Origin of the sequence: Vibrio sp. A1-b2, assembly GCF_021726015.1 — a bacterium.
Lineage (GTDB): Bacteria > Pseudomonadota > Gammaproteobacteria > Enterobacterales > Vibrionaceae > Vibrio > Vibrio diazotrophicus.
Genome location: NZ_JAKKCI010000005.1, coordinates 1 through 57671 on the forward strand (window position 1 = coordinate 1; position 57671 = coordinate 57671).

Genomic DNA, 57671 nt, shown 5'->3' on the forward strand with positions numbered 1-57671 from the left:
TCCGCCGCTCGCCACCCGAGAAACAAGTTTCTCTGTGCTGCCGCTCGACTTGCATGTGTTAGGCCTGCCGCCAGCGTTCAATCTGAGCCATGATCAAACTCTTCAATTTAAGATTTTGTCGGCTCAACGAATACTGACTTCAAAACTGCTCTTACTCGAAAGTAAGACGTAATTTTAAAGCTATTACCCTTCTCTTCTTAATAAATAGGAACAGAATGGTAATGAATTGACTGTGCCAAATAACCGAAGTTATTTGTATTGGTCACTCAGTTCATTGAAACCTAAGTTGCTTTGTTACAAGAACAAAGACTTAACTTTGATTTTCATCAACGAGTGCCCACACAGATTGATAGGTTTAAATTGTTAAAGAGCTTGGTTTTGCGAGGCATTCCTCTCAAAACGGACGGTCATTTTAGCGAGTAAACATTCAGAGTCAACCACTTTTTTAGTTAATTTTCTTTAACTTAAGAAATTTAACTTTCCGTCATATTTACCAACATTCTTTCATTCAGAATTGCTGGTCAACGGAGGCGCATTATAGGGAGGAAAAATGAGTTGGCAAGGAGAAATCAGCCTAAAAACCAAGTTTTCAGACTGATTGATTAAGAAAGAAACAAATCGTATTTTATCTAAGCGAATTCGCCATAAAACAGCTTATAGAGACTCTAACTTTTGCACTCGTTGATTCAAGTTGGCGATAGAGTGACGTACTTCTTCAACTAAAGTGAGGTATTTCGTTTCGTCGCTATGGCGGTATGCAATCTTACCGTTAACGAAACTCGCTTTAATATAAGAAGGCTCACCGGCTATTATCGGAGACATTGATAAATCGTGACAGCCAGACAAACGCGGCTGGTTAATATCGTATAAAACAATATCAGCGGCATACCCAACATCTATGGTTCCCACACCTTCTAAGCCCAGAATATCTGCCCCTCCTTTACTTGCCCAGGTAAGCACTTGTTCTAAAGTTGTGGCTTTAGGGCCGTTTTGCGCTCGATGAATCAGCCAAGTCAGGTTTAGCTCTTGAAGCATAGAACCAGATTCGGCCGATGCAGAGCCATCAACACCAATCGATATCGGCATTCCAGCTTTTTCCATTGCTATAACAGGGGCAATCCCACTACCTAATCGACAATTAGATGTAGGGCAATGAGCAATGCCTGTCTTTGTTTCTGCAAGTAGCTTGATATCTTGCTCTGTCGCTTTAACCAAATGCGCAAACCAAACATCTTCGCCTAGCCAATCACAGCTTTGTGCGAACTCTACGATGCCCATACCGTATTTCGCCAATGACTGCTCATTATCGAAATCCACTTCTAACATATGTGAATGCATACGCAACTTTTGGCTTCTTGCATATTCAGACAATAGAAGAAGATCACTTGGAGTCGAAGAGTGAGCAATCGTTGTTGGGGCGACCACCAGCTTACGCATGGCAAATTCACCTTCTTGGTGATAACGACTGCGAGTAGATTCCAAGCGGTTTATCATCAACTCAACGGATTCAGGCTCGACGCCTGCTTTCGCTAATCCTTTATGTGTTCCTTTAACTGTCGCTCCACCTCGACATAAAACCAGCCGAATTCCCATTTCATCTGCGGCTTGCCAAACCGCCTCTTCTAATTCCATCGATGAATTGGCGTGGTAGAGATAATGGTGATCCGCACAAGTTGTTGCGCCAGAACGCAGCAACTCATAGAAACCAAGCTTCGCGGTTGAATACATGATCTCTGGCGTGATTTGAGGCCAGTAGCGGTAAGGAACATTTGCAAGCCAGTCACCCAGCCCATCATTAATACCTGCGGGTATTCCTTTCAAGATTGACTGAGCAATATGATGATGAGTATTCACAAAACCCGGATAGATAACACAATCACTGGCATCAATAATTTCTTCACCCTGCTCTGGCAGCAAGTTCTGCCCTAGCTCGGCGATAATACCGTTATGAATTCGTATATCTTTACAGTCTTGTTTAGGAGAAAAGACACTGCTGGCATTTTTAATTAAGTAGTTCATCAAAACTTCCTTTTATACAAGCCTACTCTGTTACTTAGGCTTATTCGCTTTTGAGCAATGTCCCAGAGTTCGCTTACTCCTAACCGCTTCTACTCATTTAACATATACAAAACATTATCTGTTCTGAACGTTCAATCTTAATGTATACAATGCAAATTACAGACCACCACTCTCACCTTAGTCGTTACATTTCCAGCTCAGAAAACATGCACCAAGATTGAGCCTTACCACACTAAAATGCATTGCAAAGGTGCAATTGCATACAATATTTATCCGATATCTTACTTGTATTGTATACAACCCTATCTGACGATATTTCCTCTGCAACGCCCATCCGTTAACGGTTAGTTAACGTACAGTTAATTACCTCCCATTTGTTTTTCAATTTTTGGCACAACGATTGCTCTGTGAACAATGGAAGTGTGAGTAGAAGCGGTTAGATACCAATGACGGTATCGGGACATTGCTCATAGTTAGCTAAAGGATGCAGTCAACACTTGCTGCACTTTAGAGTGAAAAGGAAGACACGGAGTAACTATGAAAACTATTTCTAAATTCAACAAACTAAGCCTTTCGCTATCTTTGCTACTTACATCAGCGAGTAGCTTTGCTGCAGACAAAGTCACGTTTCAGCTTGACTGGCTTCCAGGCGGGGATAAGGCACCTGTCTATGTTGGCGTTCAACAAGGATTTTTCGCCGAACAAGACTTAGACGTAACCATTCTGGGAGGTAAAGGCTCTACAGATGCGATTACAAAGATTGCAACAGGCACGGCTGATATCGGTTCCGCAGATATTGTTGCTCTGTTAGTAGCGAAAGCGAATGACAACGTTCCAGTTAAAGCCATCTACTCTCTATTTAGCAAAGCACCTTACGCATTCTACGTACTGGATGATTCAGGTATCAATTCAGTGAAAGATGTCTCAGGCAAAACCATCGCGACTTCTCCATTTACTTCAGCGAACGTTTTCCTTCCTCTGATGCTAAAGAAAAACGGCATTGAAGAAGAGAGTGTCAAAGTGTTAAAAGCGGATCCGGGCGCACTCAACCCAATGCTGATCACTGGTCAATCTGACGTGATGATTTCTTGGATGACAGACCGTGTTAAAAACGAACAGCAAGCCGCTGAAGCAGGGAAAAAGCTGACGGTATTGCCTTGGTATGACGCAGGCCTAGAGTTCTACTCTTCTTCTATTATTGCCAGCGACAAGTTTATGTCTGAAAACCCTGATGTGGTGAAACGCTTTGTGAAAGCTTATGCAAAAGCGGTCGAATACACCTGGGCTCATCCTGAAGAAAGCGGTGCGTACGTTACGAAAATGGTTCCTGAAGTGGACTCAAAACAAGCGGCTGACACCATTAAGTCGATTCATGGTCTCGTCATGAATGAAGTATCTCAACGTGACGGCGTTGGTCAGTTCACGCCATCTCGCCTAAGCGAAACATGGAAATGGACAGCAGAAGCTCAAGGTCTAGATCTCAGTAAACTTGACCCAGAAACAGCAGTTGATCGTCAGTTTTACGAGGGAGTGAACTAATGCAACCATTTGTTTCGTTCAAGCGTATAGGTCATACCTATAACTCTGACAAACATTCGGTTACGGTTCTCAACGATGTCGACTTCAATGTGGAAAAACATGAGTTCGTCGCCATCGTTGGACCTTCAGGTTGCGGCAAGTCTACCTTGCTGCGCCTACTGTCAGGGTTGATCATTCCAACACAGGGTGAAATTTCCGTTTTCGGACATGCAGTCACAGGGCCGCGTGAAGACATCGGTATTGTGTTCCAAAAACCAACGTTACTGCCATGGAAAAACATCCTCGATAACATTCTGTTTCCACTTAAACATAAGTTCAATTATGTCAGCCCAAAAGACCGTCAAAATGCACAAGAGTTATTGAATACTGTGGGTTTAGCGGGTTTTGAAAACAGCATGCCGGACCAACTTTCCGGTGGAATGCAGCAGCGTGTTGGTATTGCGCGAGCGTTGCTACTGAATCCAGACATTTTGATCATGGATGAACCCTTCTCAGCACTTGATGCGTTAACACGCGAAGAGATGGGCTTTGAACTGCAAAAAATCTGGATGGAGAAACCAAAGACAGTGCTGTTCATCACTCACTCCATTTCTGAAGCGGTATTGCTCGCTGATAAAGTGCTGGTCATGGGACCTCGCCCAAGTACAGTACTGGAAGAGATCAAGATCGATCTGCCTCGACCACGCAATATCCATACGTTGCAAGACGCTAAATTTGGTACTTACACCAACAAAATTCGCGAGTATTTCTATCGTTCAGAAAAGAGCAACGTAACAAGCAGTGAAGAAACGGATAGTCAGGATAAAGACAACGTTGAGCCGATTCGTCGCACAGTGGCTTAATTGGCTTAAACGAATTTGTCTCTTGTTAAAGGATTAACTATGAAACGCTATTTTTCTCAATGGTCACAAAACTGGCTGCCACTAATTGCAATATTAGCGATCATTCCTATTTGGGAAGCCATCTGTAAAATATTCTCAATACCAACGTTTATCTTGCCAGCGCCCAGCGATATCGCTATCGCTTTCACTCAGGTATCAATGGAACGTTGGCTCGATAACTTATGGGCAACTCTGCGCATTGCGTTGCTTGGCTTTGTCATTTCGTTTTTGATTAGCATCCCTCTCGCTATCATGATGGTGAACTCTAAGTTCCTTACCCGTGCGTTATTTCCAATTCTGGTTGTGATTCAATCCACGCCAGTGGTTGCCATCGCGCCACTACTGATTGTGATTTTGGGAACGGGCGATGCGCCTCGTCTGACGATTACTTGCTTAATTACCTTCTTCCCATTAGTGGTTTCAGCCACTACAGGTATGTTGGCTACGCCACCTGAACTGATTGAACTGTCACGTTCACTGAGTGTAAAAAACAGCAAAACCATCTGGCAGATTCGCCTGCCTTACGCCATTCCACATATTTTCAGCGGCGTGAAAGTTGCCATCACTTTAGCGGTCATCGGCTCGGTTATTGCTGAGTTCGTCGCGGCTGAAAAAGGTCTTGGTTACTTGGTTCAGTTCTCAACCTCATATTTCAAAATCCCACAAGCTTTTGCAGCACTGGTGTTCCTGTCTCTAGTCAGTATGTTGCTGTTCAAAGCAGTTAGCTGGGTGCAAAAAGGTTACTTCTCTTGGAGCCTGACTGAAGAAGAAAAGCAGCGATAACACAAGGAAAGATAATGCTTAATCAAGAAACGGATTTTAAGTTGTTGCGCTACAGCTTCTCTTTGGCAGAGGAAGCAAAAACGAGGGGCATTCACCCATTTTCAGCGGTACTGGTCGATGAACACGGTGAAATTTTACTGGAAGAGATCAACGGTTACTTACCTGATTTAGATATGACGGGTCATGCTGAGCGAGTGATCATGACCCGTGCCAGCAAACTGTACCGCCCAGATTTTCTTAACCGCTGCACTCTGTACGTATCGGCAGAGCCATGCGCGATGTGCGCGGGTGCTATATATTGGGCAGGCGTTGGACGTGTTGTCTACGGTCTGAGCGAAGCCAAACTCAAAGAGTTAACCGGAAATCATCCTGAGAACCCAACCTTGGCACTTCCATGCCGAGTGGTTTTTGAATCAGGTCAGCGCGAAGTGGAAGTCATCGGTCCGCTACTTGAAGAAGAAGCAGAACAAGTCCAGCACGGTGTTTGGTAGAAAATTTCATTTTATATTTGCTCAATCTATTTAGCGCCACAGCTAGGCGACAAATGTATAAACTCAGTCAACAACGCTGCAACGCTAAAAAAAGAAGAGTAGAAAGACGGAGTAGAAGCGGTCTGTAATACCAAGCACAAGGTTCTTGGCTTATTGCTGGACATTGCTCCAATAACAAGCGAATGCTTAATTGGAGGAAACAATGACTCAATCATATCTTTTAGACGAACTTAACTTTGAAACAACCATCGGTGGCAAAGGGGTAGAAACCACAGACACAGTGATCCCTCTAATCAACCTGCATGATTTTGATCAGCGTCGTGAAGAGATCACCGAACAGCTTTGGAAAGCTGCAACTGAAGTTGGTTTTTTCCAACTGGTTGATCACGGTATTGCTTTAGAGGATATCGAAAAATCCTTTAAGTTAAGCGAACAGTTCTTTGCCCTTCCTGTGGAAGCAAAACAGCAGTTTCCTTTAAAAGAAGGGTTAAATGCCGGTTGGGAATTCAAACAACAAGTTCGCCCGTCAACGGGCACGGCGGATCAAAAAGAGTCTTACCAAATTACATTGCCTCACATGAGTGATCTTTGGCCCAGCAATCAACTTGTTGAAGATTTTGAATCGCACCTGCTTTCATTTGAATATCAAGCTTGGCAACTGGGGATGAAGATTCTTTCGTGCTTTGCGGATAAATTGGGCTTTGAGCGCGACTTTTTCACTAAAGCGCATCAAAGAGAGTCTGAAAATTACCTTAGCACCTTGCGTATGCTTCACTACTTGCCAATGAAAGAAGTTCCGCAAAACGGAACATTCTGGCGCGCGGGTGCTCATACTGACTTTGACTGTTTGACCATGGTATTTCAGCAAGAAAACCAAGGTGGACTTCAAGCCGCAGCAGGTAAAGACGCAAAAGAGAATCTAGTGTGGAGTACCATCGTACCTAAAGCCGGTGTGATTACGTGCAACATCGGTGACATGTTAATGCGCTGGAGTGATGATTTGCTGAAATCGACTCTGCACCGCGTCCGTATGCCAACTGCGGAAGAGAATCAAGATTCCCGCTACAGTATGGCGTTCTTCTGCCAAGCAAACCGTGACCAAATCATTCAAGGACCAAAGAAAGTTTACGAGCCAATCACTGCGCAGGACTATTTGAAAATGCGTATTAACGCTAACTTCTCGTAAAACTCATAGTTTTACCTACGTTTGAATGACTATGTGAACTCAATAAACGTAAGTTGCGAAGAAACAAAAAAGCCATGCTCTCGCATGGCTTTTTCTATTACTGCTGACGACAACTATTGGCTGGCGATGATATTGCCATCGCGAACCCCAAGCTGAATAGCCTTGCCCGGTACAAACTTTCCAGACAGAATCGATTTCGCCAACGGGTTCTCCACATTTTGTTGAATAGCGCGTTTCAACGGACGAGCACCATACACAGGGTCAAAACCAACTTGAGCAATCAATTCCAACGCATCTTCACTCACGATCAAATCGTAGTCTTTTTCAGCCAAGCGTTTATGTAAACGCTCCAACTGAATAGAAGCGATAGACTTGATATGTTCTCTGCCAAGTGGATGGAAGACCACGCTTTCATCAACACGGTTCAGGAACTCTGGACGGAAATGTTTGGTCACGGTTTCCATCACACGCTCTTTGATACCTTGGTAATCCAGCTTCGCGAAGTTCTCTTGAATGCTCGCAGAACCTAAGTTTGACGTCATGATCACCACGGTGTTACGGAAATCAACCGTACGACCTTGACCATCGGTTAAACGACCATCATCAAGCACTTGCAACAAGATGTTGAACACATCTGGGTGTGCCTTTTCCACTTCGTCCAGCAAAATCACAGAGTAAGGTTTACGGCGAACCGCTTCGGTTAAATAACCGCCCTCTTCATAACCCACATAACCCGGAGGAGCACCGACCAAACGAGCCACAGAGTGTTTCTCCATAAACTCAGACATATCGATACGAACCATGGCATCTTCACTATCAAACATGAAGTGAGCCAATGTTTTACAAAGCTCCGTTTTACCGACACCAGTTGGACCTAAGAATAGGAACGAACCAATCGGTTTATTCGGGTCAGATAAGCCAGCGCGGCTACGACGAATCGCATTCGCCACCACTTCAACGGCTTCAACCTGCCCGATAACACGTTTATGCAGAACATCTTCCATGCGAAGCAGCTTCTCTTTTTCTGCCTCAAGCATTTTAGACACAGGAATACCCGTTTGTTTGGACAGCACTTCTGCAATCTCATTGTCTGTAACTTTATTGCGTAACAGAGTCATCTCTTGCATTTCGGCTTGAGCCGCAAGATCGAGCTGTTTTTCCAACTCAGGAATTCGACCATATTGAAGTTCAGACATACGGCTTAAATCACCGGCACGTCTCGCAACTTCCAAATCCATACGCGCTTGGTCAAGTTCCGTTTTTATGTGCTGAGTTCCTGACAATGCTGCTTTTTCTGTTTTCCAAACTTCTTCCAGCTCGGCGTATTCACGCTCTTTGAGACCCAACTCTTCGTTAAGAATACTTAAGCGTTTTTCACTGGCTTCATCAGTCTCATTTGACAGCGCTTGCTGTTCAATTTTCAACTGAATAATACGACGTTCTAGTTTATCCAAAGCCTCTGGTTTAGAGTCGATCTGGATACGAATGCTGGATGCGGCTTCGTCAATCAGGTCAATCGCTTTGTCAGGCAACTGACGATCTGACACATAGCGATGAGACAGCGTCGCCGCTGAAACAATCGCAGGGTCAGTGATCTCTACATGGTGGTGAAGTTCATAACGTTCTTTCAAACCACGTAAAATCGCTATGGTGTCTTCAACACTTGGCTCATCCACCAGCACTTTTTGGAAACGGCGCTCAAGAGCCGGATCTTTTTCAATGTACTGACGATATTCATCGAGCGTCGTCGCACCAACACAGTGAAGTTCACCACGCGCAAGTGCAGGTTTGAGCATGTTGCCGGCATCCATTGAGCCTTCACCTTTACCTGCACCCACCATAGTATGAAGCTCATCAATGAACAGAATGATGTTGCCTTCTTCTTTGGCTAGCTCATTCAACACCGATTTCAATCGCTCTTCGAACTCACCACGATATTTAGCTCCTGCAACCAATGCGCCCATATCAAGAGAGAGTACGCGTCGCCCACGTAGACCTTCTGGGACTTCGTTATTGATAATACGTTGTGCTAAACCTTCAACAATTGCCGTTTTACCCACACCCGGCTCACCAATGATCACTGGGTTGTTTTTGGTACGACGTTGTAACACTTGAATGGTTCGGCGGATCTCATCGTCACGACCAATCACAGGGTCAAGTTTGCCCTGCTCTGCTCGTTCAGTCAGATCAATTGTGAATTTTTCCAGAGCCTGACGTAGCTCCTCCGCATTTGGGTCATTCACTTTCTGACCACCACGGATCTTTTCAATCGCATCTGATACTTTTTTCTCGGTTAAGCCAAACTCTTTCAGGAGCTGACCTAGCGGGCCACGATCTTCAATCGCCGCTAGAAGATAAATCTCAGAAGATATATAAGAGTCTTGGCGTTTTTGAGCGACTTTGTCACACAGATTGAACAAAGTGCCTAAACCGCTAGAAAGCTGTACATCACCACCGATCCCGCTCACTTTTGGCAAACGATCTAACGTTTCACCCAATTTAGAGCGAAGCTGCATGACATCGACGTCAAGCATAGTCAGCAATGGACGAATTGGACTGCCATTTTGATCAAGCAGCGCAACCATCAGATGCACGGGTTCGATGTACTGATGATCTCGCCCTAGTGCGAGAGACTGCGCGTCGGAAATCGCTATTTGGAATTTGCTGGTAAATCTGTCGAGACGCATAACAACCTTCCTAACCTCAAACTAATTACGTAAGGAAAGATGGTTACATACGCGCCACTTTTCAAGGTGGGAGTGGAAACTTTTTAGGGAATCCTAATTTTCATTGATCCAGATAAAGGTTGCTTGCCTTCCTGTTACACCATCGCGGCGATAGGAATAAAAACGCTGAGGATCTTGGTAAGTGCATAACCCGCTATCAAAAACCTGATCAATGCCGAGTTTAGCCATGCGCAAACGAGTAAGCGTTGCCATATTCGCCCACCATTTACCTTGCTGCTTGCCGGGAACAAATGCAGCTTCTGCTTTTGAGTCGTAGTCTAAAAATGCCTGTAAAACATCTTCACCCACTTCAAACGCTTGAGGACCAATAGCAGGACCGAGCCATAACATCACATCATTAGAAAAATGCGTTAGCGCATTTTCAACAATACCACCTGCTAGACCACGCCATCCGGCATGAACAGCAGCAACCTGAGTTCCTTGAGTATTGGTGATCAAGACAGGTAAACAATCCGCTGTCATCGCAGAACAAACCACATTCGGTGATGAGGTAATCACGCCATCGGCATCAAGAACATCATTGGTTGGCTGAGCAATTTCCAAAACCACGGTTGAGTGGGTTTGATTTAACCATACAGGAGCTGTCGGCATTTCGGTTTGCTGCTGCAATAGATCTCTATTGCTTTGCACAAGAATAGGATCATCCCCTACATGCATACCTAAATTAAGCCCTTCGTAAGGTGGTTTCGAACAACCGCCAATACGTGTAGAAGCAAATGCTTTGACTTGTTTAGGTGCATTCCAGTTAGGAGTGATCCAATTCATCTTAAAACCTGTTGATTAATACTCTTCCATAGGATTCTGCTGCGCATCAGCACGTAATGCTTCAGTCATGATAACCATATCTTCTGGCACTGGCGCATGAAATTCCATTTCTTCCCCAGTCGCTGGGTGTTTAAATCTCAACATGACAGCGTGTAGCGCTTGACGATCAAAGTTACGAATCATATCCGTTAACTCTTGAGACGCGCCTTTTGGAATACGTGCACGACCACCGTACGCAGTATCACCCAACAGAGGGTGCTGCAAATAGGACATATGAACACGGATCTGGTGTGTACGACCCGTTTCAAGACGCAGGCGAATACGTGTATGTTCACGGAAATGTTCCGCTACACGATAGTGGGTGACCGCAGGTTTACCCATTGGCGACACAGCCATCAAAGTACGTTTAGTTGAATGACGACCAATTGGCTTGTCGATCATGCCACCAGCCGTCATTTTACCGATCGCGATAGCTTCGTATTCACGGGTAATATTACGTTTTTGCAGTTCACGTACTAATCGTGTTTGTACGGGAACGTTCTTCGCTACCACCATCAAACCTGTCGTGTCTTTGTCCAGACGGTGCACAATACCTGCTCGTGGTACTTCTGCAATTGGCGGATAGTGGAACAACAATGCGTTTAGCACTGTACCATCTGGTGTACCTGCACCTGGGTGAACAACAAAGTCACGAGGTTTGTTGATAACGATAATATCGTCATCTTCGTAAACGATATCCAATGGGATGTCTTGTGCTTCCCAACGAACTTCATCTTCGAGTTCAGCTTGCACAGTGATCTCTTCGCCGCCCATCACTTTCGTGCGCGGTTTAGTGACAACTTGTCCATCTACTGTTATTTTGCCGTCAAGTAACCACTCTTTCAGACGTGAACGAGAAAAATCGGCGAACAATTCAGCCACAGCTTGATCTAAACGTTGACCAAGCTGGCTATCTTTTACTGTTTGAGTTAATTCAATCTGCTGAGCCATATCGAACTTTTTTAAAAACCGTGAGACTAATACTCACTAGTATGGATAAAATAATGTCCGCCATTGTATCTGTTACGAAAGAGAAAGTAACCAAACGATTTGAGGAGCACTGTTGTTCAAGCTAAAACAAGAAACTATTTTTCTGGCTTAAAACAGTTGCTCCAGCTTTAAGATACTTTATTTTCAAGGAACCCACTCCTGACATGAAATACCAAACTTTATCAGGCTTACTTGCACTATCACTGTTATTCGGTTGTTCAAGCAAAGATAACATCGTCCCTGACGTGCCACCTTCTGAGCTCTACACTGAAGCTCAATCATCATTACAAAGTGGTAACTGGTTAACTGCCATAGAAAAACTTGAAGCTTTGGATTCACGTTATCCATTTGGTGCTTACTCTGAACAGGTTCAACTTGACCTGATTTACGCTTATTACAAAAATGACGATCTTGCTCTTGGCTTAGCAACCATTGAACGCTTTAGCCGCCTTAACCCAACTCATGAAAAAATGGACTGGGTGCTGTACATGCGTGGCTTAACGCATATGGCTCAAGATCGTAACTTTATGCATGATTTGTTTAATATTGATCGTAGTGATCGAGATCCAGAGCCAGTAAAAGCGGCTTTTGCTGATTTTAAAAAGCTGCTGCAACGCTACCCAGACAGCCCATATGCGGAAGATTCGCAACACAGAATGTTTGCGCTTAAAAACCGCCTAGCTGAATACGACCTAGCGACTGCAGATTTTTACTTACGCAGAGAAGCATGGATAGCTGCGATTAAGCGTTGTCAGGAACTGCAAAAAACTTACCCAGATACCGAAGCGGCGAGAAAATCACTCAAGATCCAGCTTGCCGCCTATAAAGAACTAGGGTTAGAAGATTCTATTACCCGTACTGAAAAGCTAATTCAACTTAACCCTGAAAACTAATCAGTCGTATCTTCAAATAACACCTTTCTATGAGCCACTGTTTTTACAGTGGCTTTTTTATTTCTATTTGCTGATTTCTCCTTTTGTTCATAAGCTTATGTTTATTCAAGCCGATAGAAATGAATGCAAAGGAGCCGCATTTTGCGTTGGTTACACCGAGGTCTTTTAAGCCTGTTTGTTTTGCTTCTCAGCCTCCCTGCGAACAGCATTGAGCTATCACCATTAAGTGATAAGCCTTATCAAGGTGACTGGCCGATTCTTAAAGAGAAAGGTGTCATCCGTGTCGTCGTGTCTGCCGACTTAGGATTTTATTACGTGGAAGCAGGTCGTCCGAAAGGTATCGGTGCAGAACTCTTATATCACTTTGAAAAGAGCCTCAAAAAACAAGCCCCTTACGTACACATTCAAATCATCCCTGTTCTCAGAGATGATCTTATCCCTTCTGTCCAATCCGGTTTAGCTGACTTAGCAGTCGCAAACCTGACGATTACTCCTGCTCGTCTAAAAGAGATTGATTTCAGTAATCCTCTGACAAAAGAGATCCAAGAGCTAATTGTCACCAACAAAAGTTATCCTAACATCACCAATTTAACTCAATTGACCGGCAAAGAAATTTGGGTCAGAGAGAGCTCTAGTTATATGGAGAGCTTAGAAAAAATAAACAACTCGCTGATTTTGCAAAGCTTAAAGCCAATAAAAATTCATTTCGTTGAAGAAGCTTTGCAAGACTACGAACTATTGGAAATGGTTAATTCCGGACATATCCCTGCGACGGTACTCGATAGCCACAAAGCGGAAATGTGGATACATGTTATGGAAGACATAAAAGCACATACCGAGTTGCCGCTAAGAGAAAATGGTCAAATCGCATGGGCAATGCGTAAAAACTCTCCAGAGCTGAAAAAAATCGTAAACGGTTATTTGAGAACAGCGAAATCAGGTACCTTGTTAGGCAACGTAATTTTCAGCAAATACATCGACGATACCCGCTGGCTAACCAAGGCTCTCAATCCAGAAAAACTTAAACGCCTTGATGAACTGGCAAAAATATTTACTGAGTACTCCAATAAATATGAGTTTGAATATCTGATGATGGCAGCGCAAGGATTTCAGGAATCCGGTTTTGACCAGAGAAAAGTGTCACACAAAGGAGCCATAGGCATAATGCAGGTTATGCCTAGCACAGCCAGAGATCCGAACGTCAATATTAAAAACATCGAGAAGGTCGAAAACAACATCCACGCGGGTGTGAAATATATGCGTTTCATAAAAGACCGATACTTTTCCGATCCTGAGATAAACGAAGATGACCAAGTTTATTTTGCACTGGCGGCATACAACGCAGGGCCAGCAAACATCAATAGAATGCGCCGACTAGCCAAAAAGCACGGGTTTAATCCGAATGTATGGTTTAAGAATGTGGAAGTGATTACACGAAGAAACATTAGCTCAGAGCCTGTTACTTATGTGGCGAATGTCAGTCGCTATTACGTAGTTTACAAACAGTTGGAACAGCTCAAGCAAGCAAAAGAGGAAAGTTTAACCGCTACTCTGAACGCTATTGAAGGAGTGGATTCACAGACAAGTAGAAAAGAATGATTGGCAAAGTGATTACTATCGCAAATCAGTGTTGTTCAGGAATTAATCAGAGGTATTTAAAAGGCCGAATTAGCTCCCTAAAAATGGATGAATTTTCAGTAAGCTACCTCTCTAAATGTAGTCATAAACAACAAAATCACAAGCTTTTTTTACCCTCATCAAGACAACACTTTGCGGAAGATCACGTTTAAAAGCGATCAGAAATACCCCACAAAGAATAGTGATCTAGGTCACTATTTTTTATTTGGGAATGGGTAATCTGGAGTTAACCCATGAGGGATGACACAGAGGAAAAAGCATTATGAAAATGAATATCACTGGTAAAAACATCGACATTACCTCTGCAATCCGCGACCACATTGAGAGTAAATTAAAAAAACTAGAGAAATGGCAAGTAGACATTACAGGTTGCCAATGTAGCTTTAGTGAAGAACCAAACAAACAGATGAAGTTCGAAGCAACAGTAACGGTACCAAAAGGACAACTCGTTGCTTCCGCTGTTCACGAAGATTTGTACGCGGCCGTCAACGAAGTTGAACAGAAACTAGAACGTCAATTAAACAAACTTCGTCATAAACCAGAAGCAAGACGATCTGACAAACCAGAATTGGAAGAAGAAACTGAATAATATACAGGTTTAGAATTAGCGCCTTCGGGCGCTATTTTTTTGCTTGACGCTCTATGCCGCCTTGCTTATTGTGGGACTACCTTAACGACTTAATCGAAAATAATGACAAATACTCAACTGTTCTTTTTTGACTTCTTTTTTCTCCAATAAGCTTTGGAGGCTAAGTCGTTTAAGAAAGAAAAGTCAAAAACGAACAGAAAGCCTCCCACTGGGAGGTTTTTTTATAAGGATAATTTTCAATGACAGACAGACAGTACTCTCTCGACGAGATTCGTTTAAGACTCAACGAGCTAGATGACCAATTATTAAGCCTGCTATCGGAACGACGTAAACTCAGTATTGAAGTAGCAAAAAGCAAAGTAGAAACCTCAAAACCCGTTCGTGATGCCGTTCGCGAACAACAGCTACTGGTTAAACTGATCAATTCAGGTAAAGATAAATACCAGCTTGATGCACAATTCATTACCAAACTTTTTCACACCATCATCGAAGACTCGGTGCTGCTCCAACAAGCTTACTTACAGAACTTAGCCAACCCTCAAAGCAGAAAACCGCTGGCACGAGTAGCTTTCCTCGGTTCAAAAGGCTCATACTCGCATCTTGCCACTCGCGAATACTTCAGCCGCAAAAATACTGAGCTTGTTGAACTCAACTGCGATCAATTCAAAGAAGTCACTAAGACGGTTGAATCAGGGCATGCTGACTACGGTGTACTACCTATTGAAAACACCAGCTCAGGCTCTATCAACGAAGTTTATGATCTGCTTCAACACACCACCTTATACATTGTTGGTGAAATCACTCAGCCTATTGAGCACTGCTTGGTTGCAACAAAAGACATTCGCTTAGAAGATCTGAAAGTGCTCTATTCGCACCCTCAACCACATCAGCAATGCAGCGAATTCCTAAGTCGCCTTAAAGGTGTACAACTCAAAACATGCGCAAGTACTGCTGACGCAATGAAAAAAGTGCAAGAGTTAAACCGAGATGATGTTGCCGCTATTGGCAATGCGTCGAGCGGTAAACTTTATGGTCTTCAAACCATTCAAAGCAACATCGCTAACCAAACAGAAAACCACACTCGCTTTATCGTGGTGGCTCGTAAGCCTGTCGAAGTCTCGACACAGATTCCAGCCAAAACAACCTTGATTATGTCTACTTCACAGGAAGCGGGGTCATTGGTTGCAACGCTGCTTGTTCTTCAACGTTTTGGCATCAACATGACCAAATTGGAGTCTCGTCCAATCATGGGGAATCCTTGGGAAGAGATGTTCTATGTGGATTTGGAAGCTCATCTGGATTCGGAAAATATGCAGCAGGCACTCGCAGAGTTAACCAAGTTAACCAAGCATCTGAAAGTCCTTGGCTGTTATCCAAGTGAGAACGTGAAGCCAACTCAAGTACGGTTAAGTTAACCGTACTTAAATCAAACTATTGCGCCTAGTTTGACCGAAGTTGCATATTAGAACTTTATGATACAGAAATAGTTATACAATTTAGTTCAGATGAATTAGTGTTCTGTTGAGTGTTTTAAAAGTGAACACAGGGAAACACAATTCCTTAAAGTCATATAAGGCGCATTATTTGTGGTGAAGATTGGACGACTCATCTCCCTTATGCTCGGTGCTACTGGTCTCAGTAGCCAAGTCATTGCTTCAGAGCTAAACATCTACCTTTGGGAAGATACAATATCCCCAAGGGTCGTTGAGGCATGGAACAAAAGTCACGACACTCAGCTCAACTTCTATCATTTTGATAATGACGATGAACGTAGCCTCTTCATGCTGAGTAGCGATCAAATCCCATTTGATGTGGTGATTCTAGATAATGTTTCAGCACAGCTTTTCTCTCAGCAAGATAAATTTGAAGATCTCTCTTCATTCGACGCCAACCAAAATAACGCCCCAATGTGGCAACAAGCTTGTGGCTCACATAGCGTGCCTTATTTTTGGGGATATGTCGGTATTGTTTATCGTAAAAGTAAAATCTCTCAACCACCGACTCAGTGGCGTGATTTGGTCGATATTGACGAGAAAATGAAAGGTCATGTGGGTTTATTAGAAGACAGTGTAGAAACGTTACTTCCGGCACTTTACAGCCTCAACCTATCACCACTGACTGCATCCGTTGAAGACCTAAAGAAAGCGTATGAAAAGCTTGAAGCTGCCACACCGGATATTCTGACTTATGAATACTCACTAAGCTATGTTCGCAGCCATAGTAATAATAATGATTTATACATGGCGGTAAGCTATAGCGGAGATCAGTTCTCCCTCAATCGCTATTTCGACAATGATGATTGGGATTTTGTTCTTCCTGAAGGCAAACCTTATATTTGGGTGGATTGTTTAGCGTTGAACAGCTCCTCCCATAACAAACAGCAAGCTAAGTTGTTTCTAGAATTTTTGATGCAGCCTGAAATAGCGGCAATGAATGCCCAAGACATCAAAGCCGCAACACCGAATCTCAAAGCTTTGCATTTAATGCCTGCCAGCTACATCAACAATAAAGCCATTTTACTTACTGATGATTTGTTAGCACAAAGCATCATTGACAGTCAGCTTTCTTCATCCAATTTGAGTCAGCGGGCGAAAATCATCAACAGCCTGATCAAACAACATGAAGCTAAACCATAGAATTCTTTTACTGATCGCTCCGGTCATCATCCTCAGCTCTGCCGTGTCAGGTTATCTCATTTACGATAGCCAGAAAGACGCACTCGTTAAACGCATGGATAGCTATCTGCAGCTTGATATGGAAAAGCTCGCTAGCCATTTTCGACAAACCAAATCTCTGGTTAGCAGTTACACATTTACGCTCGCCAATAGCGACATTATTCGCCACTATTTTTCTCACAGTAACAATCCATACCGAGAGTTAGAACTGGCTGAAAATATTGAAAAAACATTCAATGTCATGAAGTCCAATGAAAGAGATTCCGTGGCTCTTTCCATCTTAGATGGCGACAATAACATTCTCTATTTTGCCGACAATAGTGAAGACCCGTTCAGCAAAATCGACCCAACCGTTTTTAAGTTTGTGAAAAAGCGCTTCAACCAAACCTTAAAAATCTCAGACATCAGTTATACCGAGAACTCAAGCGGAGACGGAGTGTTAGTCCGTTATGATGTCTTAGACACCCGTACACTTGGAACACCTTTAAGTTACAACCGAGACCGAATATTCTTTATCGTCGTTTACGTGGTTCTTGATGAGTTTAACGCGCTGCGTAATAAACTGGAGTTTGATAACCAGAGCCCCATTTTCTTTAGTAAAAGACCTCAATCATTCTCAGAAGGCTTAACCCAGACGGTTGAACTTCAACCTGGCATGTTTGCAACACTTTCTCCAGCACCAATGCTGATGCGAAATAAGCTCAATGATATTAGACAAAACCTAGTCGCTGCTTTTGGTGGTTCTGCATTGTTTAGTTTGGTTTTGTTATTATCGTTGCTTTACAGGCATGTAATAACCCCCATTTCTCGCTTAGATAAGCAGTTGCAAGAAGTCGAAAGCAAGCAAAGAAATAATATAGAAAGACTCTCGACTAAAGATGAAATTGGACGGTTATCTTCGCGTTTTTACGATATGTATAAAGAGCTCAACAACTCCTATCAAGAAACAAAAACACTGGCTGAGTTTGACCATTTAACTAAGTTGTGTAATCGCTACCAGTTCCAAATTCAGGCACAGACAACATTAAGAGAGTCCCCGATTAACAGCCATGTCCAAGTGCTCTATATCGATTTAGACAACTTCAAGTACGTCAACGATAAGTACGGTCATCAAGTGGGGGATTCCTTGCTGATCAGTTTTGCCAGCCATGTGCGTGCACTTTCTGAAGAGTTTAACCTCAATCAACATGTTTACAGCCTTGCTGCCCGCTTATCTGGAGATGAGTTCGCCATTTTGATTTGTGCGCCAAACCGTTTGTCTGATTTTGCAGCTGAGTTTTCTCATCGTCTGTTACAACCGATTCAAGAACATCATGACTCCCCTCTGGGTCGATTCCCTATTACAGCAAGTATAGGCATTGCCACTTATCCAGAGGATGGTATCGACATAGAAAGCTTACTGATCAATGCCGATACGGCTATGTATCAAGCAAAGAGCGCGGGTAAAAACCAAATTGCTCATTATTCCAAACAGCTTGATCTACAAGTTCAGCGCAGAAATGCTATTGAACGCGCATTGCGTCTGGAGAATTTTGATAAAGAATTCTCGCTGGTTTACCAACCTTATTACTCATGCAGCAATATGGAAATTGCAGGATTCGAAGTGCTGCTAAGATGGGACTCAGAACAGCTCGGCGAAGTCTCCCCCACCGAATTTATCCCTATTGCAGAGCAAACAGGGCTATTTGGAAAAATTGACCGATGGGTGATCACTCATGCGTTTAAAGAGTTTTCGTCACTGTCAGAAACGTTTGACTACCCTATCCATATTTCAATCAACCTCTCTTCCGCGGAACTAAACTCGGTTGATTTAGCGGATTACATTCGCGAGCAGGCGAACAAATACAAAATTCGCCCTCACTGGATAGATTTTGAAATAACCGAAACTTTCGCCGCCGATTCTAAAGCAATACCACTGCTGTATGATTTGGTTGAACAGGGCTATAGCCTGACCATTGATGACTTTGGTTCTGGTTATACTTCGATTGTTCAGCTCGTTCAGTATCCAATTAAGCGCATTAAGTTCGATCAAGGCTTTCTGGAAACCATCATCGATAAAGGTAAGCAGTCGGTGCTTGAGCCTCTAATCCAACTCTGTCATTCTCAGATGATGAAAGTAACGGCAGAGGGTATCGAGAGCCGAGAAATGCAACAGTGGTTAACTCGTTACAACTGTGACTACATGCAAGGCTTCTTTTTAGCTCCCCCCATGTCATTACGTGAGATCCAATACTGGAACAATGACAACACAGAAGTAAGTTATGAAGAATGTAATTATCGCTTCTCTTAATCCGGCAAAAATTAACGCCGTAAAGAGCGCATTTGAATCCGCATTTCCCCATCAAGCTTTCAACTTCCAAGGTATTAGTGTACCTAGCGAAGTGGCGGATCAACCTATGACCAACGAAGAAACCAAAGCGGGCGCATTAAACCGTGTTCGTAACGCCAAACAAGCGTTAACAGACGGTGATTTCTATGTTGGCTTGGAAGCAGGTATTGAAGGCAACGTTACGTTTGCCTGGATGATTATTGAATCTCAAACCCATCGTGGCGAGTCTCGCTCTGCGAGCTTAATGCTTCCACCACAAGTGCTGGCTAAGTTGGAGCAAGCGAATGAACTGGGTGATGTGATGGATGAAGTGTTCGGCACTGACAATATTAAACAAAAAGGCGGAGCGATCGGCCTGCTCACTCAACATCAGCTCACTCGCAGCTCTGTCTACCATCAAGCGTTAATTTTGGCGCTTATTCCATTTACTAATCCAGAACATTTTCCAGCGAACTTGGTTTAATGATCTCGGCAAATACATGTATGTTTGCACAAAGCAGAAGAAAGAAAGCCAGTCACTAGACTGGCTTTCTACTCTGTGAAGCTCTGTGATGAACAGTTATTTGAGGATCAGTTTACTTAGCGTCTCTTTTTCTTGTTCTGAGCGAGACTTCAGTTCATTCGAACCTCGGGTGATGGTTGCGATACCAACACCGAGCATCTGACTCACTTGACGCTGTGACATCTCACCTTTGAGCAGTTCACAGAATATGTTTACTCGGGCAACGAGCGCTTCCCTTTCATCCGGCGTCATTAACATGGTCAATAGCATCTCATGCTGATCGTTATCTGCAGCTTGCTTAACTAAATCAATCAATTGAGACCAATCACTGTATTCAGGTTGTTGAGACATAACTGTACTCGTTAAGTGATACACCCTCGTTATTCTAGTGATACCCTGAATATAATCAATATTTTGTCTTCAACTCATTTTCATTGAGAAAATCGCCCTGCAGACCCATTAAGTCTCGATAGTAGGTCTCGAACATCAAAATGTTTTGTACATAGCCTCGAGTTTCACGAAATGGAATAGCTTCAATAAAAGCATAGGCATCAAGCTTACCCTGAGTTTGCTCCCGCCATCGGTTTACTCGCTGTGGTCCAGCGTTATAGGCTGCAAATGCAAAGATCCGGTTATTGTCATATTGCTCGAGCAATCCGTTGAGATAGTGGCTGCCGATTTCAATATTCTTGCCGACTTCATACAGATCATCTGCGCCACTGTAGGTGAGTTGGTATTTTTTAGCCGTGTATTTTGCGGTCGCAGGCATGATTTGCATAATGCCGCGAGCACCGACAGGCGAACGTGCCTCTGAATCCATTGCACTCTCTTGACGAGCTAACGACATCAACATAATCGGGTCTATGCCATGCTTGTTGCCATAAAAATTAAACCACCATTGGTGAGCGACAGGGAAACGAAGCTGCAAGTTATCCCACAAGCTGGCCGATATCGAAGCGGTAACTGTCAAATGATGCCAATTCTGGCGCGAGGCATAAGCTGCCAGCATCTCTTTTTCGCTTTGATTAACTTTATCAAGCAGCCAATTCCACTCACTTTTTGCCGCTGCAATTTTATCTCGCTCAATCAGCTCTTGAATGCGAACTAAGCTTTTTTGATAAGGCTTAACCTGATTGAAATCGAACTCGACTGCACTTTTCGGATAGCGAATCGATTGTTTTACAATCTTCGCTGCTGCGACACTGTAAAAATTGCGCTGACCGACAAGCGCAAACAAGCGCTGCATCCCTTGTTCAGTATGACCATTTTCTATTTCGCTTCGACCTAACCAATACTGCCAACGCTGAGATTTTATCTCTTCTTCAGGTAAGCGGTTTATCCAGAACAACACTTGGGTCCAATCCGCATTGCGCAGTGCTAAGCGGATTCGAGATTCTGTTAGAGTCACGTTATCGCCCATCGCGATCACTTTATCTCTCCAGCGAATCAGCTTTTCGTCCTCTGAGTCCATCAGACGCAAGGCAATGAACTGCTCAATTTGCGCTTTCTGCTGAGATGTCCACGCAGGTCTTTTGGTGACTCTATCGACTAAAGCCTGTGCTTTCTCACTGTCAGCGCGAGCAAGTTTTTCCAGCGCGAACTGAACCTGTTCAACCGACAAGGGATCACTGTATTTTTTTGCAAAACTGACCACGGTTTCTGGCTTATCATACAGAGCCAGCATGGCTTTGCCTTTTTCCTTATACTGACTGCTGCTGAGCTTTTTCGATAAGTAAACCAATAACCCTCGATTTCTTCCGTCAAATGCTAACAGCATGCGCTTGAAAACCAGCTCATCGGTTAATCCGCCAGACTTGTCCCAAGCTTTGAATAGCGGATCACAGGCATCTGAAATACTGGCGCCACTCATCCAGAGCTTTTTCGCTCCGCCAAACGCTTTCTCACGCTTACCAACTTGCAAATGTGCGTTGTAATAGTGGCACTGATAGGTTTCACCATTCGGCTCTGAGGTCTGAAATTGCAGTAACGTACTCCACTTCTTTTGCTCAGCTAAAGCATCAAGATAAGGGGCACTAATACGGCCAGAGAATGGAAAATCTTTATGCCCATCAATAAAAACTCTGACGGTGATGGGTGGCTTATCACCAATATCGATGAGAAACGCTCGATAATCTAAATACGGAGTCAGCGGGTAACTCGCGAGTTTTGGTCTCGCCTTTTCGAACTTTGAAACATTCTTATCATCCAACCACTCCTGAGCTTGATCATACAAATCACGCTGAGCATTAAGGTCGATAGAGTCGGAAAACGCTGTGCCGCTAAACAATGAACTGAATGCAATCATTGACAACAAAATACGAGACGGCTTTGAGGAATGCAGGGGCGCCATGAACTCTAATCCTTTACTGAGTGCTACTTACCAACCATTACGCTAATTCTAGTGGTAAATGTAAAGAGGGTGGATGTAAAGTTGATGTGAATAATGTGACAAAAACAATAATTGCCCAATATATGCATTCACACACCGAATACTTAGAACTCTATTAGCTTCAATATTGAATAACAAAGCTCAGCAGCCCCTAGTAACAAATACGATAACTTTGGTATAGAATAGCGACTTTATTCTGAACGATAGATTAGGAACAATCGGCAATGGCTGAATACGTATATACCATGTCGCGGGTGAGCAAAATCGTCCCGCCTAAGCGTCAAATTCTAAAAGACATCTCTCTAAGTTTCTTCCCAGGTGCCAAAATTGGTGTTTTAGGTCTAAACGGTGCGGGTAAATCTACCCTACTACGTATCATGGCCGGTATTGATAAAGACATCGATGGCGAAGCACGTCCACAACCAGGTCTTAAAGTTGGTTACCTGCCTCAGGAGCCTGTTCTTGACGAATCTAAAACAGTACGTGAAGTGGTTGAAGAAGCAGTAGCAGATGTGGCTGGTGCTCTAACTCGTCTAGACGAAGTTTACGCAGCTTACGCGGAAGAAGATGCAGATTTCGATGCGCTTGCGAAAGAGCAAGGTGAGCTGGAAGCCCTGATTCAAGCAAAAGATGGTCACAATCTGGAGAACGCTTTAGAGCGTGCTGCAAACGCACTTCGTCTACCGGACTGGAATGCAAAAATTGCTGTGCTTTCTGGTGGTGAACGTCGTCGTGTTGCTATCTGTCGTCTGCTTCTTGAAAAACCAGACATGCTGCTACTTGACGAACCAACCAACCACTTAGACGCAGAGTCAGTAGCTTGGTTAGAACGTTTCCTTGTGGATTACACAGGAACAGTAGTGGCTATTACGCACGACCGTTACTTCCTAGATAACGCGGCAGGCTGGATTCTCGAACTTGACCGTGGTGAAGGTATTCCATGGCAGGGTAACTACACCTCTTGGCTAGAGCAAAAAGATGAGCGTCTAAAGCAAGAGTCTTCTCAAGAGAGTGCGCGTCAGAAAACTATCGAGAAAGAACTTGAATGGGTACGTAAAAACCCTAAAGGTCGTCAGGCAAAATCTAAAGCTCGTATGGCTCGCTTTGAAGAACTTCAAAGTGGCGAACACCAGAAGCGTAACGAAACTAACGAACTGTTCATCCCGCCAGGTGAACGTTTAGGTGATAAAGTTCTTGAAGTTCGCAACCTGACGAAATCTTTTGATGATCGTGTACTGATCGATAACCTGTCTTTCAGCATGCCGAAAGGTGCTATCGTCGGCATTATCGGTGCTAACGGTGCGGGTAAATCTACCCTATTTAAGATGTTAAGCGGTGTTGAACAGCCAGATTCAGGTGAAATTGAATTGGGTACAACGGTTAAGCTGGCGTCTGTTGATCAGTTCCGTGACAGCATGAACGACAAAAACACCGTGTTCCAAGAGATTTCTGAAGGTGCTGACATCATTAAGATCAACAACTTCGAAATTCCTGCACGTGCTTACTGTTCTCGCTTTAACTTCAAAGGCGTAGACCAACAGAAAGTCATTGGTGAATTGTCTGGTGGTGAACGTAACCGTGTTCACTTAGCTAAACTGCTAAAAGCAGGCGGTAACGTACTGTTGCTCGACGAACCAACCAACGATCTAGACGTTGAAACGTTACGTGCTCTTGAAGAAGCGTTACTAGAGTTCCCAGGCTGTGCAATGGTTATCTCGCACGACCGTTGGTTCCTAGACCGTATTGCAACGCACATTCTGGATTACCGTGATGAAGGCCAAGTGAACTTCTACGAAGGTAACTACACCGAATACATGGATTGGTTGAAGCAAACGCTTGGCGCACAAGCAGCAGAACCACACCGTATTAAATACAAACGTATTTCTAAGTAACAATTAAATGATTCAAGGCCGCTTTATTGCGGCCTTTTTAATCTATGTATCTGTTTAATAGCCTAACCTTTGCTATGCTTTTGAATATGTTTAACGAGAGATACATTTATGATTGAACGCCGACGTTTTTCACGCATCATCTATCAAGCACCTGCTACGCTCACTCAAGGCGATTATCAGTTGGTCACTTGCATTCAAGACTTATCATTAAAAGGGCTTTTATTGTGGGCAGTTGATGAACCAGAACTGGATAAAAACGATATTGTAGACGTCACTTTCACACTCCCTGATAGCGATATCACCATCAATCTCTCCGCAACACTTATCATGCAAAATGAGCGTATATTGCATCTCAAAATCGACCATATTGATATCGAAAGTATTGGCCACTTACGCCGTCTGGTTGAACTCAATGTCGGCAGTGATGAACTACTCCATCGCGAGCTGGAACACTTAGTGGATTTAGCTGACTACGCTGAGTAGTCAAAGCTTAAGTTTCATTAACACCAACAAAAAAGCGCTAACCAACAGGTAGCGCTTTTTAGGTATTAGTGGTTGTCACTTTAACTTGAATGAGGGCGATGAATTGAATCGTTCGCTTGTTTCAAAAGATTCTGGCTTTCCGTCATAAACTGCTGAGAGTAATCGCCAAACCACTCACTCACCTGTTCGAAACTTGCTACAAATCCTGCCTTATCGCGGCTTTCAATCAGACTAACCGCCTCACCAAAACTACGCTGAAAACGCTGGATCATCTCAATGTTTTCATCAGACGACAGAATGATATCACCGTACAGATTTGGATCCTGACCAAACAAGCGTCCAACCATTGCCAGTTCAAGGCGATAAATTGGCGAGCTCAATTTCAGCAGTTGAGCAATGTTGGGTTTTACTTTCGATAAGTGGTAACCGTAAGCAAACGACGTAAAGTGACGCAGCGCCTGAATCAGTGTCATGCCGTGATCGTGCTCTTCAGCATCAATATTACATAGGCTAGCGCCCCAAATAGAGAACTGCTTTAGAAGCCATTCATACTGCTCTTTACCGCGTCCATCGCAATGAACAATCACCTGTTTCGCTAAGCTCGGCACATCAGGACCAAACATAGGGTGCAAACCTACCACAGGGCCTTTGTGCACAGCCATCATCGCTTTTAAAGGCTTAGATTTGATCGAAGTTAAATCACACAGAATGCAGTCTTCAGGCAGATTATTAAGCTTCTCAATAACACCGATGGTTTTGTGAATTGGCACGGTGACCACGACAAGACCCGCATCTTTCAGCAGTTCATCTGCGTTATCCCAATCTTGGCTGCCAAGCACTTTCACTTGGTAGCCAGATAGTCTGAACATGCGCCCAAACAAGCCGCCTAGCTGACCTTTACCACCAATAATAACCACTGAACGTAGTTCCGGATTCAAGCACTTGAAGCCGGAATCTTTTTCACTAGCATAAGATTCACGCATGGTGCGACGAAGAATGTCTTCAATTAATTGCGGTGGTACGCCTTTTTTCTCAGCTTCTTCACGACGGGAAGCTAACATTGCCGCTTCGCGGTCTGGAGCATAAATAGGAAGGCCGTGTTGGCTTTTCACTTCACCCACTTTTTCCACTAATGCCAGTCGACGAGCAAGCAGCTCTACCATCTGCTTATCAACCGCATCAATTTGATCACGCAATTCATTCAATTCAACAGCCATGGTTTATCCTTTTTATCCTTTCAGGCGGTTTTCGAGAAACGGAGTCAGCTCTTTGTGAGCCTTACGCAATAGTGCCTCAGTTGTATCCCAATTAATACATGCGTCTGTAATAGAAACGCCGTACTTCATCTCACAAATTGGCAGATCCGAAGACTGGTTACCTTCATTAATATGGCTTTCGATCATCAAGCCAATAATTGAGCGGTTACCTTCACGAATTTGATGGATGGCGTCTTCCGCTACCAGCGGCTGACGGCGGTAATCTTTGCGTGAGTTGGCGTGGCTACAGTCGATCATCAGAGCCGCATCTAGGCCCACTTTAGCTAAATCTTCTTCACACTCAGCCACCGACACTGAATCGTAGTTGGTTTGCTTACCACCACGCAGAATCACGTGACCATTACCGTTACCTTGAGTCGTCAACAGTGCCACTTGTCCTTCACGGTTGATCCCCATGAAACGGTGGCTTGATGATGCAGCTTGCATCGCGTTAATAGCGGTAGAAAGGCTGCCATCGGTACCATTTTTAAAACCGATAGGCATTGAAAGACCACTCGCCATTTCGCGGTGAGTTTGAGATTCCGTGGTACGCGCACCAATTGCAGCCCAGCTAAAGGTATCCGCTAGGTATTGAGGGCTGATAGGATCAAGCGCTTCTGTTGCCAGAGGGATATTCATTTCAGCCAGATCCACCAGCAGTTCACGCCCCACATGCAAACCATGTTCAATATCGAAAGTGCCATCAAGATGAGGATCGTTAATCAAGCCTTTCCAGCCAACCGTAGTACGAGGTTTTTCAAAGTAAACTCGCATCACAATGTAAAGCTGATCTTTCAGCTCTTCTGACAGGGTTTTCAAACGCTTGGCGTACTCTTTTGCCGCTTCAATATCATGGATAGAGCAAGGGCCACAAACCACAAGTAAGCGGTGATCGCGTTTATGAATAATATCTGCGATAGTCTGACGAGATTCACGGATGAAACGACGGCTATCATCACTTAAAGGTAATTTCGCTTTTAGCGCGTCTGGTGTGATCAATACCTGTTCATCAATAATATTGATATCACTTAATTCACTTTTCTTCATCTCATCACCTGTATTAAAAAATTTACACTAAACTTATACACTGAAGCTCACACTCAATAGAAAACAACTTATCAGGCTCTAAAAAGATTTCAAGTGTAAATTTATAAAAACGAATATGTATAAAAATATTTACACAAATATAAATACAAGCTTTAAGTCACTGAATGCGATTAAATCGTGTTTTATTGTCGATAACTTTCATAAAATACCCTCATTCTTCAACATTTGCTTGCTGGCTGAACTATGGATTTGATCCTTTCTTTATTACAACAGATGTGTGTCTACTTAGTTTTAGCTTACATGTTGAGTAAGACACCGTTGTTTCTCCCGCTGCTTAATATTTCCAGCCGTCTTGATCATAAATTAAGTGTCTATACCCTGTTTTCACTGTTCTGCATAATGGGAACCTATTTCGGTCTGCAAATTGACGATGCCATAGCCAATACTCGCGCAATCGGCGCAGTAATGGGTGGTCTATTCGGTGGACCTGTGGTTGGTTTCTTCGTTGGCCTAACAGGCGGGATTCACCGCTACACTCTAGGTGGGTTTACCGATTTAGCCTGTGCTATTTCCACAACGGCAGAAGGTCTCATCGGCGGGTTACTGCACACTTATCTGCTCAGAAACAGTAAAGGGCGACTGGTTTTTAGCCCTAGTATCGTTTTTGCCGTCACTCTGTTTGCCGAAATAGTTCAAATGCTGCTGATTCTACTTGTAGCCAAACCGTTTGATGAAGCGTACGACCTTGTCTCCACCATTGCAGCGCCAATGATCATTGCCAACTCAGTAGGTGCAGCGCTGTTTATGAGTATTCTGCAAGACAGAAAAACCATATTTGAAGAGTATTCCGCGACCTTTTCTCGCAGAGCTTTAAACATCGCTGAACGCTCTGTCGGTATTCTTGCTCAAGGCTTTAACCCTAAGAATGCAGACAAAATTGCCCGTATCGTTTACGAACTCACCAACGTTGGCGCAGTCTCCATTACCGACAGAGAAAAGATTCTCGCATTCGTTGGCATCGGCGATGATCACCACAAACCCAATACTCCGATATCTTCTCAAAGCACGCTTGATGCGATTTCAGGAAACGCCATTATCTATCTCGATGGCAAAGAACAACCTTATCAATGTTCGTTATCACCAACCTGTAAGCTAGGATCTGCGTTAATTATTCCACTGAGAGCGGGTGACAGAGTGATTGGCACCATTAAGCTGTATGAGCCGAAGCGCAAGCTGTTTTCGACTATCAATATGTCGATGGCACAAGGCATTGCTCAGTTACTTTCCAGTCAGATTCTGTATGGCGAGTATCAACAGAAACAAATCCTGCTCTCAAGAGCTGAGATTAAGCTGTTACAAGCTCAGATAAACCCTCACTTTCTGTTTAACGCTCTCAATACCATCAGTGCCGTTATCCGCAGGGATCCGACAAAAGCGCGAGAACTAATTCAGCACCTATCGCAGTTTTTCCGCAGTAACTTGAAGCAGAATATCGAAACCGTGACACTCCGCGACGAGATCGCTCATGTCAATGCATACCTGACAATAGAAAAAGCCCGTTTCAGTGACCGCCTCGATGTCGAGATCGATATCGATAACTCATTATTGGAACGCAATGTGCCCACTTTCACCTTACAACCTTTAGTGGAAAACGCGATAAAACATGGTACGTCCAATCTGCTTGAAGATGGCAAAGTTCGTATATACAGCGAACCAGTGGAAAACGGCTACCGAGTAGTGGTTGAGGACAATGCTGGCAGCTATCAACCACCAAGTGATGATCATGATGGGTTGGGTATGCAGATAGTGGCGAAACGGCTAACCAATAAATTCGGCGACAACTCCGCACTGAAAATCGAAGTTGAACCGGGCCAATACACACGAATGAGCTTCCTCATTCCTAATCTAGAAAATTCTTAATTTAGAAAAGAAGTAAGGGTTTAGAAATGCTTTCAGCACTTGTGATTGACGACGAATTATTCGCGCGTGAAGAACTGATGGAATTGCTTGAAGAAAGTGGCGAAATCAACGTAATTGGCCAAGCGAACAACGCAATTGAAGGTCTTAAAAAAATAAACCAACTCAAACCCGATGTTGTCTTTCTCGATATTCAAATGCCACAGATCACTGGTATTGAAATGTTGAGCATGCTCGATCCAGAAACCATGCCCAAGGTTGTGTTCGTCACCGCCTATGACCAATATGCTTTACAGGCATTTGAAGACAATGCGTTTGACTACCTACTTAAACCGATAGAAATCGCTCGTTTGAATAAGACCATTCAACGTCTACAACGCAGCACAACACAGAAACAAGACTTTTCTTCCATCGCGCCCGCGATGCTCGACCAGGTGCCTTGTATCGGCTTGAACCGCATCATGATTATCCCAACCACTGAGGTGGAATACGCGTTTACTGATATCAGCGGCGTACATGTTCAAACACATAACCAAAGAGCCACCAGCCAGCTTACGCTTAAGGTTCTGGAAGAGAAAACTCAGCTTCTGCGCTGTCATCGCCAGTATTTAATTAATCTCAAAGCAATTAAAGAGATAAAGTTGCTTGAAAATGGTTTAGCGGAAATCATTACCCGTTCAGAGCATAAAGTACCGGTCAGCCGTCGCTACCTGAAAGAACTGAAAGAAAAACTCGGATTTCATTAAAAAGGCTCCTTATGGAGCCTTTTCTTTGCTGCACTGATCGCATGCAAATTAGCTGTGCTGCTCTATGATTCTTTGCATCGCCGAAACTGCTTGTTTCCACTCCTGCATCGCTTTTAACTCTTGATAGCTAAAGTTTTGCTTCTTCAATAACTGAAGTGCTTGAGGAACGTCAACAATCGCCAAATTGTCCAGCACTTCAATCGCAGCTTCACGCTTATTGCACATCAGAATCATGTCACACCCTGCATCCAGCGCTTGTTGTGAACGCTCTGCTGGCGATCCCATGATTGCCGCGCCTTCCATGCTTAAATCGTCAGAGAAGACAATGCCTTTAAAGCCCATCTCTTGGCGCAATACCTTTTTCAACCAGTAAGGAGAACCACTGGCAGGCTGATCATCAAAATGCGGGTAAATAACGTGAGCAGGCATCATGGCATCAAGAATATCAGCCTCAATCTGCGCTTTAAAAATCGAGATATCATCACTGATGACTTCACGTTCATCGTAAGGGGTTTCTAGATGAGAATCTGCAATCACCGCGCCATGACCAGGAAAGTGTTTTCCTGTTGTTGCCATCCCTACCGATTTCATTCCCTGCATAAACGCACTGCTGTATTTCAACACAGTCGAGACTTCATCACCGAACGCACGGTTGCCAATTGCGCGACATTCAAAGCCTTTATCTAGTACCGGCGCAAAGCTCAAATCGACATCGTGAGCAATCAACTCCGCTGCCATTAGCCATCCGCCTTGCTTTGCCAGCTCAACGCCGTTCTCATTCTTTGCATACAACTGAGCGGCCGGAATCTTACTAAATCCTTCGCGAAAACGCTGAACTCGGCCGCCCTCCTGATCAACACCAATCAAGATAGGACGCTTTGCCGCTTGGCGAATCGCTTTGTTTAACGCCAACAACTGTTGGTTATCATGATAATTGCGAGCAAACAATATGACGCCACCAACCGTAGGGTGCTGCAAAATCTCGCGATCTTCTGCGGTTAATTCATAGCCTTCCACATCAAGCCATAACGGTCCCATTATTTCTCCTAATTTCAAAATTTGTCACTGCGGGTGAGGTTATTCAGTTTATTTTTCAATTACAATGAGTTTGTTTAGATCTGACGGCGAGATTACATAATGAGTGAGCGTGAACTGTACATAGGAATTATGTCTGGAACGAGTCTGGATGGCGTGGATACCGCTTTGGTGGCGATACAAGACGATAAAATAGAACTCATCGACCACGATTTCTTTCCTTTTCCCTCTGAGCTCAAATCGCGCGTTTTGAATATTTGTATTGGTCAGGCAACCCATTTACCTGAAATTGGCGAAATCGATCATGAGCTTGGTCACCTGTTTGCTGACGCCGCTTTAGCTCTGGTAAATAAATCGAATATTGATAAACAACAGATTCGCGCCATTGGCAGCCATGGACAAACTGTCTTCCACCAGCCTAATGGTGCAAAACCATTTACGATGCAGTTAGGCGACAGCAACATAATTGCCGCCAAAACGGGCATAACCACCGTTGCGGATTTCAGACGAAAAGACATGGCATTGGGCGGTCAAGGCGCGCCTTTGGTTCCTGCTTTTCACCATACGATTTTCCAAGTCAAAGACTCCAGTGTTGTAGTACTCAACATTGGTGGTATCTCAAATATCTCGGTTCTTAAGCCTAATGGTGAAGTTATTGGATATGACACTGGCCCGGGCAACATGCTGATGGATGCTTGGTGCCAAGTGAACTGGAATGAAAGCTATGACAAAGATGCTTCCAGAGCCAAACAAGGCAAAGTTATACCTGAGTTGCTTTCACGTTTTTGTCAGGAGCCCTATTTGTCTGAACCCGCTCCGAAAAGCACAGGGCGTGAGCTGTTTAACATGCCTTGGTTAGAACAACATCTCCAAAACACCCATTACTCACCGGAAGACGTTCTTCGTACTTTGTGTGAATTTACCGCTGTAACTATCTGCGACGAAGTGGCTAAGTTCGCGATTGGATCACAACCCGAGTTGTTAGTCTGTGGCGGCGGCGCGCAAAACCCTCTGCTGATGGAAATAATCCAATCTCTTCTGCCAAGTTGGGGCGTTGCTCCAACAATTAACAAAGGAGTAGACAGCGACTATATGGAAGCCATGGCCTTTGCTTGGCTTGCCCAGCGCAGAATGCATAATTTGCCAAGTAATTTGCCTGCAGTTACTGGAGCCTCTCGCCTTGCAAGCTTAGGCGTCGTATACTTTTCGAATTAATATTCGAACTCAAAAATAGCAGTAACCATCACGGCTTAAATTAGAGGTTATTGAGGTGATTCATGGCTAACGACGCACTTTTATCCGCGCTTTCTCATATTGTGTCAAAAGAACAAGAGCTCAATGATTTAGAGCAACATTTTCAGTCTCCAAAACCTCACCACAAAGCTGAAAATGAACAAGAAAAATTAAAAAAACGTGCAGTGCGAATCGTCATGCAAGCCACAGACTGTGATACCCAAACCGCACAGTCTCTGTTACAGGAATGCGGGTATAGCGCAAAGGTTGCGATTTTGATGTTGTTGACTGGTGTTGATGCGGATCTGGCAAAAGAGAAGCTTTCTGAATCTGACGGTGTTCTACACAAAGTAATCAAAGATCAGTAGCAACTTTCCACACTGAAGAATCTGATAGCGAGCCTAATATTAGGCTCGCGTTTTATCAATGCTGTTCGTCCTAAGAGTGGGCTTTAATCAGCGACACCACGGTTTCACCTTCTTTCGGCTCGAACGCATTGAGATCAGAGCAGATCTGCACTCTATTGCGAGCATCAACCAAGAAAAGCGGTAGCACATAACTCTCCTGATGTTTCTTCAAGTAATCATCATAAGTAAAGTTTTCACTCAGTTTGGTGTGCTTGATCTCTCCACCCTGATTGATCAAACTTGCCAGTTTCTTATAGCTGACATCAGCGCCCAAAAATGACAAACCATGGTATTCCTGCGCCACCACGTGTTTATCTTTGGTATTACCGTTGACCTTATCATGCAAACAAAAAACGCGTTTCTCACCAAAGTCTGATAAGAACTGCATACACGCCATGATATTAAAGTGTTTATCAGGGCTGAGGGCGACCACATGCCCGATACCAATTAAGTTCAGATACTCATCCGCATGGCTTGAAATTGGATTGCCGTAATAGTTCTCCAACCCTGCCATCCTAGCTTGGCGGATATAGTCCCAGTTCGAATCGGTGAGCACCACACGGCAATCGTACTTCATGATCGCCAAACCCAACTGACGGGCCACATCATTTGCGCCAATGATAAGAAAACCTTTAGGCGCCGGTTCTGCCACTTGTAGCGCTAAAGCCATCGGTCGTGCCGTAGCGCTTTGCAAAACAACAGTACCGATAATCACCATAAAGGTCAGCGGCACCAGCAGCTCGGCCTCTGTCATACCAATAGAACTCAGCTTAATGGCAAACAATGATGAAATAGACGCAGCAACAATGCCTCGCGGCGCTACCCATGCAAGGAAGAGTTTTTCCTTGAACGCCAAATTGCTGCGTAAAGTGGAAAGCATAATAGACGCTGGTCGGGAGATAAGCTGCATAACAACAAACAGCAATAACGCACTCCAACCTAATGTCATGAAGTCACTCAATTGAATGCGCGCCGCCAACAAAATGAATAAACCTGTTATCAGCAAGATAGTCAGGTTCTCTTTAAAGTGCAGTATGTGGCGGATATTGACGTCTTTAGCATTGGCAAGCCACATCCCCATCACAGTCACTGTCAGCAAACCGGATTCGGATTCAATGTGATTTGATAGAGCAAAAATTCCCAATACCACACTCAGAACGCCAAAAGGTTGGAGATACTCCGGTATCAGCCCCTTGCGTAACACATAAGCAACCGCGGCTCCCGACAACACGCCAAACGCTAAACCTACCGCGATGATAAGAGCAAAGACGTGTAGACTATGCGCTTCACTGCTGGAGACAATAAATTCATACACCATCACAACGAACAATGCTCCTAGAGGATCAATCAGAATGCCCTCCCAGCGCAGTATGTTCGACAACCTTGTATTTGGTCTTACCGTTCTTAGCAGTGGAACGATAACGGTAGGTCCCGTCACCACAGTCAAACTGCCAAACAGAAATGAGAGGGGCCAATCAAACCCAAGTAACAAATGAACCGCAAAGGAAGTGATAGCCCAAGAGATCACTGCACCGATGGAAACTATGCTCCATACGGTGTTACTGACTCCGCGTATCTCTTTGAAGTTAAGCGTTAAGCTACCTTCAAACAGAATAACGGCAACGGCTAACGAAACGAGTGGGAATAACAGATCACCAAGCAGTTGTTGAGGAACAAGAATGCCCGTGAGAGGGCCTGCAATGATGCCTGCTAGTAGCAAAAATAAAATCGCTGGTAAACGTAAACGCCAAGCTAACCACTGACAAAACAGACCAACAACACCGACACTAGCAAAAACTAACGCAAGTGATTCATCGTGCATAGTAGCACCTCAACATCCTGCAACTGACGAGTAATAAAAGGGGAAAGTAAAACATTTCAGTTAGTTATTGTACTCATTCCAGCCACGTTGCCATTCCATACGAAATCGCTGCGCTTGATCAGTTCCTTCACAAACACCTTCGTAATATTGACCATTTACGCCAATCTGATAAGCGACGTTAGGGTTGCAATATTCCGCGATGCCTTGCGAATAGCCGTTTTCATAATCCGATTCTTGAACATCCCCAAGCTCTGACAATATTTTGTATGAACGTTGTGAATGTCCAACCATGCCATCTTGGTAGCCGATTTGATACCAGTTGCCCACTTTCGCCAATTCGCTGTCCGTTGCCGCACACCCCAAAAGCCCTAAAACCATTACCACTGTTATTGTTTTTTTCATTATTTACCTTCAACTTAGCTAATAATCTTTAGCTCTTTAGGTATACCACTGATTGTGCATTCTTTCCTGCTAAATCCTCAAATCCATCAACAGAACCGCTTACTTTCTCTGACTGCCACTGAACAATATCAGAGACCGCTTATTTACTTCAGAAACCACTTAATTCTCTATTCGACCACTCACTAGGAAAGCGAATGTTTCTAGCCTAGCAACCCTTTACTATGCAAATTGAGCTTATTTCATAATCCAATAACAAAGGACAATCGCTATGTTGTGGTTCCTAACTTGTGTAGCAGCACTGCTAGCTGGATATTTCATCTACGGTGCTATCGTAGAGAAAATCTTCGGCATCAACGAAAGTCGTAAAACTCCTGCCCATACAAAAGCTGACGGTGTGGACTACGTTCGCATGTCAACGCCTAAAGTTTACCTAGTTCAACTTCTTAACATCGCTGGTGTTGGCCCAATCTTCGGTCCAATCATGGGTGCTCTATACGGCCCTGCGGCAATGCTATGGATTGTTGTTGGCTGTATCTTTGCTGGTGCAGTTCACGACTACTTCTCAGGCATGCTATCGATTCGTAACGGTGGTGCATCTGTTCCAACAATGACAGGTCGTTACTTAGGCAATGGCGCAAAACACTTTATGAACATTTTTGCCATTGTTCTTCTACTGCTTGTTGGTGTGGTATTCGTATCAGCGCCTGCTGGCATGATTACTAACCTAATCAATGAACAAACTAGCCTGACTGTAAGCATGACAACTATGGTTGTAATCATTTTTGCTTACTACATCATCGCAACTATCGTTCCTGTAGATAAAATCATCGGCCGCTTCTACCCACTGTTTGGCGCACTGTTGATTTTCATGTCTGTTGGTCTGATCACGGCTATCGCATTCTCTAGCGAACACCAAATTCTAGGTGGCTTTGAACCAAGCGACATGTTCAGCAACCTGAACCCTAAAGATATGCCTTTGTGGCCAGCGCTATTCATCACGATTGCTTGTGGTGCTATCTCTGGTTTCCACGCTACTCAGTCTCCACTAATGGCTCGTTGTATTGAAAATGAAACTAATGGCCGTTTCGTATTTTACGGAGCAATGATTGGTGAAGGTATCATCGCGCTAATCTGGTGTGCTATCGCTCTATCGTTCTTCGATTCACTTGAAGGTCTTCAAGCTGCAGTGGCTAACGGTGGTCCAGGTAACGTAGTTTACAGCGCTTCATTCGGTCTACTAGGCGTATTCGGTGGCATCATCGCATTCCTAGGTGTGGTTATCCTGCCAATCACTTCTGGCGACACAGCGTTCCGTTCAAGCCGTCTGATCCTTGCTGAGTACTTCAACATGGAACAGAAAACAATGCGTAACCGTCTACTAATGGCTGTTCCACTATTCATTATCGGTGGCGTACTGACTCAAGTAGATTTCGGAATCATCTGGCGTTACTTCGGTTTTGCAAACCAAACAACAGCAGTAATGATGTTGTGGACAGCTTCTGCATACCTACTACGTCATAACAAGTTCCACTGGATTACAACGGTTCCTGCGGCATTCATGACTTCAGTTTGTATCACCTTTATCCTAAACAACGGTACACTAGGCTTTGGTCAGCCAATGCAACTATCAACTATCATTGGTGTTGTCGCGGCGCTAGCTATTACAGCTTACGTAATCAAAATCTCTAAAGGCAAAGGCGATACTGAGTTTGCTGATGAAGAGAAACCAACAGGTGTGACTGAAACGGTTTAATCTGTATCAATAAAGTCTTATAGATACTAAAAGGGCTCCCATCGGAGCCCTTCTTATATTTTCGGAGAAGTGAAAAGCGATTAATCAACTTGCTTGATTTGCAGTTCTTTTGGTACTTCGAAAAACATGTTCTCTTCACGACCTAGCACTTCTTCTACAGAGGTCGCGCCAAGTTCTTTAATACGATTAATAATTTGGTTCACTAGCTCTTCAGGTGCTGATGCACCCGCCGTTACGCCCACTTTGCTCTTACCGTCAACCCATTCTGGACGTACATCTTCAGGACAGTCCGTCAGATAACCTGGCGTACCTAATTTCTCAGCCAACTCTTTCAATCGCGTAGAGTTAGATGAGTTTTTAGAGCCGACCACAATCATCACATCTACTTCGCTCGCAAGGATACGTACGGCATCCTGACGGTTCTGTGTCGCGTAGCAAATATCATCCTTACGCGGGCCTTGAATTTCAGGGAACACTTCGCGCAGTTTATCGATCACATCTGCCGTTTCATCCACAGACAAGGTGGTTTGGCTGACATAGTGCAGATGACTTGGATCTTTTACTTTCTCTACCAGAGCAATCACGTCATCTGGTTTTTCTACCAGATACATACCGCCTTTATCGCTGGCGTACTGCCCCATAGTGCCTTCAACTTCAGGATGCCCAGCATGACCAATCAGCACCACTTCCATATGCTTGCGGCTTGCACGAGCCACTTCCATATGAACTTTAGTCACTAACGGACAGGTTGCATCGAAGACGGTTAAGTCGCGTTCTTTCGCTTCCTGACGCACAGCTTGAGAAACACCATGAGCAGAGAAAATCACAATGTTGTTATCTGGAACTTCATGCAGTTCTTCGACAAAAACCGCTCCACGTTGTTTTAGCCCTTCAACCACAAAACGGTTGTGTACGACTTCATGACGAACATAGATAGGTGGCTGATACATTTCTAATGCACGCTCTACAATGCTGATGGCACGATCAACACCAGCGCAGAAGCCGCGAGGGTTAGCTAACAGTATTTTCATGTTGTTGCTCATGGATGTATTAATAAGTAATCAGTTATTCAACAGACAAGATTTCGACATCAAAGATAACATCTTGTCCGGCTAGCGGGTGGTTAAAATCCACCGTCACGGAATCACCGACAATCTCGGTGATGATCCCCGGAATTTCCATACCGTCAGGGCCACTAAACGCCATAATGGTACCCACTTCCACCTCTGTTTCACCGATAAATTTCGCTCGGTCCATATGGTGGATGTTGTCTGGGTTTGGCTGTCCAAAAGCATCTTCCGCAATCAATTCGATCGCTTGGCTTTGTCCCGCAGTCATTCCGATAAGGCATTTTTCAAAGTTTTCACTCAGGCTGCCATCGCCAATCACAAACTTAGCTGGCTTGCCTAAATTATGTGTACTGTCGGCCACAGAGCCATCTTTTAATTTGATAGTAAAATGCAGAGTTACAGCTGAGTTCTGATTAATTGTTGTCACGTTGGGCTTCCTTTAGATTGTTCGAGATCTTTTTCGTCTCGTTTATTTCTTTTCTTAGAATTTAAAATATTGGCTGTTCTTCTAACAAAAAGCGCTCTCCGAATCAACGGACAGCGCTTAGGGTTATTAGGCTTTGATAGAGCTTACGCCGCTTTTTTACTGCTACGGAAACTATCTAAGATAATCATCGCAGCACCAATACAAATTGCGCTATCGGCTAAATTGAAGGCCGGCCAGTGGTAATTACCCCAGTAAAAATCAAGATAATCAACAACAAATCCGTGAACAACGCGGTCAAACACGTTACCCACAGCGCCACCAATAATCAGCGCATAAGCGATGTTATTCCATTTATCGCTAGCAGGTAGACGTCTCATCCAAAATGCGAGTAGACCTGTTACAACAAATGCAATTGCAGTAAAAAACCAACGTTGCCAGCCTGCTTGATCGCTCAAAAAGCTAAAAGCCGCGCCATAGTTATGAACATATAGCAGGTTGAAGAAGGGAAGAATCTCAATACGATTTTCCCAACCATAGCCCATGCCATTCATTACAACTAATTTAATGCCAATGTCTGCCACAAACACCAAGAGGGCCAGCCATAGCCAGCGCACTCCTGATTGTTTTAGCGTTAATGCTTGCTGTGTCATGTAAACGCCTTTGGTTATGCGAATTTACGAACTTCGCCTTCGCCGTCAACGTTCGACACACAGCGACCACAGATTTTCTCGTGACCAGCAATAGTGCCAACGTCTGCAGTATGGTGCCAACAACGGTCACACTTCTCTGCTTCAGTTTTGCTTACTTGAACGAACAAGCCTTCGATCTCAGTTTCATGTGCAGCTTCTGTCTTCTCAGATACTGGTTTAACCGCCGCTTTAGAAGTCAGTAGTACGAAGCGAAGTTCATCTTCAAGCTTGTTGAGTTTCGCTGCTAGTGCGTCATCAGCAAACAGAGTCACTTCAGCTTGCAGTGAACCACCAATAGTTTTCTCGTTACGTGCATTTTCAAGCAGTTTGTTCACCGCACCACGGATTTCTTGAATTTCAGTCCAGAACTCGTTGTTAAGCTCTTCGCCTTCAGCAAGACCGAACAGACCTTGGTACCATTCGCCAGTGAATACAAACTTGCTGCGCTCTTCACCGTTTTCTTGCTTAGCTGGCATTTCGTTCCAGATTTCATCCGCTGTGAACGACATGATTGGCGCCATCCAACGAACCAAAGCTTCTACGATGTAGTAAAGCGCTGTTTGACAGCTACGTTGAGCGTGGCCGCCTTTTTTCGCTGTGTACTGACGGTCTTTAATCACGTCTAGGTAGAAAGAACCCATTTCTACAGAACAGAAATGCATTAGGCGTTGAACAACCGCGTGAGTGTTGTACTCATCGTATGCTTTCACAATTTCTTGTTGTGCAGCAAAGGCACGCGCCACAGCCCAACGATCCAGAGCAACCATATCTTCCGCTGCAACCATGTCCGTTGCTGGATTGAAACCGTTTAAGTTAGCTAGGAAGAAACGAGCCGTGTTACGGATACGACGGTATGAGTCTGCACTACGTTTCAGGATTTCATCAGAAACCGCAACTTCACCAGTGTAGTCAGTTGAAGCAACCCATAGACGAAGAATGTCTGCGCCAAGTTTATTGGTCACATCTTTAGGAGCAACCACGTTACCGATAGATTTAGACATCTTACGGCCTTGACCATCAACCACGAAACCGTGAGTTAATACTTCTTTGTATGGTGCTTTACCTTTCATGGCGATAGATGAAATTAGAGAAGACTGGAACCAGCCACGGTGTTGGTCAGAACCTTCTAGGTACATGTCCGCTTCCGCGCCGTTGAACTCTTCACGGTTATCAACCACTGCGTAGTGAGTAACACCAGAGTCGAACCATACGTCTAGCGTGTCTAATACTTTTTCGTATTTCTCAGCGTCCGCACCAAGCAGTTCAGCAGGTTCAACGTCCCACCATGCTTGAATGCCTTTCTCTTCAACAAGTTTCGCAACTTTTTCAATCAGTTCAGCGCTGTTTGGATGAAGTTCAGACGTTTCTTTATGAACGAACAGAGCAATTGGCACACCCCAAGTACGTTGACGAGATACACACCATTCAGGACGGCCTTCGATCATGCCTTCAATACGGCTTTGACCCCATTCAGGCATCCATTGAACGCTCTTGATTGATTTCAGAGCTTGTGCACGAAGACCCGCTTGATCCATTGAAACGAACCATTGTGGTGTTGCACGGAAGATGATCGGTGTTTTATGACGCCAGCAGTGTGGGTAGCTGTGCTCATAAGCGTGGTGATGCAATAAAGCGCCTTTCTCTTTTAGCAACTCAACAACAGCATCGTTTGCTTTAAATACGTGTTGGCCAGCAAAGAACTCAGTGTCTGGAAGGTAAACACCGTTTGAACCTACTGGGTTCGCTACTTCTAGACCGTATTTCTGACCAACGGCAAAGTCTTCTTGACCGTGTCCAGGTGCTGTGTGAACCACACCAGTACCTGAATCCGTTGTTACGTGATCACCAAGGATCGCAGGAACAGTGAAGTCATAGAATGGGTGTTGGAACTGAGCCAGCTCAAGGTCACTACCTTTCGCAAAACCTAGATTATGGAAATGCTCGATACCCGCACGATCCATCACTTCTTTTGCTAGCTCAGAAGCAACGATAATACGTTCTGGCTGCTGATCTTTTTCAGAATCGCCTTCTATTTGAATAAGAACGTACTCTAGATCGTCACGTAGACACACAGCACGGTTCGCTGGAAGCGTCCATGGTGTTGTTGTCCAGATTACGATTGAAACATCACCTTCGCCAGCATGATCAGATTTCAGATCAAACTTAGACAGAAGTGTCGCTTCATCAGCCGCTTTGAAACGTACATCAATAGAAGGAGAAACTTTGTTTTTGTACTCTACTTCTGCTTCTGCTAGTGCTGAACCACAATCTGTACACCAGTGAACAGGTTTGAAACCTTTTAGTAAGTGGCCGTTGTCAGCAATTTTGCCTAGCGCACGGATGATGTTTGCTTCAGTTGCAAAATCCATAGTGCGGTACGGTTTGTCCCACTCACCAAGAATACCAAGACGTTTGAAGCCTTCTTTTTGGCCTTCAACTTGACCCGCAGCGTATTCGCGACATTTTTCGCGGAACTCAGCAGCAGTCACTTTTTGGCCTGGTTTGCCCACTTTCTTTTCGACCATCAACTCGATTGGTAGGCCGTGACAGTCCCAACCCGGAATATATGGAGAGTCAAAACCAGAAAGCGTTTTAGATTTAATAATAATGTCTTTAAGAATCTTATTAAGTGCGTGACCAATGTGAATATCACCGTTGGCATATGGAGGGCCATCATGCAGGATGAAAGATTTTTTGCCTTTTTTAGCTTTACGGATTTCACCGTATAGATCTTCTTGGTACCAACGCTCTAACATTGCTGGCTCACGTTTGGCCAGATCACCGCGCATTGGGAACCCTGTCTCAGGTAAGTTCAGGGTATTTTTATAGTCACTCATCGATTCTTAATTCCGTTGTATTGGGCGAAGTTAGACATTATTTTAACCAGTGGAATCAACTGGCTAATTCTTAAACTGAAGCAACCACACCCTAGCCGCTTCAGCATCCAATTCTATTTGTTGTTTAAGCGCATCAAACGACTCAAACTTCTTTTCATCTCTTAGCTTATGCAAAAGTGCTACTTCTAACTGCTTTCCATACAAATTGCCTTGGAAGTCAAATAAGTGCACTTCTAGCTGCTGACGAACACCATTTACTGTTGGTCGTTGGCCAATATTCGCCACACCACCAATAGGTTGTTCCCCCAGCCCATAAGCTTCGACAACATACACACCAGACACAGGTGAAACACAGCGTTTTAGTGGAATATTTGCCGTAGGAAATCCGATAGTACGACCAAGTTTTCGACCATGGGAAACTCGACCGCTAATACTATAGTTTCTTCCCAGCATTTCTGACGTTCCCGTCAGATCGTTTTCGGCCAGCGATTCTCGAATCGCCGTACTACTCACACGAAGCTCTTCTAAGCAGAAACTTTCCGTGCTAACGACTTCAAATCCGTACTTTTGCCCAGCCTCTTTGAGCATAGCAAAATTACCTTTGCGCCCACGGCCGAAACAAAAATCGTCGCCAACAACCAGAAACTTAACACCCAAACGTTTTACCAACAAGTCACGGATAAAACTGTCCGCATCTAGACTGGCAAAATGATGGTTAAAATTCACACACAACAGTCGATCAATATCCAGTTTACTCAGTTGAACAAACTTATCTCTCAAACGAGTTAACCGAGCTGGTGCTTTATCTTTTAAGAAAAGCTCCATAGGCTGCGGTTCAAATGTCATTACGACTGAAGGTAAATTCAGCTTTTTGGCTTGTTCAGAGACTTTCTGCAGAACTTGCTGATGTCCTAAGTGAACACCGTCAAAATTACCAATCGTCAACACACAACCATTATGCTGTGCTTTGATATTATGAATACCGCGTATTAATTCCATTGGAATACGTTTAAAACCTATAGTTCTCAGTTATATTGGTGCGAAACTGGCGGATTATACCCTAATTAACATTATTCTGTCGCCGCTTTTAAATCCTTTAGGCGCAAGCCTAGAATCAATGCGGTGAGCAAATAAACAATTGCACCTAAAGCAATCAGCGCAGCCAGCATTAATGCACGGCTGTGGAAGCTCCACTCAAGCCAAACCGACATATCTTCTAACTGCCATAAAATCGCAGCCACCATAGCGCCGCCAGCAACAATCAGTCGAGCAATAAACAGCACTGTTTTACGTGAAAGCTTGTAAACACCTTGCTGATGCAAACCGTTATAAAGCAAAGCCATATTAATGAAGGCAGATAGTGCCGTTGCCGCTGCCAAACCTACGAAGCCATAGAACCAAGCAAAGATGGCGTTAAAAACCATGTTACTCACCATAGCGATAATACCGTAGCGAACAGGCGTTCTCGTGTCTTGGCGCGAGTAATACCCCGGAGCAAGAACCTTGATCAGCATAAAGTTCAGCAGACCAGCAGCATAAGCCAGCAGGGACATCGAAGCTTGTTCAACGTCATTGGCCGAGAACTCGCCGCGCATGAAGAGTACCATCAGCATTGGTTTCGCCAACACCATCAACCCCAACATGGCAGGTACACCTAGCAAAGTGACCATGCGCACGCCCCAATCCATGGTATGAGAAAACCCTTCACTATGGGCATCAACATGCTTGCGCGATAACGCAGGCAGAATAACAGTTGCAATCGCAATACCGAACAAACCTAGCGGGAATTCCAGTAAGCGATCAGAGTAATAAAGCCAACTGATAGAACCCGTTTGCAGGAAACTGGCAACAAACGAATCAAATAGAAGGTTAATTTGGCTCACTGACACACCAAACAAAGCCGGAATCATCAAAGTGCGAATTTTGACCACTCCAGGATCTTTCCATCCCCATTTTGGCTTAACTAAGGCTCCAGCTTTGATCAAAAATGGCAGTTGGAATAAAAACTGAACTAAACCGCCTAAAAACACACCTATTGCTAAACCAATTTCTGGCTGATCCAAGTTTGGCGAAATATACCAAGCGGATAAGATCATCATGACGTTTAGGAACACGGGCGTAAACGAAGAAACCGCGAACTTACCAAGGGTGTTTAATATGGCGCCCGACAAAGCAACAAAAGTAATGAACCATAAATAAGGAAAGGTGATTTTAAGAAGCAGGCTCGCCAGTTCGAATTTTGGCGCTGCGGGTCCATCATTTAACCAGTCCAGAAACCAACCTGCACCAAACAATGCTGTAACAACACCAGAGAACACAATACCCAGCACAGTTACAATAGAGACTAATACCCCTAATGTACCCGACGCTTTGGCTATCAGGTCTCGAGTTTTGTTCATATCACCAGAGGCATGATACTCAGTTAACACAGGAACAAAGGCTTGAGAGAACGCCCCCTCTGCAAATAGACGACGTAAAAAGTTAGGAATACGGTTGGCGAAGAAGAATACGTCTGCGCTGGCACCAGCTCCCATAAGATTTGCAACAACGATATCACGCACTAATCCCAGCACGCGGGAGATAAGCGTCATGGCACTGACAATCATGCCAGACTTGAGTAAGCGTTTGCTCACGATAACCTCGAAAAACAAGCTAAAACAACATAGTCGCCCACTGAATGCAAAGAATGTCATTCAGAGAGCAGATAAGTATTAGCATTGAAAAAAAAATACTGTTAGAATCCACGCCATCTTAACCGCGAAGGCCTTCTTATACCAAACTTGTTTGGTTCAGGTGGGTTTTTGCACAAATCATTTGACATTTTAGAGCAAATAGGGGATATTCCTCGCCCTTAAAATGTTACCTAACGAAAAGTTTTTGGGAGTTAGACCCTTGGCAAATAGTAAATCTGCTAAGAAGCGCGCTATCCAAGCTGAGAAACGTCGCCAGCACAATGCTAGCCGTCGTTCTATGATGCGCACTTACATGAAGAAAACTGTTGCTGCTATCCAAGCAGGCGACAAAGAAACTGCAACTGCTGCTTTTGCTGTAGTTACACCAATCCTAGACCGCATGGCGACTAAAGGCCTTATTCACAAGAATAAAGCAGCTCGTCATAAGTCTCGCTTCGCTGCAGCTATCAAAGCACTATAATTCTGGCTTGAATTATCAGCGATGAAAAAAACCGGCTTTTGCCGGTTTTTTTATTTTCTGATTTAACTCATTTTCTAAATCAGTTACTCACAGTACAGATTGTGAAGCAACTCAATCATCTTTTTCACTTCATCACTACTTAGAGTATAAAATACTGTTTGTGCAGATTTACGCGTGTTGACCAATCCATCTCGTCTCAACCATGCTAAATGCTGCGAAAGTGCGGACTGGCTTAATTCTAGTTTTCCGCATAACTCACCTACCGACAACTCTTGGTTGTGCAGCAAGCAAAGAATTTGTAAACGCCTTTCATTCGCCATCGCTTTGAGTAGAACAACCGCCTGAGCGGAATTCTTTTCCATTTCTTGTAGATTCATGAATAAGTCCCCTAGGAACAACTTCTAAAACGCTCTTAAGTCGGCATAATAAACTAATTCAAAATACCCTTTCTATTGAAGCAATAGCTTTGCTGACGACGTTTACTTACCCAATAACATAATAGCTATGCTCATGGGTTCATTATCTTGTCGCCTGCCTTTACTTCAATTAGCTTGGCTATCGTTATGCGGCATATTAGCGGGGTAAAGTGTTTTGGTAATATCAGTTAATTTTATTTCTGCGACGCATCTGAATTCTTATTGATTCATAACTTGCGCCTTTATTGCTGCTCGAATTAATTAGCCCTGTGTAATAATTGTTCTTTTTATCAAATTGTGTGAAGTTAATCCAACTGTAAATAATGACAAAAGTCTCATTCAAACAATTTAGTAAAATCTGCGTCACAAATATTTTTTACGGCTGGGTGCTGAATCATTCGTTCAGCAAAGATAACGTAATACTCTTCCTTCACTTCTTCGACAGGCGCAATCAGTTGCAGCGAAGAATCATCCGCCACTTCGGTAACATAAAGCAGCGGTGCTAAGAAAATGGCTTCTGGGTGATATCGGGCAAATGCCTTCATTAGCGCGGAATCATCAAACTCACCAAGAATATTAGGTTGAATACCTTGGTGATCGAACCATTGACGGACTTTTCTCCCCATAGATGTTCGACTTCCCGGCATCAGCAACTTACGTTCTTCTAAAACCGCAGGGAATGATACTTTGCCAAGATGATTGCGAGCAAAAAATCCCATATGACTTTCCCCCAGCTTTTTACTAAACAAACCTGGGCTTTGACTTGAATCAACAGGACAATCAGAAAGAATCATATCCAGCTTATGTTGGGACAACTGCTCAAGCAGAAGCTCGTGGGTAGATTCAAAACAACGTAAATGGATGCTGTTGTCTTCTGGAATGGTGGTCATCAGAATCTTACTCACTAACCTTTTAGACAGCGCATCCGCAACGCCAACATCAAAAAGAACATTGGAACGCTGACTGTAGTTAACGATATCCAGCATCTCATAACTTAAACCAAACATTCGGTCTGCATACTTAAACACCAACTGCCCAAGCTCAGTGGGTTCAATACTTCTGCCATTGCGTTTGGTCAGTTTACCGTCCATACGCTCTTCAAAAGCTTTGATTTGACCTGTTACCGTTTGAGGAGTGAGGAACAAAGCATCTGCCGCTTTAGTAACAGAACCTTGCTTGCATACCATCCAAAAGTAATAAAGGTGGTTATAGTTTAAATGAGACATAGTTGCCGAGACTCAGTAGCCAAATAATCGCTAAGGTTAAACCAAACACCCAGCATCAATCAATTAACTCGAAAAAACCGAACAAAATAAAGATTAACTACATTTTTTTCTACATCAGTTATTTTCTTTGTGACTCTTGCGTCATGTTTAGCTAATAGATAAACAAAAAAATGGCATTTTACCTAGTGCTAATCAAATCCAAAACACATAAAAATACTCTTATTATTCATATAGATAAAAACACATCAAAAAGCTCACATGCTCCAAATTGAATCTAATTAACAAAAATATCTATTTATTACAGAACTGTCATATTACTGAAATATTCGGGTTCTACTATCGCCGACAGATTCAACAACAGACCAAATGTAGTTAATTAAGGTCAATGGAGAAAACAATGATAAACCAAGCAGCTTCAACAGCGGCTCCGATTTCGTCAACAACTCGTACGCTTCGCTGGACAAACTTGGCTTTCATGATTTATTTGCTATTACTTGCCGTAACAATGGTAGGCGATGGCTTTAAATGGGCGGCAGCTGAACAAGCAAAAGTGCTTTTTGAGTTTGCTTCACACCCAGTTGCAGGATTAATGATTGGCTTAGTGGCGACAGCCCTGATCCAATCTTCAAGTACAGTCACATCAATCATCGTAGGTCTGGTTGCCGGTGGTTTACCTATCGAAACTGCAATTCCTATGGTAATGGGCGCGAACATTGGTACAACAGTAACCAACACTATCGTTAGCCTTGGTCACATTCGTTGTAAAGAAGAGTTCAAACGCGCATTCGCAAGTGCAACTATTCACGACTTTTTCAACTTGCTTGCCGTTGTCATATTCCTTCCTTTAGAGATCATGTTCGGTCTACTAGAGAAAATTTCTCACTGGTTAGTATCACCATTCCTTGCTGGCGGTGATATGAGCATGAAAGGTCTGAACTTCATCAAACCAATCACTAGCCCTGTTGTAGGCGCACTAAAACATCAACTAGCGGTTCTTGGTGATATGTTTGGCGGTATTGCATTAGTGGTTCTTGGTATTGCGACGATCTTTGTTGCGATTACCGTGATTGGCAAGCTGATGAAGAGCCTAATGGTTGGCCGTGCTCGTGAAATTCTGCAACACGCTATTGGTCGCGGTCCGCTACACGGTATTGCCTCTGGTACTGTTGTGACAGTATTGGTTCAGTCTTCTTCAACAACAACTAGCTTGATGGTTCCTCTTGTAGGTTCTGGTGTACTAAAAGTTCGCGAAGTGTACCCATTTACCCTTGGTGCTAACATCGGTACTTGTATTACAGCTCTGCTGGCTGCAACAGCGGTTTCAGGTGAGTTTGCAGTGTTCGCACTACAGATTGCTCTGGTACACCTATCGTTCAACGTACTTGCGACAATCTTGATTTACGGTGTTCCGTTCTTACGCGAAATTCCGTTGAAAGGCGCCGATTACATCTCAGACATGGCGGTTAAAAGTAAGTCTGTGGTTGCAGGATACTTACTCTCAGTATTCATCGTTATCCCAAGCGTAATTCTTGCTCTGTCTTAAATCGAATAACGTCAAAAAGCTCTCCTACAAGGGGAGCTTTTTTATATCTGGATTTTATATCAGAAGTAAAACCAGAATCTTTGCTTATTGTTAAAAGTGGCAATTACAAATAATTGCGTTATCATTTGTTTAAAGTTTCTTATTTTCAAATCTAACAGTAAAACTTACTGATTGTAGATTTGAAAATAGTAAAAGTTGCTTCGTATAACCCCACTGATACGGTGTGGGGGTCTCTACCAGAATCCGTAAAATTCTGATTACGAAGAGTTAAGCGAATAGGTTATCGCTTTCTCTTTGTATGGGCCCCATTTACCTCACATACCTATAAGGTAATAAAGGTAAAACACCACTCAAGATGAAAAGCGATTAATCACATGAGGATTAAGAGCATATATGAAACGATTTATCCAACAACTGCCAAAAGTTGAACTTCATTTACACATTGAAGGTTCTCTTGAGCCAGAGTTGATGTTTGAACTGGCAAAACGCAACAACATTGACATCCCCTTCTCTTCTCCAGAAGAAGTGCATGCTGCTTATCAGTTTTCAAACCTACAGTCTTTTCTCGACATCTACTATCAGGGCGCTAACGTTCTGATTCACGAACAGGATTTCTTCGATCTTACTTGGGCTTATATGCTTCGTTGCAAGCAAGACAACGTTATCCATACTGAGATTTTCTTTGACCCACAAACTCATACCGACCGTGGAATCGCATTTGAAACCGTGATCAATGGAATTAGCCGTGCACTGGATAAAGCACAGCAAGAGTTAGGTATTTCTAGCCAAATCATTATGTGTTTCTTACGTCATTTGAGCGAACCTGCGGCGATGGAAACCTTGCTTCAGGCATTGCCATTTAAAGATAAAATCATTGGTGTTGGCTTGGATTCTTCAGAGCAAGGTCACCCGCCGGAGAAGTTTGAGAATGTGTTCCGTGAAGCGAGAAACTCGGGGTTTATTACTGTCGCTCATGCAGGTGAAGAAGGTCCAGCAATGAATATCCGTAACGCTATCGACCTTTTGGGTGTACAACGTGTCGACCACGGTGTGCGCTGTGTTGAAGATGCAGCATTAGTGGAAGAACTCAAACAAACTCGTATGCCATTGACGGTATGCCCTCTTTCGAACTTGAAACTGAAAGTTTTTCAGCAGATGGAACAGCACAACATTGTGCAACTGCTGCGTCAGGGGCTTTGTGTCACCATCAATTCTGACGACCCTGCGTACTTTGGCGGTTACATGACAGATAACTTCAACGCGGTTGCGGATGCTCACCCTATGTCTTACCAAGAGTTAGCCCAATTCACCTTGAATGCGATTGAAGCGAGTTTCATATCTGATCAGGAAAAAGCGCGTATGACCGAACAAACTAAAGCTTACTTAGCTCAATACGTATAGTTACCAAAACAATCTGCCTCTCTGATTCCAAAAGAATCAAGAGAGGCAAAAGACGAATGAATTAAGACGCTTTAGGGGTAATGACTACGCACGCGGTATGTTTCTGCTTACCAAAACCTAAAATCTGGCACAGCGCCTTTTTGCCCAGTGGTACAAACGCTGACGCAATAGCGTGTTCCTCGCCTTCAGCATGCGGATCATGGAAGAAGAAAAACTTCTCACTCATACCACTTAATACTATCCAGTGAGGTTCCTTCTTACCATCAAAGCGATACGTACTGATAAGCAGCAGTACACATGCACCTTGTCTAACCCACTCTTCCAACTGCTCTTGGCTTGGCGGTGCATCAATGGTCGTCACATCTTGCGTTTCTAATTGCTGACAAAAATCCTGATGAACCAGCTCGATCACCGCTTTCTTATTGGCATCACGTACACTATCAATGAACGGAGTGCTCTTAGACTGGCTCCATAGCTCAACATGGAAACCGCGTCGCGTCGCAGCCAGTGCTAAACCTTGTCCGCTACAACCACCATGCCCAGCAGCCATGAAAATGGTCGTCGCTTCACGCCACAGTTGCATCTCCTGAATTCGTGTCGGTTCAAAGGTTTTATCCAGATAAGAAAAACTCATTAGCAAACAGGCTGCACCGCAAGTAAACGGCGTGGTTTGAACATACAACGGCATAGGTAACTGCACTTTCGGACCGTGCGGTGTAAGACGTTTCTGTAAGCGGCGGCCGTTGCAAAAATCATCGTAATAATGAATCAGGACTTTCAGTGTTTTATAGCCCATTTTTTCATATAAATTTATTGCTGCCGTATTGTCTTCGCGAACTTCTAGCCTTAATGTAGTGGAGCCTTGATCAAGAGCTGCACGCTCACATTGCTCAACCAAATTCTGAGCAATTCTCCGTCCTCTGAAATCAGGTTTAACGGCAATTGAATACAACCTTGATAGCTGTGTACCTTGATGAAATAGTAGCAATGCATATCCAGCCAATTCCTCACCAGAATCTGCCACAAAAATGACAGCTTGGTTGGAGTGTAAAAAACGCTTCATTTGACGAGGAGAAATTTTATCTCCTTCAAATAGCTGTTGTTCTAACGCATTAAGCGCAGAGAGATCAGCACTTTTCGCAAGACGAAAGTCCATACGATGTCCTTATGGTTGGCACGATTGCAACTCAATAATACACCCAAAGCAACTAAGCATGCAGCTAGGTAATGAACAATAAAATTCGAACGATTGTCTACACTTAATCGTATCGAACCGTTGGGAGTGATGAGCAGTAAAGCTGTTTACTGTGATGCGGGAATCTAATTTTAGCGTATATAGACTCTAGCAATAGGAATCAAAATAACATGGCAAACCTTTTAATCGTGACAGACCAAGCAAGCGACTGGCAACAATACTTCCCTTCAGAACAAGTTGTCAGCGTCGCCCAATACCTTGATGCAGACTGGAAAAACAACTTCCGTAGCGTTCAAGTGGTCAATTTGTGTCGTGATTATGATTATATGAGCAACGGCTACTACTGCTCATTGATGGCAGAAGCTCGTGGACACCGCGTTATTCCGCGCGTCATGGCAATTAACGACATTAACCAGCCATTTCTGCTTTCTTCCGGTTTATTGAAACTCAATAAACTGTGCAAAAACACCGATTCTATTCACTGTAAAATCTACTTCGGACGCACGCCAGAGCCGGGGTTGGATAAGCTTGCTCGTCGCCTGTTCGAGCAGTTCATGGTGCCTGTTATTGAACTGAAAATGCACAAGTACCAAGGTCAATGGCAGATTAACCGAATTGCACCATACCCATTCCAAGATTTGGAAGATCAAGAGCAAGACTTCTTCATCGAGTCTCTGGAAATGTTCTCAACAAAAGTATGGCGTAAACCGAAGCAAGAGAAAAAATACCGCTACGACGTGGCAATGCTGGTTGATTCTGAAGAGAAAATGCCTCCTTCAGATGCTTCAGCACTGAAACGCTTTGCTCGTGCAGCAAACCGCCTAGGTATGAACTTAGAAACCATTTCGCCTGACGACCTATCTCGCCTAGGTGAGTTTGATGGCCTGTTCATCCGCGCAACGACCAACATCAGCAACTACACCTATCGTTTTGCCAAAACCGCAGAAAAGATGGGCTTAGTAGTCATGGACGATTCCGAGTCGATCATGAAATGTACCAACAAGGTATTTCTAACCGAGCTATTGCAACGCAACAACGTGCCAGCACCTAAAGGCGTAATTGTGAAAAGCTTTGATGAGGACTGGAAAGAGAAGCTGCTTTCTCAGCTCGAATTACCAATGGTATTGAAGATTCCAGATGGCGCTTTCTCTCGTGGCGTTGTAAAAGTGCGTACTGAAGAAGAGTTGGCAAAAGAAGCTTCCGCTTTGTTTGAAAAGAGCGCGCTGATTTTGGCTCAAGCCTTTATGCCGACTGATTTTGACTGGCGTATTGGTGTGATGAACCGCCAATCAATCTTCGCCTGTAAATATATGATGAGTCGCGGCCACTGGCAGATTTATCAACACCACAATAGCGGCCGAGTTTCGTCTGGTGGCTTTGAAACTCTCGATTTAAAACAAGTACCGAAAAATGTTGTGGATGTCGCCGTTAAAGCGGCCAACCTTATCGGTAGCGGCTTGTATGGTGTTGACCTAAAAGAGATTGACGGCCAAGTCTATGTGATCGAAGTGAACGACAACCCAAGTATTGACCATCACGTAGAAGATGCTTTCTTGGGCGACTTACTTTACGACCGAGTGATGACTGAGTTCCTGCGCCGCATTCAAATGCGTGGCTTCTAATCGCAATCACCCGTAGCCCAAGATCATCTTGGGCTACTTTTTATAAAAAACATAAGCTTTACCAAAGCCATTTTCAGCTCTAGTTTCAAAACAGAGGCTTTCAAAAAAGCATGATTTGTAAAAGACAAACGCTTCAAAAGGATCACTATGGATTTTTTAATCGATCACTGGCAGTTTTCAGGGCAGCAACCAACTCAACCAACGGATAAATCAACCTCGCTCCAAGCTCATGATTGGTATCATTGCCAACGAGATATACCGGGGGTACGTGAATGGCTTCTAGAGAACGCTATCCCCGCATCGATTGTCGACAGCTTGTTAGCTGAAGATACGCGCCCTTTGTTTGAGCAATATGACGAACAGAGTTTTCTGTTGATACTAAGAGGCGTCAATCTCAACGACAATGCCGATCCAGCAGATATGCTCAGTGTTCGCATTCTGTATTATCAAGGTGTGCTGATTTCTACTCGTAAGATTCCATCCAAAACCATCAATGCTATCCGTGAATCTCTAAAGCAAGGTCTAGGACCAAAAACCCTTGCGGATCTTGTGCTGAACATTATTGATGGGCTCAACAAAAACATCGATAACTACCTTAATTCTGTTGAAGACAGAATTGAAGCGTTTGACAGTGAGCTAGAGCTAAGTGAAGACATGATGGACACTCATAAAGCCCTGCTCAAAATCAAACGCTTCATCAAGCCTCAGCAGTACGCGATTGATGACTATTTGTCTTCAGATGTACCGTTAGCTAACTTCAAGAATATGCGCTTACGCCATAGCGTAAACACCATTACCCGCATCAACGAAACGCTCGATTTCTTCCTCAGTGAGTTAGAAATCATTAAAGGTGAATTGCGCCAATACCACGCAGAAAAGATGAACCAGAACACTTATCTGTTCTCTGTGATTGCAGCTATCTTCTTACCGACCAGCTTTTTAACAGGTCTATTAGGTGTTAACGTTGGAGGCATTCCGGGAACCGAATCCCCTATTGCCTTTGCACTATTCTGCTTCGGGTTAGTAGGAATATTCGCTGTAGAGTTTTGGATACTAAAACGCCTGCAGTTTTTCTCGAAAAATTAATACCAGTAACAGGCAATAAATGAATTCTGCCCTAGGAACATAGGACACTATGTAATTAGGGGGAATGAATGCAGTCAACGCAGTTACAGATTCAAATAGGATGAGTACATGTATATTTTTGGCTACGGAAGCCTAATGAATTCACATTCCCGACAGCTCACTGGACAAACCGGAAGCGCCATTCCAGTTATTGCGCACGGACTAGTTCGCTCTTGGGGGAAAATTGATGACACTTACGCTATCTCTCCGCTAGTCGTAAACACTGGCGAAGGTCAGGTTAACGGTGTGCTGTTGGAAATTGATGACGCGGCTCTGGTTGAGTTTGATCGCCGAGAGAGTGGCTATCAACGTGTTTCTCTTCAGCCAAATCAGATTGAAACCGAGCATGAGTTCGACCCAAGCAAGCCGATTTGGGTGTATGTCACCGAGCAACATCTTCATCCTTGCGAGAAAAGTCCGATTGTTCAAAGCTATGTTGATACCGTGATTTGTGGTTGTTTAGAAGTCTCTGAAGCGTTTGCCAAACACTTCGTTCAGCATACTGTCGGATGGCATCATCCACTGCTCAATGACCGCCATAGCCCTAAATACGTGAGGCTTGCCGGCGTTTGCCAATCTAAACATGCTTTGATCGATAATCTTGTTGCCAGCGTCCGTTAAATCTCTTTTCTCCTTCTATTTTCGGATAGGAGGAGAGTACGTTTACTAAAAACGTTTACACACTCTATTATCCCTTCTCAAATCTAAGCTTAATCTCTCATATCTGTACATTACTTAACGGATTCGTTGCCATATTTTCACTCACATTGTTAAATAACGTTTCTTATGTAGCGAGGTCTCTCATGGCAACCATAAAAGACGTAGCACGTGAAGCGGGCGTTTCAGTGGCAACGGTTTCACGCGTGATCAATAAATCTCCCAAAGCGAGTAAAGCTTCGATCGAATCAGTAACGAAAGCGATGAAAGATCTTGGCTACCGCCCGAATGCTGCTGCTCGCGCTTTAGTAAGCCAAAGTACGAACACCATTGGTGTGTTAGTGAGTGATGTGTCTGATCCTTTCTTTGGTACGTTAGTCAAAGCGGTTGATAATGTTGCTCATCAAGCGGGCAAACACTTACTAATCGGTAATGGTTACCATGAAGCAGAAGAAGAGCGCCAAGCTATCGATCTGCTGATAAACAGTCGCTGTGATGCTTTGGTCATTCACTCAAAAGCGCTTTCTGATGAAGAACTAATTGCCTACGCCCACGAGATTAAAGCATTGGTACTGATCAACCGCCATATTCCAGAGCTCGCGGATCGTTGTATCTCTCTAGATAACTACAAAGGCGCTTACTTAGCGACAGAATTTCTGATCCGCCATGGACATGAAAAGATCGCTTGTATCAGTTCTTCTCATCACATTGAAGATGCTGATCAGCGCATTGAAGGCTATAAAGACGCTCTCGCTGCACACAACATTTCCCTGCCAGCAAGTTATTTGGAACTCGCCTCTCCAGACAGTGAAGGCGGTGAAGAAGCCATGACAAACTTACTGACTAAATCTTTGGATATTACCGGTGTTGTTGCCTATAACGACAATATGGCAGCAGGCGCTCTTTCGGTACTGGAAGAAAATGGGGTGAAAACACCACAAGACGTTTCGGTTATCGGATTCGATGACGGTTTAATTGCACGCTATGTGCGCCCTCGCCTCACAACGATTCGTTACCCTATTCAAATGATGGCAGAGAAGGCGGCAAAACTCGCACTACAACTGGCTAAAGATGAACCGTTGGAACAAGAACCAATGTGTTTCTCTCCAACGTTAGTACGCCGAGATTCTGTAGACAAAGCACCGTCTAAAAGCTCGTCTCAATAAGCAAAAAAAGCCCCCACTTCTTCAGAAGTGAGGGCAAAATCGCTTTCCCCCAAGAACTGTAAACCTTATCCCCCCAGCCCTTGGGTTCACTATGCACCCTACGGGTTATACCCTTCCTACTTGAAGCTGCAGAGGCGTTGGCTACGTTCGTTCACCCCAATCACAATCTATTTATAAACAAAATAGTTATCTATGTTCATGGGGATTCACTCACTTGCCGCCTACCTGCAACTCCAAGTAGTTTAGGTATAGTTCGCTAAAACGTTGAACTTATACACAGTGGTAAAAGCGTATTCTTCGCCCGGAAGAGTAAAACAACTCTCCTGTGGCCAATCAAAATGATTCGGTGAATCCGGTAAATACTGAGTTTCTAAAGCAAGACCTTGATACTGTTTATATGTGGAACCCTTTCGGTTAGGCGTTCCTTCTAAGAAGTTGCCACCATAAAACTGAATCGCTGGTTTATCGGTCAACACCTGCATAGACAGAGAACCGTCAGGCGCTTCAACGGTTGCGACTGGTTGTCCCGTTTTACAGCTGTCATCAAGTAAGAAGCTGTGGTCATAGCCTTTGCAGTTTTTCTGCTGTTCATCTGTTAATAGATCTTGCTTGACCGCCTTCGCTGTACGGAAGTCAAAACTGGTGTTTTCAACACTCGCCAGCTCACCCAAAGGAATGCCTTCAGATGTGGTTGGCAGATAATAGTCAGCATTAACTTGCAGTTTGTGGTCAAGAATATCTGCGCCAGATTCTGCGCCGAGCAAATTGAAATAAGCATGGTTAGTCAGATTCAGCGGTGTCGCTTTATCGGTTGATGCTTTGTAGCTAATCACGATCTGATTCTCGTCAGTAAGCTCATAAGTCACCGATGCGGTCGCATTACCCGGAAATCCTTGATCACCATCAGCAGAGAAAATTGAGAATTCAACTTTCTGTTTGCTTTGATTGACGATATTCCAGCGACGATGACTCCAACCCTCTTTACCACCATGCAAACAATGCGCACCTTGATTCGCTGCTAACGTATAGGTTTCGCCTTGCCAAGAGTATTGAGAGTTTGCAATGCGGTTTGCATAGCGACCAACCGTCACTCCTAAGAAGCTGCCATGCTGCTTGAAGTCTTCCATAGTGCTTAAGCCAAGCAAAACTTCGCGCATTTCGCCTGCGACAGGTATTTGGCAACTTAACCACGTTGCACCAATATCCATAAGCACAACTTGCACACCACTCGCATTCGTCAGCTCTACCAGCATTGCAGGCTTGCCATCGTAAGCGGGTGATTGAGTCATTGTTTCAAATAAAGAATGGGTCATCATTAACGCCCTCTAGTGAATCAAACCAGCGCCAGCTTTTGCCTGACACACATAAAAGGTTGCAGTAAGACCACTTTGTTGTGGGTAAAGGGTTTCAACCGCTTTTTCCACATCATCAACCAATGATGGCGGAACCAGCGCGACAATACAGCCACCAAAACCACCGCCTGTCATACGTACGCCGCCTTGATCGCCAATCACATCTTTCACGATGTCTACTAAGGCATCGATTTCTTTAACTGTGATTTCAAAATCGTCACGCATCGACGCATGCGACTGTTCCATTAGTTCACCCATGCGTTTTAAGTCACCAGCGCTTAAAGCATCCGCCGCTTGCAGGGTACGTTCATTTTCTGTGATTACGTGACGAGCGCGTTTTGCAACAACAGGATCGAGCTGCTCTACTTTGTCGTTAAACATTTCGATAGAAACATCGCGAAGCGCTTTCACACCAAAGATTTGTGCTGCCTCTTCACATTGCTGGCGGCGAGTGTTGTATTCACTGTCGACTAAGCCGCGTTGCTTGTTCGAGTTGATGATGACGACCGCCATATCTTCAGGCATTGAAACCGCTTTGGTTTCTAGACTGCGACAGTCGATAAGAAGCGCAGAATTTGCCTGACCTTCAGCTGAGATAAGCTGATCCATGATGCCGCAGTTACAACCGACAAACTGGTTTTCAGCTTGTTGACCGTTTAAGGCAATTTCAGCTTGGCTAATAGGTAAGCTGTAAAGTTCTTTAAATGTCTGGCCAATAACAACTTCTAATGCAGCAGAAGAACTTAAACCCGCGCCTTGAGGTACATTACCGCTCACTGCGATATCGGCGCCGTTAAAAGAGTAACCGCGCTCCATCAAGTACTTCACCACACCGCGAATGTAGTTAGCCCACATTTTGTTTTCGACAAAGGTAATTGGCTGAGTTAAATCGAACTCATCAATCGCATTGCCATAATCCACAGCAACAACTTTGACCTTCGAATCAGAACGAGGAGAGGCCGCAACCACAGTTTGGTAGTTAATCGCACAAGGCAAAACGAAACCATCGTTGTAATCGGTATGCTCACCAATCAGATTTACACGACCAGGAGCCTGAATAAGATGGCTTGCCTTATAACCCAGTACTGCTTCAAATGCAGCTTCAACACTATTAATTAAGCTCATAATTGTTCCACTTATTGTTCTTTGTAATGTACGTCTGATAACGAGCGTAGTCGCTCTGCGGCTTGTTCTGCGGTTAAATCTCGCTGAGTTTCCGCCAACATTTCATAACCAACCATAAATTTGCGAATACTTGCGCTACGCAGTAGTGGCGGATAGAACAAGGCATGTAATTGCCAATGTTCAACACTCTGACCATCTGTAAAAAACGGCGCGTAATGC

At 44.0% G+C, this 57671-nt stretch carries 49 protein-coding genes, 1 rRNA gene, 1 riboswitch and 1 other annotated feature (1 of these 52 running past the window's edge); of the genes, 26 read left to right on the top strand and 24 right to left on the bottom strand.

What is annotated here, in order from left to right; translation table 11 throughout:
• Both L3V23_RS12620 and L3V23_RS12625 read right to left on the bottom strand, forming a co-directional pair.
• A 16S ribosomal RNA gene (locus L3V23_RS12620) occupies positions 1-109 on the bottom strand; the annotation flags it as partial.
• A gap of 545 nt (positions 110-654) precedes the next feature.
• Positions 655-2019 (bottom strand): amidohydrolase family protein, encoded by a 1365-nt coding sequence (locus tag L3V23_RS12625; RefSeq protein WP_237292404.1) that lies wholly within the window; start codon positions 2017-2019, stop codon positions 655-657.
• 537 nt (positions 2020-2556) lie between these two features.
• On the opposite strand from L3V23_RS12625, the gene L3V23_RS12630 reads away from it, so the two are divergent.
• The 5 genes from L3V23_RS12630 (at position 2557) to L3V23_RS12650 (ending at position 6899) form a co-directional block, all read left to right on the top strand.
• A complete protein-coding gene (locus L3V23_RS12630; protein WP_102955730.1) occupies positions 2557-3558 on the top strand; it encodes an ABC transporter substrate-binding protein in 1002 nt (333 codons plus the stop codon).
• Positions 3558-4400: an ABC transporter ATP-binding protein gene (locus tag L3V23_RS12635; protein ID WP_102966263.1), complete on the top strand. Its 843-nt coding sequence runs from the start codon at positions 3558-3560 to the stop codon at positions 4398-4400. Before L3V23_RS12630 ends, L3V23_RS12635 begins: the two co-directional genes overlap by 1 nt.
• A 39-nt stretch (positions 4401-4439) precedes the next feature.
• Positions 4440-5222, top strand: a complete 783-nt coding sequence (locus tag L3V23_RS12640) for an ABC transporter permease (protein ID WP_042484204.1) — start codon at positions 4440-4442, stop codon at positions 5220-5222.
• A 14-nt stretch (positions 5223-5236) separates the two neighbouring features.
• Positions 5237-5713: a nucleoside deaminase gene (locus L3V23_RS12645; protein ID WP_102941085.1), complete on the top strand. Its 477-nt coding sequence runs from the start codon at positions 5237-5239 to the stop codon at positions 5711-5713.
• 202 nt (positions 5714-5915) lie between these two features.
• Positions 5916-6899 carry a 2-oxoglutarate and iron-dependent oxygenase domain-containing protein gene (locus L3V23_RS12650; RefSeq protein WP_102966262.1) on the top strand — a complete coding sequence of 328 codons (984 nt, stop codon included), beginning with the start codon at positions 5916-5918 and terminating at the stop codon, positions 6897-6899.
• 113 nt (positions 6900-7012) lie between these two features.
• Here L3V23_RS12650 and clpB read toward each other — a convergent pair whose 3' ends face one another.
• The 3 genes from clpB to rluD form a co-directional block, all read right to left on the bottom strand.
• Positions 7013-9586 (bottom strand): ATP-dependent chaperone ClpB, encoded by a 2574-nt coding sequence (clpB, locus tag L3V23_RS12655; protein WP_042484213.1) that lies wholly within the window; start codon positions 9584-9586, stop codon positions 7013-7015.
• 93 nt (positions 9587-9679) lie between these two features.
• Positions 9680-10411, bottom strand: a complete 732-nt coding sequence (pgeF, locus tag L3V23_RS12660) for a peptidoglycan editing factor PgeF (RefSeq protein ID WP_102966261.1) — start codon at positions 10409-10411, stop codon at positions 9680-9682.
• A 15-nt stretch (positions 10412-10426) separates the two neighbouring features.
• Complete coding sequence (gene rluD, locus L3V23_RS12665) at positions 10427-11401, bottom strand: 23S rRNA pseudouridine(1911/1915/1917) synthase RluD (protein ID WP_102955690.1); 975 nt, start codon at positions 11399-11401, stop codon at positions 10427-10429.
• 203 nt (positions 11402-11604) lie between these two features.
• On the opposite strand from rluD, the gene L3V23_RS12670 reads away from it, so the two are divergent.
• From L3V23_RS12670 to yjjX, 7 genes are all read left to right on the top strand, one after another.
• Complete coding sequence (locus L3V23_RS12670; RefSeq protein WP_102955689.1) at positions 11605-12333, top strand: outer membrane protein assembly factor BamD; 729 nt, start codon at positions 11605-11607, stop codon at positions 12331-12333.
• A 141-nt stretch (positions 12334-12474) separates the two neighbouring features.
• Complete coding sequence (locus tag L3V23_RS12675) at positions 12475-13932, top strand: lytic transglycosylase F (protein WP_237292405.1); 1458 nt, start codon at positions 12475-12477, stop codon at positions 13930-13932.
• 301 nt (positions 13933-14233) lie between these two features.
• Complete coding sequence (gene raiA / locus L3V23_RS12680; RefSeq protein ID WP_042484225.1) at positions 14234-14560, top strand: ribosome-associated translation inhibitor RaiA; 327 nt, start codon at positions 14234-14236, stop codon at positions 14558-14560.
• A 104-nt stretch (positions 14561-14664) separates the two neighbouring features.
• Positions 14665-14785, top strand: a sequence feature (Phe leader region).
• Between the two features lie 14 nt (positions 14786-14799).
• Positions 14800-15975 carry a prephenate dehydratase gene (gene pheA / locus L3V23_RS12685; RefSeq protein ID WP_042484229.1) on the top strand — a complete coding sequence of 392 codons (1176 nt, stop codon included), beginning with the start codon at positions 14800-14802 and terminating at the stop codon, positions 15973-15975.
• A 201-nt stretch (positions 15976-16176) separates the two neighbouring features.
• Entirely contained in the window at positions 16177-17196 is a 1020-nt protein-coding gene (locus L3V23_RS12690; protein WP_042484717.1) for a spermidine/putrescine ABC transporter substrate-binding protein, read from the top strand.
• The gene (locus L3V23_RS12695; protein WP_102966260.1) at positions 17180-19525 is read left to right on the top strand and encodes a GGDEF and EAL domain-containing protein; all 2346 of its coding nucleotides are present in this window, start codon (positions 17180-17182) and stop codon (positions 19523-19525) included. Before L3V23_RS12690 ends, L3V23_RS12695 begins: the two co-directional genes overlap by 17 nt.
• On the top strand, positions 19497-20027 hold the full coding sequence (gene yjjX / locus L3V23_RS12700; protein ID WP_042484235.1) for an inosine/xanthosine triphosphatase: 531 nt from the start codon (positions 19497-19499) through the stop codon (positions 20025-20027). The genes L3V23_RS12695 and yjjX overlap by 29 nt, the downstream gene beginning before the upstream one ends.
• Before the next feature lie 96 nt (positions 20028-20123).
• Here the strand turns inward: yjjX and trpR are convergent, their stop codons facing one another.
• Together trpR and L3V23_RS12710 are read right to left on the bottom strand one after the other, a co-directional pair.
• Entirely contained in the window at positions 20124-20417 is a 294-nt protein-coding gene (trpR, locus tag L3V23_RS12705; RefSeq protein ID WP_042484238.1) for a trp operon repressor, read from the bottom strand.
• Between the two features lie 55 nt (positions 20418-20472).
• Positions 20473-22416 (bottom strand): transglycosylase SLT domain-containing protein, encoded by a 1944-nt coding sequence (locus L3V23_RS12710; RefSeq protein ID WP_102966259.1) that lies wholly within the window; start codon positions 22414-22416, stop codon positions 20473-20475.
• Between the two features lie 263 nt (positions 22417-22679).
• Between L3V23_RS12710 and ettA the strand changes: the two genes are divergently transcribed.
• On the top strand, positions 22680-24347 hold the full coding sequence (gene ettA, locus L3V23_RS12715) for an energy-dependent translational throttle protein EttA (RefSeq protein ID WP_042484243.1): 1668 nt from the start codon (positions 22680-22682) through the stop codon (positions 24345-24347).
• A gap of 108 nt (positions 24348-24455) precedes the next feature.
• Entirely contained in the window at positions 24456-24830 is a 375-nt protein-coding gene (locus L3V23_RS12720; protein WP_102966258.1) for a PilZ domain-containing protein, read from the top strand.
• Positions 24831-24910: 80 nt separating this feature from the next.
• Here L3V23_RS12720 and tyrA read toward each other — a convergent pair whose 3' ends face one another.
• Together tyrA and L3V23_RS12730 are read right to left on the bottom strand one after the other, a co-directional pair.
• The gene (gene tyrA / locus L3V23_RS12725; protein WP_042484249.1) at positions 24911-26047 is read right to left on the bottom strand and encodes a bifunctional chorismate mutase/prephenate dehydrogenase; all 1137 of its coding nucleotides are present in this window, start codon (positions 26045-26047) and stop codon (positions 24911-24913) included.
• A 12-nt stretch (positions 26048-26059) separates the two neighbouring features.
• On the bottom strand, positions 26060-27133 hold the full coding sequence (locus L3V23_RS12730; RefSeq protein ID WP_102966257.1) for a 3-deoxy-7-phosphoheptulonate synthase: 1074 nt from the start codon (positions 27131-27133) through the stop codon (positions 26060-26062).
• Between the two features lie 243 nt (positions 27134-27376).
• On the opposite strand from L3V23_RS12730, the gene L3V23_RS12735 reads away from it, so the two are divergent.
• Positions 27377-29053: a sensor histidine kinase gene (locus L3V23_RS12735; protein ID WP_102966256.1), complete on the top strand. Its 1677-nt coding sequence runs from the start codon at positions 27377-27379 to the stop codon at positions 29051-29053.
• A gap of 26 nt (positions 29054-29079) precedes the next feature.
• Positions 29080-29796: a two-component system response regulator BtsR gene (btsR, locus tag L3V23_RS12740; RefSeq protein ID WP_042484258.1), complete on the top strand. Its 717-nt coding sequence runs from the start codon at positions 29080-29082 to the stop codon at positions 29794-29796.
• A 48-nt stretch (positions 29797-29844) separates the two neighbouring features.
• On the opposite strand, the gene nagZ is transcribed toward btsR, so the two are convergent.
• Positions 29845-30834, bottom strand: a complete 990-nt coding sequence (nagZ, locus tag L3V23_RS12745) for a beta-N-acetylhexosaminidase (protein ID WP_102966255.1) — start codon at positions 30832-30834, stop codon at positions 29845-29847.
• Positions 30835-30933: 99 nt separating this feature from the next.
• On the opposite strand from nagZ, the gene L3V23_RS12750 reads away from it, so the two are divergent.
• Positions 30934-32046 carry an anhydro-N-acetylmuramic acid kinase gene (locus L3V23_RS12750; RefSeq protein WP_237292406.1) on the top strand — a complete coding sequence of 371 codons (1113 nt, stop codon included), beginning with the start codon at positions 30934-30936 and terminating at the stop codon, positions 32044-32046.
• Positions 32047-32108: 62 nt separating this feature from the next.
• A complete protein-coding gene (locus tag L3V23_RS12755) occupies positions 32109-32432 on the top strand; it encodes a hypothetical protein (protein ID WP_102941065.1) in 324 nt (107 codons plus the stop codon).
• Between the two features lie 70 nt (positions 32433-32502).
• Here L3V23_RS12755 and L3V23_RS12760 read toward each other — a convergent pair whose 3' ends face one another.
• Positions 32503-34293, bottom strand: coding sequence for a sodium:proton antiporter (locus tag L3V23_RS12760; protein ID WP_237292407.1), 1791 nt, complete (start codon positions 34291-34293; stop codon positions 32503-32505).
• 60 nt (positions 34294-34353) lie between these two features.
• Positions 34354-34695 carry a DUF2799 domain-containing protein gene (locus L3V23_RS12765; protein WP_237292408.1) on the bottom strand — a complete coding sequence of 114 codons (342 nt, stop codon included), beginning with the start codon at positions 34693-34695 and terminating at the stop codon, positions 34354-34356.
• Between the two features lie 268 nt (positions 34696-34963).
• On the opposite strand from L3V23_RS12765, the gene L3V23_RS12770 reads away from it, so the two are divergent.
• On the top strand, positions 34964-36448 hold the full coding sequence (locus L3V23_RS12770) for a carbon starvation protein A (protein WP_042484272.1): 1485 nt from the start codon (positions 34964-34966) through the stop codon (positions 36446-36448).
• Between the two features lie 80 nt (positions 36449-36528).
• On the opposite strand, the gene ispH is transcribed toward L3V23_RS12770, so the two are convergent.
• From ispH to murJ, 6 genes are all read right to left on the bottom strand, one after another.
• Positions 36529-37491: a 4-hydroxy-3-methylbut-2-enyl diphosphate reductase gene (gene ispH / locus L3V23_RS12775; RefSeq protein WP_180980316.1), complete on the bottom strand. Its 963-nt coding sequence runs from the start codon at positions 37489-37491 to the stop codon at positions 36529-36531.
• Positions 37492-37513: 22 nt separating this feature from the next.
• The gene (fkpB, locus tag L3V23_RS12780; protein ID WP_042484279.1) at positions 37514-37945 is read right to left on the bottom strand and encodes an FKBP-type peptidyl-prolyl cis-trans isomerase; all 432 of its coding nucleotides are present in this window, start codon (positions 37943-37945) and stop codon (positions 37514-37516) included.
• A 143-nt stretch (positions 37946-38088) separates the two neighbouring features.
• Positions 38089-38595 carry a signal peptidase II gene (gene lspA, locus L3V23_RS12785; RefSeq protein ID WP_102954157.1) on the bottom strand — a complete coding sequence of 169 codons (507 nt, stop codon included), beginning with the start codon at positions 38593-38595 and terminating at the stop codon, positions 38089-38091.
• Positions 38596-38609: 14 nt separating this feature from the next.
• Positions 38610-41471 carry an isoleucine--tRNA ligase gene (gene ileS, locus L3V23_RS12790; RefSeq protein WP_237292409.1) on the bottom strand — a complete coding sequence of 954 codons (2862 nt, stop codon included), beginning with the start codon at positions 41469-41471 and terminating at the stop codon, positions 38610-38612.
• A gap of 63 nt (positions 41472-41534) precedes the next feature.
• Positions 41535-42470 (bottom strand): bifunctional riboflavin kinase/FAD synthetase, encoded by a 936-nt coding sequence (gene ribF / locus L3V23_RS12795; protein ID WP_102963282.1) that lies wholly within the window; start codon positions 42468-42470, stop codon positions 41535-41537.
• Positions 42471-42541: 71 nt separating this feature from the next.
• On the bottom strand, positions 42542-44104 hold the full coding sequence (gene murJ, locus L3V23_RS12800) for a murein biosynthesis integral membrane protein MurJ (RefSeq protein WP_237292410.1): 1563 nt from the start codon (positions 44102-44104) through the stop codon (positions 42542-42544).
• A gap of 259 nt (positions 44105-44363) precedes the next feature.
• On the opposite strand from murJ, the gene rpsT reads away from it, so the two are divergent.
• Complete coding sequence (gene rpsT / locus L3V23_RS12805) at positions 44364-44624, top strand: 30S ribosomal protein S20 (protein WP_042484294.1); 261 nt, start codon at positions 44364-44366, stop codon at positions 44622-44624.
• An 83-nt stretch (positions 44625-44707) separates the two neighbouring features.
• Here the strand turns inward: rpsT and L3V23_RS12810 are convergent, their stop codons facing one another.
• Both L3V23_RS12810 and nhaR read right to left on the bottom strand, forming a co-directional pair.
• Positions 44708-45001 (bottom strand): metalloregulator ArsR/SmtB family transcription factor, encoded by a 294-nt coding sequence (locus L3V23_RS12810; RefSeq protein WP_042484297.1) that lies wholly within the window; start codon positions 44999-45001, stop codon positions 44708-44710.
• A 374-nt stretch (positions 45002-45375) separates the two neighbouring features.
• Complete coding sequence (nhaR, locus tag L3V23_RS12815; RefSeq protein ID WP_102941056.1) at positions 45376-46266, bottom strand: transcriptional activator NhaR; 891 nt, start codon at positions 46264-46266, stop codon at positions 45376-45378.
• 397 nt (positions 46267-46663) lie between these two features.
• Here nhaR and L3V23_RS12820 point away from each other — a divergent pair, with 397 nt between their 5' ends.
• Positions 46664-47809, top strand: coding sequence for a Na/Pi symporter (locus L3V23_RS12820; RefSeq protein WP_042484304.1), 1146 nt, complete (start codon positions 46664-46666; stop codon positions 47807-47809).
• Positions 47810-47989: 180 nt separating this feature from the next.
• A riboswitch (purine riboswitch) is annotated at positions 47990-48089 on the top strand.
• A 113-nt stretch (positions 48090-48202) separates the two neighbouring features.
• Positions 48203-49210 (top strand): adenosine deaminase, encoded by a 1008-nt coding sequence (locus L3V23_RS12825; RefSeq protein WP_237292411.1) that lies wholly within the window; start codon positions 48203-48205, stop codon positions 49208-49210.
• A gap of 61 nt (positions 49211-49271) precedes the next feature.
• Here L3V23_RS12825 and L3V23_RS12830 read toward each other — a convergent pair whose 3' ends face one another.
• On the bottom strand, positions 49272-50366 hold the full coding sequence (locus tag L3V23_RS12830; RefSeq protein ID WP_102954151.1) for a GNAT family N-acetyltransferase/peptidase C39 family protein: 1095 nt from the start codon (positions 50364-50366) through the stop codon (positions 49272-49274).
• Between the two features lie 209 nt (positions 50367-50575).
• On the opposite strand from L3V23_RS12830, the gene L3V23_RS12835 reads away from it, so the two are divergent.
• The 4 genes from L3V23_RS12835 (at position 50576) to L3V23_RS12850 (ending at position 54975) form a co-directional block, all read left to right on the top strand.
• Positions 50576-52027, top strand: a complete 1452-nt coding sequence (locus L3V23_RS12835) for a RimK family protein (RefSeq protein ID WP_237292412.1) — start codon at positions 50576-50578, stop codon at positions 52025-52027.
• A 147-nt stretch (positions 52028-52174) separates the two neighbouring features.
• Positions 52175-53113 carry a zinc transporter ZntB gene (locus tag L3V23_RS12840; protein WP_102966247.1) on the top strand — a complete coding sequence of 313 codons (939 nt, stop codon included), beginning with the start codon at positions 52175-52177 and terminating at the stop codon, positions 53111-53113.
• 108 nt (positions 53114-53221) lie between these two features.
• Positions 53222-53773 (top strand): gamma-glutamylcyclotransferase family protein, encoded by a 552-nt coding sequence (locus L3V23_RS12845; protein WP_102966246.1) that lies wholly within the window; start codon positions 53222-53224, stop codon positions 53771-53773.
• Positions 53774-53955: 182 nt separating this feature from the next.
• Positions 53956-54975: a substrate-binding domain-containing protein gene (locus L3V23_RS12850; protein ID WP_042484318.1), complete on the top strand. Its 1020-nt coding sequence runs from the start codon at positions 53956-53958 to the stop codon at positions 54973-54975.
• A 242-nt stretch (positions 54976-55217) separates the two neighbouring features.
• On the opposite strand, the gene galM is transcribed toward L3V23_RS12850, so the two are convergent.
• The 3 genes in view from galM to L3V23_RS12865 are tightly spaced (at most 12 nt apart) and all read right to left on the bottom strand, a layout consistent with a single transcriptional unit that may run on beyond the window.
• The gene (gene galM / locus L3V23_RS12855; protein ID WP_102966245.1) at positions 55218-56288 is read right to left on the bottom strand and encodes a galactose-1-epimerase; all 1071 of its coding nucleotides are present in this window, start codon (positions 56286-56288) and stop codon (positions 55218-55220) included.
• Positions 56289-56300: 12 nt separating this feature from the next.
• The gene (gene galK / locus L3V23_RS12860) at positions 56301-57455 is read right to left on the bottom strand and encodes a galactokinase (protein WP_102966244.1); all 1155 of its coding nucleotides are present in this window, start codon (positions 57453-57455) and stop codon (positions 56301-56303) included.
• 8 nt (positions 57456-57463) lie between these two features.
• Positions 57464-57671 carry the 3' portion of a UDP-glucose--hexose-1-phosphate uridylyltransferase gene (locus tag L3V23_RS12865; RefSeq protein WP_102966243.1) on the bottom strand. Its footprint extends 845 nt past the window's final position, so 208 of the gene's 1053 nt are visible here — the last part of the coding sequence; the start codon falls outside the window, past its right edge — the gene reads right to left on this strand; its stop codon occupies positions 57464-57466.

Bases quoted from the DNA above. Each gene is read 5' to 3' on its own strand.
- L3V23_RS12625 (WP_237292404.1), bottom strand. From the start codon at position 2,019: ATGAACTACTTAATTAAAAATGCCAGCAGTGTCTTTTCTCCTAAACAA.
- L3V23_RS12630 (WP_102955730.1), top strand. From the start codon at position 2,557: ATGAAAACTATTTCTAAATTCAACAAACTAAGCCTTTCGCTATCTTTG.
- L3V23_RS12635 (WP_102966263.1), top strand. From the start codon at position 3,558: ATGCAACCATTTGTTTCGTTCAAGCGTATAGGTCATACCTATAACTCT.
- L3V23_RS12640 (WP_042484204.1), top strand. From the start codon at position 4,440: ATGAAACGCTATTTTTCTCAATGGTCACAAAACTGGCTGCCACTAATT.
- L3V23_RS12645 (WP_102941085.1), top strand. From the start codon at position 5,237: ATGCTTAATCAAGAAACGGATTTTAAGTTGTTGCGCTACAGCTTCTCT.
- L3V23_RS12650 (WP_102966262.1), top strand. From the start codon at position 5,916: ATGACTCAATCATATCTTTTAGACGAACTTAACTTTGAAACAACCATC.
- clpB (WP_042484213.1), bottom strand. From the start codon at position 9,586: ATGCGTCTCGACAGATTTACCAGCAAATTCCAAATAGCGATTTCCGAC.
- pgeF (WP_102966261.1), bottom strand. From the start codon at position 10,411: ATGAATTGGATCACTCCTAACTGGAATGCACCTAAACAAGTCAAAGCA.
- rluD (WP_102955690.1), bottom strand. From the start codon at position 11,401: ATGGCTCAGCAGATTGAATTAACTCAAACAGTAAAAGATAGCCAGCTT.
- L3V23_RS12670 (WP_102955689.1), top strand. From the start codon at position 11,605: ATGAAATACCAAACTTTATCAGGCTTACTTGCACTATCACTGTTATTC.
- raiA (WP_042484225.1), top strand. From the start codon at position 14,234: ATGAAAATGAATATCACTGGTAAAAACATCGACATTACCTCTGCAATC.
- pheA (WP_042484229.1), top strand. From the start codon at position 14,800: ATGACAGACAGACAGTACTCTCTCGACGAGATTCGTTTAAGACTCAAC.
- L3V23_RS12690 (WP_042484717.1), top strand. From the start codon at position 16,177: ATGCTCGGTGCTACTGGTCTCAGTAGCCAAGTCATTGCTTCAGAGCTA.
- L3V23_RS12695 (WP_102966260.1), top strand. From the start codon at position 17,180: ATGAAGCTAAACCATAGAATTCTTTTACTGATCGCTCCGGTCATCATC.
- yjjX (WP_042484235.1), top strand. From the start codon at position 19,497: ATGAAGAATGTAATTATCGCTTCTCTTAATCCGGCAAAAATTAACGCC.
- trpR (WP_042484238.1), bottom strand. From the start codon at position 20,417: ATGTCTCAACAACCTGAATACAGTGATTGGTCTCAATTGATTGATTTA.
- L3V23_RS12710 (WP_102966259.1), bottom strand. From the start codon at position 22,416: ATGGCGCCCCTGCATTCCTCAAAGCCGTCTCGTATTTTGTTGTCAATG.
- ettA (WP_042484243.1), top strand. From the start codon at position 22,680: ATGGCTGAATACGTATATACCATGTCGCGGGTGAGCAAAATCGTCCCG.
- L3V23_RS12720 (WP_102966258.1), top strand. From the start codon at position 24,456: ATGATTGAACGCCGACGTTTTTCACGCATCATCTATCAAGCACCTGCT.
- tyrA (WP_042484249.1), bottom strand. From the start codon at position 26,047: ATGGCTGTTGAATTGAATGAATTGCGTGATCAAATTGATGCGGTTGAT.
- L3V23_RS12730 (WP_102966257.1), bottom strand. From the start codon at position 27,133: ATGAAGAAAAGTGAATTAAGTGATATCAATATTATTGATGAACAGGTA.
- L3V23_RS12735 (WP_102966256.1), top strand. From the start codon at position 27,377: ATGGATTTGATCCTTTCTTTATTACAACAGATGTGTGTCTACTTAGTT.
- btsR (WP_042484258.1), top strand. From the start codon at position 29,080: ATGCTTTCAGCACTTGTGATTGACGACGAATTATTCGCGCGTGAAGAA.
- nagZ (WP_102966255.1), bottom strand. From the start codon at position 30,834: ATGGGACCGTTATGGCTTGATGTGGAAGGCTATGAATTAACCGCAGAA.
- L3V23_RS12750 (WP_237292406.1), top strand. From the start codon at position 30,934: ATGAGTGAGCGTGAACTGTACATAGGAATTATGTCTGGAACGAGTCTG.
- L3V23_RS12755 (WP_102941065.1), top strand. From the start codon at position 32,109: ATGGCTAACGACGCACTTTTATCCGCGCTTTCTCATATTGTGTCAAAA.
- L3V23_RS12760 (WP_237292407.1), bottom strand. From the start codon at position 34,293: ATGCACGATGAATCACTTGCGTTAGTTTTTGCTAGTGTCGGTGTTGTT.
- L3V23_RS12765 (WP_237292408.1), bottom strand. From the start codon at position 34,695: ATGAAAAAAACAATAACAGTGGTAATGGTTTTAGGGCTTTTGGGGTGT.
- L3V23_RS12770 (WP_042484272.1), top strand. From the start codon at position 34,964: ATGTTGTGGTTCCTAACTTGTGTAGCAGCACTGCTAGCTGGATATTTC.
- ispH (WP_180980316.1), bottom strand. From the start codon at position 37,491: ATGAGCAACAACATGAAAATACTGTTAGCTAACCCTCGCGGCTTCTGC.
- lspA (WP_102954157.1), bottom strand. From the start codon at position 38,595: ATGACACAGCAAGCATTAACGCTAAAACAATCAGGAGTGCGCTGGCTA.
- ileS (WP_237292409.1), bottom strand. From the start codon at position 41,471: ATGAGTGACTATAAAAATACCCTGAACTTACCTGAGACAGGGTTCCCA.
- ribF (WP_102963282.1), bottom strand. From the start codon at position 42,470: ATGGAATTAATACGCGGTATTCATAATATCAAAGCACAGCATAATGGT.
- L3V23_RS12810 (WP_042484297.1), bottom strand. From the start codon at position 45,001: ATGAATCTACAAGAAATGGAAAAGAATTCCGCTCAGGCGGTTGTTCTA.
- nhaR (WP_102941056.1), bottom strand. From the start codon at position 46,266: ATGTCTCATTTAAACTATAACCACCTTTATTACTTTTGGATGGTATGC.
- L3V23_RS12820 (WP_042484304.1), top strand. From the start codon at position 46,664: ATGATAAACCAAGCAGCTTCAACAGCGGCTCCGATTTCGTCAACAACT.
- L3V23_RS12825 (WP_237292411.1), top strand. From the start codon at position 48,203: ATGAAACGATTTATCCAACAACTGCCAAAAGTTGAACTTCATTTACAC.
- L3V23_RS12830 (WP_102954151.1), bottom strand. From the start codon at position 50,366: ATGGACTTTCGTCTTGCGAAAAGTGCTGATCTCTCTGCGCTTAATGCG.
- L3V23_RS12835 (WP_237292412.1), top strand. From the start codon at position 50,576: ATGGCAAACCTTTTAATCGTGACAGACCAAGCAAGCGACTGGCAACAA.
- L3V23_RS12840 (WP_102966247.1), top strand. From the start codon at position 52,175: ATGGATTTTTTAATCGATCACTGGCAGTTTTCAGGGCAGCAACCAACT.
- L3V23_RS12845 (WP_102966246.1), top strand. From the start codon at position 53,222: ATGTATATTTTTGGCTACGGAAGCCTAATGAATTCACATTCCCGACAG.
- L3V23_RS12850 (WP_042484318.1), top strand. From the start codon at position 53,956: ATGGCAACCATAAAAGACGTAGCACGTGAAGCGGGCGTTTCAGTGGCA.
- galM (WP_102966245.1), bottom strand. From the start codon at position 56,288: ATGACCCATTCTTTATTTGAAACAATGACTCAATCACCCGCTTACGAT.